Source organism: Rhodococcus sp. 05-2254-5, assembly GCF_002258575.1.
Taxonomy (GTDB): Bacteria; Actinomycetota; Actinomycetes; order Mycobacteriales; family Mycobacteriaceae; genus Rhodococcoides; species Rhodococcoides fascians.
Map to the genome: position 1 here is coordinate 402,649 of NZ_NOZG01000026.1, position 48,698 is coordinate 451,346.

At 64.9% G+C, this 48,698-nt stretch carries 48 protein-coding genes (1 of these 48 running past the window's edge); 26 read left to right on the forward strand and 22 right to left on the reverse strand.

Features of this window, described 5'->3' with window-relative positions:
* Window positions 1-140 carry the end of an FtsK/SpoIIIE family DNA translocase gene (locus tag CH278_RS17735; RefSeq protein ID WP_179274447.1) on the forward strand. It extends 2,551 nt beyond the left edge of the window, so 140 of the gene's 2,691 nt are visible here — the last part of the coding sequence; its start codon lies beyond the left edge, outside the window; its stop codon occupies window positions 138-140.
* 86 nt (window positions 141-226) lie between these two features.
* Here CH278_RS17735 and CH278_RS17740 read toward each other — a convergent pair whose 3' ends face one another.
* Together CH278_RS17740 and CH278_RS17745 are read right to left on the reverse strand one after the other, a co-directional pair.
* Window positions 227-511 carry a YciI family protein gene (locus CH278_RS17740; RefSeq protein WP_027496823.1) on the reverse strand — a complete coding sequence of 95 codons (285 nt, stop codon included), beginning with the start codon at window positions 509-511 and terminating at the stop codon, window positions 227-229.
* Window positions 512-552: 41 nt separating this feature from the next.
* A complete protein-coding gene (locus CH278_RS17745) occupies window positions 553-1,140 on the reverse strand; it encodes an amino-acid N-acetyltransferase (protein WP_228139205.1) in 588 nt (195 codons plus the stop codon).
* A gap of 110 nt (window positions 1,141-1,250) precedes the next feature.
* Between CH278_RS17745 and pgsA the strand changes: the two genes are divergently transcribed.
* The 5 genes from pgsA (at window position 1,251) to CH278_RS27645 (ending at window position 4,639) form a co-directional block, all read left to right on the forward strand.
* A complete protein-coding gene (gene pgsA, locus CH278_RS17750; RefSeq protein WP_371828142.1) occupies window positions 1,251-1,937 on the forward strand; it encodes a CDP-diacylglycerol--glycerol-3-phosphate 3-phosphatidyltransferase in 687 nt (228 codons plus the stop codon).
* 219 nt (window positions 1,938-2,156) lie between these two features.
* Complete coding sequence (locus CH278_RS17755) at window positions 2,157-2,498, forward strand: helix-turn-helix domain-containing protein (protein WP_027496826.1); 342 nt, start codon at window positions 2,157-2,159, stop codon at window positions 2,496-2,498.
* A 144-nt stretch (window positions 2,499-2,642) separates the two neighbouring features.
* Window positions 2,643-3,452 (forward strand): PspA/IM30 family protein, encoded by an 810-nt coding sequence (locus tag CH278_RS17760; RefSeq protein ID WP_027496827.1) that lies wholly within the window; start codon window positions 2,643-2,645, stop codon window positions 3,450-3,452.
* A gap of 45 nt (window positions 3,453-3,497) precedes the next feature.
* The gene (gene pspM, locus CH278_RS17765) at window positions 3,498-4,367 is read left to right on the forward strand and encodes a phage shock envelope stress response protein PspM (protein ID WP_230592957.1); all 870 of its coding nucleotides are present in this window, start codon (window positions 3,498-3,500) and stop codon (window positions 4,365-4,367) included.
* Between the two features lie 98 nt (window positions 4,368-4,465).
* A complete protein-coding gene (locus CH278_RS27645) occupies window positions 4,466-4,639 on the forward strand; it encodes a hypothetical protein (RefSeq protein WP_027496829.1) in 174 nt (57 codons plus the stop codon).
* 12 nt (window positions 4,640-4,651) lie between these two features.
* Here CH278_RS27645 and CH278_RS17770 read toward each other — a convergent pair whose 3' ends face one another.
* Window positions 4,652-5,548 carry a diacylglycerol kinase gene (locus CH278_RS17770; RefSeq protein ID WP_094622475.1) on the reverse strand — a complete coding sequence of 299 codons (897 nt, stop codon included), beginning with the start codon at window positions 5,546-5,548 and terminating at the stop codon, window positions 4,652-4,654.
* Between the two features lie 267 nt (window positions 5,549-5,815).
* Here CH278_RS17770 and CH278_RS17775 point away from each other — a divergent pair, with 267 nt between their 5' ends.
* The 5 genes from CH278_RS17775 (at window position 5,816) to CH278_RS17795 (ending at window position 9,632) form a co-directional block, all read left to right on the forward strand.
* A complete protein-coding gene (locus tag CH278_RS17775) occupies window positions 5,816-6,397 on the forward strand; it encodes a TetR/AcrR family transcriptional regulator (protein ID WP_032372827.1) in 582 nt (193 codons plus the stop codon).
* A gap of 65 nt (window positions 6,398-6,462) precedes the next feature.
* Window positions 6,463-7,635 carry a glycosyltransferase gene (locus CH278_RS17780; protein WP_094622529.1) on the forward strand — a complete coding sequence of 391 codons (1,173 nt, stop codon included), beginning with the start codon at window positions 6,463-6,465 and terminating at the stop codon, window positions 7,633-7,635.
* A 10-nt stretch (window positions 7,636-7,645) separates the two neighbouring features.
* A complete protein-coding gene (locus CH278_RS17785; RefSeq protein ID WP_027496833.1) occupies window positions 7,646-7,837 on the forward strand; it encodes a DUF3046 domain-containing protein in 192 nt (63 codons plus the stop codon).
* A gap of 193 nt (window positions 7,838-8,030) precedes the next feature.
* Entirely contained in the window at window positions 8,031-9,068 is a 1,038-nt protein-coding gene (recA, locus tag CH278_RS17790; RefSeq protein ID WP_027496834.1) for a recombinase RecA, read from the forward strand.
* Between the two features lie 12 nt (window positions 9,069-9,080).
* Window positions 9,081-9,632 carry a regulatory protein RecX gene (locus CH278_RS17795; protein WP_032372568.1) on the forward strand — a complete coding sequence of 184 codons (552 nt, stop codon included), beginning with the start codon at window positions 9,081-9,083 and terminating at the stop codon, window positions 9,630-9,632.
* A gap of 96 nt (window positions 9,633-9,728) precedes the next feature.
* On the opposite strand, the gene CH278_RS17800 is transcribed toward CH278_RS17795, so the two are convergent.
* From CH278_RS17800 to CH278_RS17815, 4 genes are all read right to left on the reverse strand, one after another.
* Entirely contained in the window at window positions 9,729-10,601 is an 873-nt protein-coding gene (locus CH278_RS17800; RefSeq protein WP_032383564.1) for an amino acid ABC transporter permease, read from the reverse strand.
* The gene (locus CH278_RS17805) at window positions 10,601-11,278 is read right to left on the reverse strand and encodes an amino acid ABC transporter permease (protein ID WP_027496837.1); all 678 of its coding nucleotides are present in this window, start codon (window positions 11,276-11,278) and stop codon (window positions 10,601-10,603) included. Before CH278_RS17805 ends, CH278_RS17800 begins: the two co-directional genes overlap by 1 nt.
* 96 nt (window positions 11,279-11,374) lie before the next feature.
* Complete coding sequence (locus tag CH278_RS17810) at window positions 11,375-12,205, reverse strand: glutamate ABC transporter substrate-binding protein (RefSeq protein WP_027496838.1); 831 nt, start codon at window positions 12,203-12,205, stop codon at window positions 11,375-11,377.
* A 52-nt stretch (window positions 12,206-12,257) separates the two neighbouring features.
* Window positions 12,258-12,986, reverse strand: a complete 729-nt coding sequence (locus CH278_RS17815; protein ID WP_174557262.1) for an amino acid ABC transporter ATP-binding protein — start codon at window positions 12,984-12,986, stop codon at window positions 12,258-12,260.
* Window positions 12,987-13,235: 249 nt separating this feature from the next.
* Here CH278_RS17815 and miaB point away from each other — a divergent pair, with 249 nt between their 5' ends.
* Window positions 13,236-14,786 carry a tRNA (N6-isopentenyl adenosine(37)-C2)-methylthiotransferase MiaB gene (gene miaB, locus CH278_RS17820; RefSeq protein WP_080732084.1) on the forward strand — a complete coding sequence of 517 codons (1,551 nt, stop codon included), beginning with the start codon at window positions 13,236-13,238 and terminating at the stop codon, window positions 14,784-14,786.
* On the forward strand, window positions 14,783-15,370 hold the full coding sequence (locus CH278_RS17825) for an Rv2732c family membrane protein (RefSeq protein WP_027496841.1): 588 nt from the start codon (window positions 14,783-14,785) through the stop codon (window positions 15,368-15,370). Before miaB ends, CH278_RS17825 begins: the two co-directional genes overlap by 4 nt.
* Before the next feature lie 26 nt (window positions 15,371-15,396).
* On the opposite strand, the gene CH278_RS17830 is transcribed toward CH278_RS17825, so the two are convergent.
* The gene (locus CH278_RS17830) at window positions 15,397-16,872 is read right to left on the reverse strand and encodes a DUF349 domain-containing protein (protein ID WP_094622479.1); all 1,476 of its coding nucleotides are present in this window, start codon (window positions 16,870-16,872) and stop codon (window positions 15,397-15,399) included.
* A 152-nt stretch (window positions 16,873-17,024) separates the two neighbouring features.
* On the opposite strand from CH278_RS17830, the gene CH278_RS17835 reads away from it, so the two are divergent.
* The 5 genes from CH278_RS17835 (at window position 17,025) to CH278_RS17855 (ending at window position 22,281) form a co-directional block, all read left to right on the forward strand.
* Complete coding sequence (locus CH278_RS17835; protein ID WP_256991868.1) at window positions 17,025-17,747, forward strand: class III extradiol dioxygenase subunit B-like domain-containing protein; 723 nt, start codon at window positions 17,025-17,027, stop codon at window positions 17,745-17,747.
* The gene (gene miaA / locus CH278_RS17840; RefSeq protein WP_094622481.1) at window positions 17,740-18,681 is read left to right on the forward strand and encodes a tRNA (adenosine(37)-N6)-dimethylallyltransferase MiaA; all 942 of its coding nucleotides are present in this window, start codon (window positions 17,740-17,742) and stop codon (window positions 18,679-18,681) included. The genes CH278_RS17835 and miaA overlap by 8 nt, the downstream gene beginning before the upstream one ends.
* A 24-nt stretch (window positions 18,682-18,705) precedes the next feature.
* Window positions 18,706-19,575 (forward strand): diaminopimelate epimerase, encoded by an 870-nt coding sequence (gene dapF, locus CH278_RS17845; RefSeq protein WP_032366475.1) that lies wholly within the window; start codon window positions 18,706-18,708, stop codon window positions 19,573-19,575.
* A 184-nt stretch (window positions 19,576-19,759) separates the two neighbouring features.
* On the forward strand, window positions 19,760-21,181 hold the full coding sequence (gene hflX / locus CH278_RS17850) for a GTPase HflX (RefSeq protein ID WP_051365137.1): 1,422 nt from the start codon (window positions 19,760-19,762) through the stop codon (window positions 21,179-21,181).
* Window positions 21,182-21,186: 5 nt separating this feature from the next.
* The gene (locus CH278_RS17855) at window positions 21,187-22,281 is read left to right on the forward strand and encodes a hypothetical protein (protein ID WP_094622482.1); all 1,095 of its coding nucleotides are present in this window, start codon (window positions 21,187-21,189) and stop codon (window positions 22,279-22,281) included.
* Here CH278_RS17855 and CH278_RS17860 read toward each other — a convergent pair.
* Genes CH278_RS17860 through CH278_RS17875 form a run of 4 tightly spaced genes read right to left on the reverse strand, consistent with a single transcriptional unit; the run spans window position 22,278 to window position 26,416 of the window.
* A complete protein-coding gene (locus CH278_RS17860) occupies window positions 22,278-22,535 on the reverse strand; it encodes an HPr family phosphocarrier protein (RefSeq protein ID WP_094622484.1) in 258 nt (85 codons plus the stop codon). The two genes, CH278_RS17855 and CH278_RS17860, sit on opposite strands and share 4 nt — an antisense overlap.
* Window positions 22,536-22,578: 43 nt before the next feature.
* Entirely contained in the window at window positions 22,579-24,633 is a 2,055-nt protein-coding gene (locus tag CH278_RS17865) for a PTS fructose transporter subunit IIABC (RefSeq protein WP_094622486.1), read from the reverse strand.
* An 8-nt stretch (window positions 24,634-24,641) separates the two neighbouring features.
* Complete coding sequence (locus CH278_RS17870) at window positions 24,642-25,652, reverse strand: 1-phosphofructokinase family hexose kinase (RefSeq protein WP_094622488.1); 1,011 nt, start codon at window positions 25,650-25,652, stop codon at window positions 24,642-24,644.
* Entirely contained in the window at window positions 25,649-26,416 is a 768-nt protein-coding gene (locus CH278_RS17875; RefSeq protein WP_027496851.1) for a DeoR/GlpR family DNA-binding transcription regulator, read from the reverse strand. Before CH278_RS17875 ends, CH278_RS17870 begins: the two co-directional genes overlap by 4 nt.
* Before the next feature lie 242 nt (window positions 26,417-26,658).
* Here CH278_RS17875 and ptsP point away from each other — a divergent pair, with 242 nt between their 5' ends.
* The 3 genes from ptsP to CH278_RS17890 all read left to right on the forward strand — a co-directional run bounded on the left by ptsP (window position 26,659) and on the right by CH278_RS17890 (window position 30,914).
* Window positions 26,659-28,326: a phosphoenolpyruvate--protein phosphotransferase gene (ptsP, locus tag CH278_RS17880; RefSeq protein ID WP_032387491.1), complete on the forward strand. Its 1,668-nt coding sequence runs from the start codon at window positions 26,659-26,661 to the stop codon at window positions 28,324-28,326.
* Between the two features lie 20 nt (window positions 28,327-28,346).
* Window positions 28,347-29,618 carry a uracil-xanthine permease family protein gene (locus tag CH278_RS17885; RefSeq protein ID WP_179274449.1) on the forward strand — a complete coding sequence of 424 codons (1,272 nt, stop codon included), beginning with the start codon at window positions 28,347-28,349 and terminating at the stop codon, window positions 29,616-29,618.
* Between the two features lie 153 nt (window positions 29,619-29,771).
* Complete coding sequence (locus CH278_RS17890) at window positions 29,772-30,914, forward strand: acyl-CoA dehydrogenase family protein (RefSeq protein WP_027496854.1); 1,143 nt, start codon at window positions 29,772-29,774, stop codon at window positions 30,912-30,914.
* Window positions 30,915-30,993: 79 nt separating this feature from the next.
* Here CH278_RS17890 and lexA read toward each other — a convergent pair whose 3' ends face one another.
* The gene (gene lexA / locus CH278_RS17895) at window positions 30,994-31,677 is read right to left on the reverse strand and encodes a transcriptional repressor LexA (RefSeq protein ID WP_027496855.1); all 684 of its coding nucleotides are present in this window, start codon (window positions 31,675-31,677) and stop codon (window positions 30,994-30,996) included.
* Window positions 31,678-32,076: 399 nt separating this feature from the next.
* Here lexA and CH278_RS17900 point away from each other — a divergent pair, with 399 nt between their 5' ends.
* Together CH278_RS17900 and nrdR are read left to right on the forward strand one after the other, a co-directional pair.
* On the forward strand, window positions 32,077-32,460 hold the full coding sequence (locus CH278_RS17900) for a hypothetical protein (RefSeq protein ID WP_094622490.1): 384 nt from the start codon (window positions 32,077-32,079) through the stop codon (window positions 32,458-32,460).
* Between the two features lie 99 nt (window positions 32,461-32,559).
* Window positions 32,560-33,024 carry a transcriptional regulator NrdR gene (gene nrdR / locus CH278_RS17905; RefSeq protein WP_027496857.1) on the forward strand — a complete coding sequence of 155 codons (465 nt, stop codon included), beginning with the start codon at window positions 32,560-32,562 and terminating at the stop codon, window positions 33,022-33,024.
* Window positions 33,025-33,036: 12 nt separating this feature from the next.
* Here the strand turns inward: nrdR and hrpA are convergent, their stop codons facing one another.
* On the reverse strand, window positions 33,037-36,933 hold the full coding sequence (gene hrpA, locus CH278_RS17910; protein WP_094622491.1) for an ATP-dependent RNA helicase HrpA: 3,897 nt from the start codon (window positions 36,931-36,933) through the stop codon (window positions 33,037-33,039).
* Window positions 36,934-37,030: 97 nt separating this feature from the next.
* Between hrpA and CH278_RS17915 the strand changes: the two genes are divergently transcribed.
* Complete coding sequence (locus CH278_RS17915) at window positions 37,031-38,290, forward strand: aminotransferase family protein (RefSeq protein WP_094622492.1); 1,260 nt, start codon at window positions 37,031-37,033, stop codon at window positions 38,288-38,290.
* Here the strand turns inward: CH278_RS17915 and CH278_RS17920 are convergent.
* Window positions 38,274-38,504, reverse strand: a complete 231-nt coding sequence (locus CH278_RS17920) for a hypothetical protein (RefSeq protein ID WP_027496860.1) — start codon at window positions 38,502-38,504, stop codon at window positions 38,274-38,276. The genes CH278_RS17915 and CH278_RS17920 overlap by 17 nt on opposite strands.
* 37 nt (window positions 38,505-38,541) lie before the next feature.
* On the opposite strand from CH278_RS17920, the gene CH278_RS17925 reads away from it, so the two are divergent.
* Window positions 38,542-39,216: a hypothetical protein gene (locus CH278_RS17925; protein WP_027496861.1), complete on the forward strand. Its 675-nt coding sequence runs from the start codon at window positions 38,542-38,544 to the stop codon at window positions 39,214-39,216.
* Here CH278_RS17925 and CH278_RS17930 read toward each other — a convergent pair.
* The 7 genes from CH278_RS17930 to sthA all read right to left on the reverse strand — a co-directional run bounded on the left by CH278_RS17930 (window position 39,206) and on the right by sthA (window position 47,952).
* On the reverse strand, window positions 39,206-39,880 hold the full coding sequence (locus CH278_RS17930) for a PhzF family phenazine biosynthesis protein (protein ID WP_094622493.1): 675 nt from the start codon (window positions 39,878-39,880) through the stop codon (window positions 39,206-39,208). The two genes, CH278_RS17925 and CH278_RS17930, sit on opposite strands and share 11 nt — an antisense overlap.
* Window positions 39,881-39,977: 97 nt before the next feature.
* Window positions 39,978-40,517 (reverse strand): carboxymuconolactone decarboxylase family protein, encoded by a 540-nt coding sequence (locus CH278_RS17935; RefSeq protein ID WP_094622494.1) that lies wholly within the window; start codon window positions 40,515-40,517, stop codon window positions 39,978-39,980.
* A gap of 1 nt (window position 40,518) precedes the next feature.
* Window positions 40,519-41,106, reverse strand: a complete 588-nt coding sequence (locus tag CH278_RS17940) for a peroxiredoxin (protein ID WP_027496864.1) — start codon at window positions 41,104-41,106, stop codon at window positions 40,519-40,521.
* 456 nt (window positions 41,107-41,562) lie between these two features.
* Entirely contained in the window at window positions 41,563-44,079 is a 2,517-nt protein-coding gene (locus tag CH278_RS17945; protein ID WP_027496866.1) for a DEAD/DEAH box helicase, read from the reverse strand.
* 65 nt (window positions 44,080-44,144) lie between these two features.
* Window positions 44,145-45,185 (reverse strand): alpha/beta fold hydrolase, encoded by a 1,041-nt coding sequence (locus CH278_RS17950; RefSeq protein ID WP_027496867.1) that lies wholly within the window; start codon window positions 45,183-45,185, stop codon window positions 44,145-44,147.
* Between the two features lie 225 nt (window positions 45,186-45,410).
* The gene (locus CH278_RS17955) at window positions 45,411-46,355 is read right to left on the reverse strand and encodes a proteasome assembly chaperone family protein (protein WP_027496868.1); all 945 of its coding nucleotides are present in this window, start codon (window positions 46,353-46,355) and stop codon (window positions 45,411-45,413) included.
* A 181-nt stretch (window positions 46,356-46,536) separates the two neighbouring features.
* Window positions 46,537-47,952 (reverse strand): Si-specific NAD(P)(+) transhydrogenase, encoded by a 1,416-nt coding sequence (gene sthA / locus CH278_RS17960; RefSeq protein ID WP_032372557.1) that lies wholly within the window; start codon window positions 47,950-47,952, stop codon window positions 46,537-46,539.
* Window positions 47,953-48,116: 164 nt separating this feature from the next.
* On the opposite strand from sthA, the gene CH278_RS17965 reads away from it, so the two are divergent.
* Window positions 48,117-48,698 (forward strand): alcohol dehydrogenase catalytic domain-containing protein (locus tag CH278_RS17965; protein WP_179274450.1); only part of this gene is annotated, 582 nt, incomplete at its 3' end.

Here is a 48,698-nt window from a genome sequence, read left to right on the forward strand (position 1 = left end):
TGGAGAACCGCGGCGTCGTGGGTCCGAGCGAGGGCTCGAAAGCCCGCGAAGTACTTGTCAAGCCCGACGAACTCGACGGATTGCTGTGGTCCATCAAGGGCGGGGACCCGGACGAGCAGCCGGCGTCCGAGGAGTTCTGACGGGCTCTACACCTGCGTGAATGGACCATTGCAGCCGTCTGGGCGGTGCAATGGTCCATTCACGCAGAACGGGTGGGCGAGCAGACTCAGGCCGTGAACGCGCCCATCACCGGTGTCCATTCGTGGAAGTCTGCCGACTCGATGAGGTTCTCGACCGCGAAGGGATCCTGGGCGAACAGTGATTCCACGGATGCGGCGTCCGGGCCGTCCACGAGCAGCAGAGCGCCGCTGTCGTCGGCGAACGGGCCACTGGAGACGAGCGTCTTCTTCTCCAACAAGTCGGCCAGCCACGCCCGGTGTGCGGCGCGATGGGTGTCGCGGCCCTCGGTGGTCGTGGGGGAGTACGTGTAGGTGACGGCGATCAGGGGCATGGAGCTCACTTCCGGATTCGAGGGGTGTCCGGAGAATTCTGTCAGAGCGAAAGCAGCATGCGTGTGTTGCCCAATGTGTTCGGCTTGACGTAGCTCAGGTCGAGAAACTCTGCGACGCCGGTGTCGTAGGACCGGCACATCTCCGCGTACACCTCGGCAGTGACGGGCGTTCCCTCGATTTCGGAGAAGCCGTGCCGGGCGAAGAAATCCACTTCGAAGGTCAGCACGAACACCTTCTGCAGCGCGAGCTCGCGTGCCACCTCGATGAGTTTGGCGACGATCAGGTGGCCGGCTCCGTGCCCCTTGGCTGCGGGGTCGACTGCCACCGTGCGTACCTCACCCAGGTCCGCCCAGAGCACGTGCAGAGCTCCGCATCCGATGACTTCGCCTGCGCGCTCGGCAATCCAGAACTCCTGCACTGCCTCGTACAGCGTCACCAGGTTCTTCTCGAGCAGGATTCGGCCCGCGTAGATGTCGATCAGCCGCTTGATCTCGGGAATGTCGGAGGTTCGGGCTCGACGCACGACCAGGGTGGCGTCGCCGATGGACGTGCCGTCCACGGTGTCGGAATACTCGTCGGATTCGGGATCGGCAGTGTCGCGACTCGCCCGATTCGGCCCAGAAGTCATGTGGTGAACAGTAGTCACCGATGCAACCGATAAACTTTCCGTGTGTCGTTCAGCGAGCAGTGTCCCCGTCTCGACGGGTCGGTGCTGCCCGAACGCCCACACACCATCGAATGTCCGGTCCGCGGCCGAGAAGCGGCTTCGTGACCGGCCCGACAGCGCCGGGCCACGGTGTTCCATCCGGCGGTGCCTCGCCCAGTGCGGGGCTGCCGCACGGCAACGCTGCTCCGGGCGGATCGGACGCCGTCCCGCTGCTCAACATCGCCAACGTGCTGACCGTGCTGCGCATCGCTCTGGTTCCGGTCTTTCTTGCGGCACTGTTCGTCGGAGACGGTCACGACACCTCGTGGCGGTTGGCGGCGACGGCGATCTTCGCCGCAGCGGCCATCACCGACCGGATCGACGGCCAACTCGCCCGCAAGTACGGACTCGTCACCGATTTCGGGAAGATGGCCGACCCCATCGCCGACAAGGCGCTGATCGGCGCTGCCCTCGTCGGACTGTCGATGTTGGGCGATCTGTCCTGGTGGGTGACGGCGATCATCGGGGTACGCGAAATAGGCATCACTGCGGTCCGTTTCGCCGTCATTCGTCACGGAGTCATTCCGGCCGGTCGTGGCGGCAAGGTCAAGACACTGGTCCAGACATTCGCGATCGGCGTGTATCTGTGTCCGCTGCCCAGCGCAGTCGATCCAGTGGCGGTGGCGCTGATGGCTCTGGCGGTTCTGCTGACCGTGTACACCGGCCTGGACTACGTGGTTCAGGCGATTCGGTTGCGCCGGGGTGTGTCCTCGGTGTGAGTGCATTCGACGGGCGTCCACGAGGCGATGCGGGAAGTTACAGTTCTGACAGCCGTGTCGGAGCCCCTTCGGCGCGTGTCGGAGGCGACGGGCATATAGGGTCGGGAACCAATCGGGCCGGCTGGGACGTTGACCCTACGACGGCTCCGAACGAACGATACGAACGTGGTCGTCTCGACGGCACAGTCGTCGGCAACAGCACCAACGAGGAGGAGCGAGATGGCGCTGCTATTGCGTGAAGCACTCGGCGACAGTTTGCGGCGTACTCGCGTCGCACAGAGCCGCACCCTGCGTGAAGTCTCGAACACCGCGCGTGTGAGCCTCGGCTACCTCTCCGAGGTGGAGCGTGGTCGCAAGGAAGCGTCGAGCGAACTGCTCGCAGCGATCTGCGATGCTCTCGCCGTTCCTCTCTCCGACGTGATGAGCGACGTGAGTATCACGCTGTCGGATGCATCCACCGCTGCTGTCCGTGCCGAGGAATCGGCTGTGGCCACCCGCATCGACGGAGATACACGAGTCGTGATTCCGGCACCTGCTGCCAGAGCTCTCGCCGCCGCCTAAGATCGAACGAGTAGCCGAAGTCGGCTGCCGGCCCCACCGAATCACCCGAACATCACTGCACTGACAGGTTCATTTCGGTCACTGCGACAGCAGCCGACCCGTACGCGGCCACCGCGGCGCAACAGATGGAGGCAGGACCACCCCATGGCTAATCCTTTCGTCAAGGCCTGGAAATACATGATGGCGCTCTTCAATTCCAAGATCGACGAGAAGGCCGACCCCAAGGTCCAGATTCAGCAGGCGATCGAAGACGCGCAGCGGCAGCACCAGGCGCTGTCGCAGCAGGCGGCGTCCGTCATCGGCAATCAGCGTCAGCTCGAGATGAAGCTCAGCAGGCAGCTGGACGAGGTCGAGAAGCTCAACGCCAACGCTCGTCAGGCCGTGACGCTGGCCGATCAGGCCGCCACAGCAGGTGACGTCGAGAAGGCCACGCAGTACACCAACGCGGCCGAGGCGTTCGCGGCTCAGCTCGTGACCGCCGAGCAGAGCGTCGAGGACCTCAAGGTTCTGCACGACCAGTCCCTGCAGGCTGCCACACAGGCCAAGAAAGCCGTCGAGCAGAACGCGATGGCCCTGCAGTCGAAGGTCGCCGAGCGCACCAAACTGCTCAGCCAGCTCGAGCAGGCGAAGATGCAGGAGAAGGTCAGCGAATCGCTGCGCTCGATGGACAGCACGTTGTCGGCACCGGGAAATACCCCGAGTCTCGATGCGGTGCGCGACAAGATCGAGCGTCGTTACGCAGACGCGCTCGGTTCCGCCGAACTCGCTCAGAACTCCGTGTCCGGACGCATGCTCGAGGTTCAGCAGGCATCTGTGCAGATGGCCGGTCACAGCCGGCTCGAGCAGATCCGTGCCTCCATGGCCGGTGACTCCCTGCCCACGGGTAATTCCGCCGCCAAGCCGTCGATCGCCAAGGCCCCGGACGCAACGCCCGAGCCGCCGGCACAGGCGTGATCGACCGAACGCGAAGTTCGTTCGAGTAGACAGTAGTTCCGACACATGAGCAACAAGAATCACGAACCCGGCCGGTCGCGTAAGCGGCCGGCCGTTTCGCTGGACAGGGAGACGGTGACAGCCGCCGTTGCCGAATCCGGAGCGGTGGTCCGGTCTCTGGCCGAGACAGCGCGGGCCGCAGGAACCTCACTGCTCGATGCCGCCGGCCGTCGTAAGGACCCACGTGCCAAGCACCTGAAGAAGATTCGACGGGCTCGCCGGCGAAGTATCAGGTTCGGGGCCGCGTCGACGACCACTGCGGTGAGTACTGCGGGGATCGCAGCCTTGTCGGCTCCGGAATGGACTCTGTTCGTCGGTGGTGGTTCTGCCGCGCTCTTGGCCGTTCCTGCTGTGTACGCCTTCGGTCGTTTGCGGCGACTGCGAGGTCAACCGGTTCCGGTGGGACTGCCCGGCAGGCGTTCGTTACCGCAGCGTGGATCTGCCGCCTTCGAGCCGATGTCACGATTGGCGGGCGCAGAGCAGAGTCTGTTCGAGCTGCTCGGAATTCTGGCGCGATCGGGCACCATCGCCCCCGAGGACGTCGAAGAGATGATCGGCGTTGCCTCGGATGCGGTGAGGGGCTTGGAAGGTGTTGCCGTCGATATTGCGGCCCTCGAACGTGCGGGAGCGGCAAGCGCATCGACACGCACGCATCTACGGCCCGGAATCGAGGCTGCAGCAAGCGATCTCGCTGCCGGAGTGGACCAGTACGAGGATCTCGTCGCCGCTGCAGCCCGGATGACCGGACCGGCCGGGTCCACGTCGAAGAACGTGGTGGAATCTCATCGCCGAGAATTGTTGTCCGCCACCGATCGACTGCAAGGGTGGGCCGACGCGCTCACCGAACTCGACGAAATCCGGTCACGACACCGGTGAGAAGATCAGGGTTCACCCCGATGTGTTCGCCGTGATCGGCTGCCAGTATCGACATAACGCGATACGACCCGGTGCGCGTCACACGGTAGGAGCCGTTCATGTTCTGGAAGATTCTCGGATTCATCGTTCTCGTCTGGATCGCACTTGCCTTGCTGGGCAGCATCATCAAGGGCTTGTTCTGGTTGGTCGTGGCCGGGGCCATCGTCTTCGGGCTGGTGTGGCTGTACAAGGCCATCTCCTCCGGTCACGACCGTTCGTCGCTGAAATACTGACTGCCGACCGCGTTACGTGCGCAGTGGGGAATCCGCTCCGACGAACACTCGCAACGCACGCGGCACGCATTCGATTGTGACGGGTAATTCTGCGATGCGTTCGCCGTCTGCGTACGCCACCATGTCGTCGCAGCGCACGGTCACGTTCCGGGCGCTGTAGACCTCGACCTCCGGAAGGTCGACGTGGGCACCCCGATACAACGTCGGCGACAGCGCAAGCAGTCGCGTTCGACTCACATCCCGGACGACAGTGATGGCGAACAGCCCGTCGTCCACTCGTGCGGTCGGGCAGATGGCCATGCCGCCGCCGTAGCTGCTGCCATTTCCGACGGCGACGAGAACGGCATCCAGGTGCAGCTCGGCGTCATCCAATTCTATTGTGTACGAAAGTGTTCGGAGAGCAGCCAACTGCAATATCATGGCCGCGTTGTACCGCAGCGGGCCGGCAAGCCACTGCAGGCGGCCGGCGCGCTCGGTGACCAGTGAATCGAAGCCGCTCGACAGGACCGTACCGAACCAGCGCGTCCCGACCCTACCGAGATCTATCGACGTCACGACTCCGTCGACCACGAGATCCGCTGCGCGGGTGGGATCGTCGAGGGGGACCCCGAGCGTCCGGGCCAAATCGTTGCCTGTGCCCGCAGGAATCAGTCCGAGCGGAGTGTCGGTTCCCGCGATCACCTGTAACGCGAGATTGACGACCCCGTCGCCGCCCACGGCAACGACGGCATCCGTCCCGCACCCGACGGCTCGCTTCAACAACTCCAGCGCATCACCCGCCGTTCGGCCCTCGACGGTCGAGACGTCGAGTTCACGCTCGCGCAGACGCGTCACGGCGCGCCGTGCTGCGTGGACTGCTCGACCACCGCCGGCCGTGGGATTGGTCAGAACGGTCACCGATCGCGTCATGCAAGCTCGAATTCGTCGGTCACTCGATCAGCTTGCCAGGGTCGAGGTTTCCTGCGCAGGTCGGCGGCGTGATCGGCACCCGACAATGGCACCGAAGAATACGGACGGACGGGCCGACGGTCACTGTGCAACACGGTGTCGCTGTTACTGTGAGGTATAGTAACGACACGAAATGTTTCCGAGTGAAGTACCTACTTCCGACCGTTGTGCGAAGGGTGATCTGTGATCGAGCAGCAGGTGTCGACTCCCGCCTCGGTCGAGTCCTCCCTGGAGGCAGCACCCGAGAAGTCGGTGGAGGACACCGTTCTCGACGCCGCACGCTCGTGCATCCTCGAACGAGGAGTCAAGCGCACGACCCTCGCCGAGATCGCACGACGCGCCAAAGTCAGCAGGCCCACGGTGTATCGGCGGTGGGCCGATACCCGAGCAGTGGTGTCGAGCCTGCTCACCCGTGAGATCGCTGCCCTGATTCCCGACTTCGACGCCACCGCGTCCGGACGCGAGCAGATCGTCGTTGCTGTGGTTCAGGCGGGAGATCGAATAAGGCAGCATCCGCTGTTCGTCAAGATTCTGCGGTCGGACTCGGACGTGCTCGCGACCTACATTCTGCACCGCCTCGGTACCAGCCAATCGTTGATCATCGATGCGGTGGCGCGTCTTGTCGAAGCGGGACAACGTGATTCGTCGATCCGCGACGGGGATCCGAATACCCTGGCGACGCTCGTCCTGCTCATGGTCCAGTCCGCCGTCCAGTCCGCCGAGATGGTGTCCGAACGGGTTCCGGGTGGCGAGGTGGTACGCCAGATGGCGGACGCCGTCGACGCCTACCTTCGTCCCGACAAAGCCTGACCGTCGGTGCCGCTGCCCGGCACCATCGGTGATCGTCCAGCGCGGCGATGTGGCACGCTGAGCGCGTGCGAGTAGCAGTGGTGGCCGGCCCGGACCCAGGACATGCGTTTCCCGCTATCGCCTTGTCGCTGTTGTTCGAGCGGGCGGGTGACGATCCGGTCCTGTTCACCGGAAGCCGGTGGGTCGGCGACGCCAGAGCGGCCGGTCTTCGCACGCTCCCACTGGGTGGCCTGCTACCGCGACCGGAGGACGACGATCTCGATGCCGGGCAGCGCATTCATTCGCGCGCAGCCTTTGTCGCGACAGAACTGTTGCCGGACCTCGATCGCGAGAACGTCGATCTGGTGGTCTCCGATATTCTCACGGCCGGAGGCGGAATGGCTGCCGAGCGATTGGGAATTCCCTGGGTCGAGCTCTCGCCCCACCCGCTGTATTCGCCATCGAAGGGGTTGCCGCCCATCGGAAGTGGGCTCGCGCCCGGACGCGGTGTTCGGGGTCGTCTTCGCGATACGGTGATGCGCGCGTTGACGGCGCGCTCTATCGCCCGCGGGCAGCAACAGCGCGCCGACGCCCGAGTGAGCATCGGACTCCCCGCACGCGATCCCGGGCCGGCTGCTCGGCTCATCGCCACCATTCCCGCACTCGAAGTGCCGCGGCCCGACTGGCCGAGGGATGCCCATGTGGTAGGGCCACTGCTGTGGGAGCCCACCGACGAATTGCTCGACGTCCCCGCCGGCGATACGCCGCTGGTGATGGTGGCCCCGTCGACGGCGTTCACCGGGGCCGAGGGAATGTTGGAGATGGCTCTGAAGGGATTGGACGGCACAGGCGTCCGGGTAGTGGCCTCGGTGCTCGACGGGGGCCCCGACGACGTGCCGGAATGGGCGAATGCCGGACTCGGTCGCCAGGACGAATTGCTGCGCCGCGCCGATGTCGTGGTGTGCGGAGGTGGTCACGGCATGTTGGCCAAGGCGCTCATCCACGGAGTTCCAGTGGTCACCGTGCCGGGCGGCGGCGATCAGTGGGAGCTGGCGAACCGGGCCGTTCGGCAGGGGAGTGCCGTACTGGTGCGCCCCGCCACCGCGGGTGCAATTGCCGACGCCGTGTCCGCCGTGCTGTCCGACCCTCGTCATGCGGCGGCAGCGACCTCGGCGGCTGCAGGCGCGCATCACGTCGAGGATCCTGTCTCGGTCTGCCGCGAGGTGCTCGCCGGTAGCGACGCCGAGGGCGGGCGTTAGGCTGATCGATGTGCGTCTGACCGAATTTCGTGAACTGCTCACCGAGGAGTTCGGCTCCGTTCGAGGCAATTCCCTGCTCGCCGATCATGTGCTGTCCGGTATCGGACGGACGGGCGCGCAGGCCATCGAAGACGGTGTCGACCCGCGGGAAGTATGGCGGTCGATCTGTTACGAGTTCGATGTGCCCAAGGAACGTTGGTAGCTCCACCGCATCGGCTCGAGTCGCTCGGCGTGTCGAAAGCCGTGGTAGTTGACTCGAACACGTGTTCGCCTATGCTGATGTCAACGGTTGCTGGCCGGTCTCGAAGAACTTCTTGTCGGTACCCCGTTCTAGCGTTACCGCCAACAAGCTGATCGACAGACACAGCTGAACGAAACGACACAGGGAGCTCACGATGGCTGCATACGACCGCGACAAAGCGCTTGATCTCGCACTCGCGCAGATCGACAAGAATTTCGGTAAGGGCTCGGTGATGCGCCTCGGCGACGAGGTCCGTCAGCCCATCGCCGTCATCCCCACGGGATCGATCGCGCTCGACGTGGCACTCGGCATCGGAGGTCTGCCCCGCGGCCGAGTCATCGAGGTCTACGGTCCTGAGTCCTCGGGTAAGACCACCGTCGCATTGCACGCGGTGGCCAGCGCTCAGCGTGCCGGCGGAATCGCCGCGTTCATCGATGCCGAGCACGCGCTCGATCCCGACTACGCGAAGAAGCTCGGTGTCGACACCGACGCACTGTTGGTCTCGCAGCCCGACACCGGTGAGCAGGCCCTGGAAATCGCCGACATGTTGATTCGCTCCGGTGCCCTCGACATCCTCGTCGTCGACTCGGTGGCCGCACTGGTACCGCGCGCCGAGATCGAAGGCGAGATGGGTGACAGTCACGTGGGTCTGCAGGCCCGTCTGATGAGCCAGGCGCTGCGCAAGATCACCGGTGCCATGAGCAACTCCGGTACCACCGTGATCTTCATCAACCAGTTGCGCGAAAAGATCGGCGTCATGTTCGGTTCCCCCGAAACCACCACCGGTGGTAAGGCATTGAAGTTCTATGCCTCGGTACGTCTGGACATCCGTCGGATCGAGACGCTGAAGGACGGAACCGAGGCCATCGGTAACCGCACCCGTGTCAAGGTCGTCAAGAACAAGGTCGCGCCGCCTTTCAAGCAGGCCGAATTCGACATCATCTACGGCAAGGGCATCAGCCGTGAAGGCTCGTTGATCGACATGGGTGTCGAGCACGGGTTCATCCGCAAGTCGGGCTCGTGGTTCACCTACGAAGGCGATCAGCTCGGACAGGGCAAGGAGAACGCCCGTAAGTTCATGCTCGAGAATCCCGATGTGCGTGACGAAATCGAGAAGAAGATCATGGAGAAGCTGCAGATCGGTGCGGACGTCACCGCAGAGGAGCCCGCAGCTGCTCCGGTCGACTTCTAACCTGGGTTCGCTGTGCAGCAGCGAGACAACGGCGGCGGCACCGAAGCGCAGGCGAAAGACGTCTGCCTTCGGCTGCTGACCGACCGGGCCCGCAGCAGACACGAACTCGAAGCCAGCTTGGCCAAGAAGGGTTTCACCGACGAGGTCTCCACCGCAGTGCTCGACCGACTCGAGAAGGCGAAACTCGTCGACGACGAGTCGTTTGCGGAGCAGTGGGTTCAATCTCGGCACAAGTACTCCGGCAAGGGCAAACGCGCTCTGAGCATGGAGCTGCGGAACAAAGGCGTCAGCAACGAGTTGGCCGTGAACGCCCTGGATCTGATCGATGCCGAAGACGAGCGTCAGCGTGCTGCGGAGTTGGTGCGCAAACGATTCCGAACGCTGCATCTGCCGGATCCGAACGGGCCCGACGCACGAGTCGAACGCGACAAAGTGGTGCGCAAGTTGGTCGGGATGCTGGCCCGCCGCGGCTACTCGCAGGGAATGGCATTCGCCGTGGTCAAGGAACAACTCGATCGCGTGGGAGCAGACACCGAAGACTTCGACGGCCCAGACTCGATGTGATCGTCCACATCGAGTCCAGGAAGTCGAGAAACAGTATGGCCCGCAACACCATCGGTGTTGCGGGCCATACTGCTGTGCAGCCGAACGGTGCGGAGCTCAGGCCGCTTGACCGCCGTCGAGCGCAGGCACGACAGCGGCGGTGCCGCCCTTACGCTTTCGCGATCGCAGACGCCGCTCGACCACGGTCGCCAGTTTCGTCAACGCCGAGTTGATGATGATCATGATGACGGCGACGATGATCAGCGACGGGAGGTAGTTGCTGTAGAATGCGCCCACCTGCTGACCGGAACGGACGACTTCGACGTACCCGATGATGTATCCCAACGCCGAGTCCTTCAGTGCCACCACCATCTGCGAGATGATGGCGGGCAGCATCGCGGTCACGGCCTGGGGGAGCAGTACCAGGGTCATGACCTGGCTCTTGCGCATACCCAGTGCCGAGGCTGCTTCGCGCTGACCCTTCGGCAGTGAATTGACTCCGGCACGTACGATCTCGGCGATCACCGATCCGTTGTACAGAGTCAGGCCGGTGACCACCGCGGCCAAGGCCAGGTACTTGACCTTGAAGACCTCGTAATCGGCGTACACCGCGTACAGGAAGATCATCAGGATCAGCACGGGGACCGCACGGAACAATTCGACGATCGCACCGCTGACGATCCGTACAGCGCGGTGATCCGAGAGGCGGCCGATGCCGAGGACGGCACCGAGAACCAGTGCGAACACGATCGACAATGCCGCCGCGACCAGAGTTCCCTGAATACCGGGCAGCAGATACGTCGTCCACGTTGTCGATTCGAGGAACGGATCCCACTTCTCGGCGGTGAGCTGCCCCTTCGAGTCGAGGGCACGGTAGATCAAAAATGCGATTCCGAGCGAGATCACCGCGACGACGACAGTCAGAATGCGGTATCGCAGTACCGCTTTCGGTCCGGGAACGTCGTACAGAACTGCTACTGCATCACTCATCATGACACCGCCAATCGCTTGCTGATGTAGCCGAACAGCAACCCGGTCGGGAGCGTCAAGATCATGAAGCCGAGCGCGAAGATTCCGCCGACGACGAAGATCGCGGCCTCGTTCTCGATCATGTTCTTCATCAGGAACGACGCCTCGGCGACGCCGATGACCGATGCGATGGTCGTGTTCTTCGTCAATGCGATCACGACGCTTCCCAGCGGGCCGACCACCGCGCGGAACGCCTGAGGAAGAACGACGATCGAGATGTTCTGGGTGAACGTCATTCCCAACGAGCGGCCAGCTTCGGCCTGCCCGACCGGGACGGTGTTGATGCCCGATCGCAGTGACTCGGCCACGAACGACGCGGTGTAGATGCTCAGCCCGAGGATTGCCAATCGAAAGTTGTTGTCGTCGAGTGAGGTCGGTGAGGACTCCGACGCCAGAGAAACGCCCATTGTCTGATACAGCCCGAACGAGGTGAACAGAATGATCAGGGTCAAGGGGGTGTTACGAAAGATGGTGACGTACGTCGCCGCAATTCCGCGCGCAATCGGGATGGGTGACACGCGCATCGCGGCGATGATCGTTCCGATGACCAACGCACCGACGAGGGAAGCCAACGTCAGGTAGATGGTCGAGAGGAACGCGTCGATCAGTTGATCGCCGTACTTGCTCAATAGGTTCACGGTGCTTGTTGATCCTCACGGCTCGGCGAGATCGAGCCGTCGTGTCCCGCCCGCGACGAGCGGGACACGACGGCGTGGTCGATCAGTAGCAGTCGATCAGTAGCGGTCGACGGTGGGCGGGCTCGGCAGCGGGTAGCCCGACGCGCCGACGGTGTCGTTGAACGCCTGCTCCCAGGCACCGCTGGTCACCATCTCTTCGATGGCGTCGTTGATCTTGTTGCGTCCGTCGGTGTCGTCCTTGTTCAGGCCGATGCCGTAGTTCTCCGTGGTGAAGGGCTCACCGACCACCTTGAACTGACCGGGGGACTGAGCGGCGTAACCGGCAAGGATGATGTCGTCGGTGGTGACGGCGTCCACGGTGCCGTTGCGCAGTGCTTCGACGCAGGCGGAGTAGGTGTCGAACGGCTGAAGCTGGACTCCCGGGTACTCGTCGGCGATGTTCTGTGCCGGGGTGGAACCGGTGACCGAGCACAGCTTCTTGCCCTCGAGTGAATCGGGACCGGTGATGTCGGTGTTGTCCTGCTTCACCAGGAGCGACTGACCTGCCACGAAGTACGGTCCGGCGAAGCCGACCTTCTCCTTGCGGGTGTCGGTGATGGAGTAGGTGGCGACGATGTAGTCGACCTCACCGTTCTGGATCAGCGTCTCGCGCTGCGCGGACGGGGATTCCTTGAATTCGATGTTCGCCTCGTCGACACCGAGCTTGCCTGCGACGTACTTGGCCACCTCGACGTCGAAGCCGCTGAACGAGCCGTCCGGATTGCGGAGGCCGAGGCCCGGCTGATCGAACTTGATGCCGACGATGAGGCTGCCGTTCTCGGCGCTGCTCGAGATGGTGCGCGCTTCTTCGCCGCCGCCACAGGCGGTGGCGACGATGGACAGAGCGGCGATGGCGACACCGAGGCGAAGCGGTCGGGTGATTCTCACAGTGAATGTCCTTCGGATAGGTCGTACGTACGGGGACGAGCGGTGAATCTGATCAGTGACCGAGGATCTTGCCGAGGAAGTCCTTGGCGCGTTCGGACTTCGGGGACTTGAAGAAGGTTTCGGGATCGGTGTCCTCGACGACGGCACCGTCGGCCATGAAGATGACTCGGTCGCCTGCCTTGCGGGCGAAGCCCATCTCGTGGGTGACGACGAGCATTGTCATGCCCTCCTTGGCCAGCGAGGTCATGACGTCGAGTACCTCGTTGACCATCTCCGGATCCAGGGCCGAGGTGGGCTCGTCGAAGAGCATCACTTTGGGGTTCATGGCGAGTGAGCGGGCGATGGCCACGCGCTGTTGCTGACCACCCGACAGCTGAGCCGGGTACTTGTCTGCCTGGTTGGCGATGCCGACGCGTTCGAGCAGAGCCAGTGCGCTCTTCTCGGCCTCGTCCTTCTTGAGCTTTCTCACCTTCATCGGTGCCAGCATGACGTTCTGCAGAATGGTCTTGTGTGCGAAGAGGTTGAACGACTGGAACACCATGCCGACATCCGCACGCAGTGCAGCGAGGGCCTTGCCCTCGGCGGGGAGTAGATCCCCGTCGACCTCGATGGCACCGGAATCGATCGGCTCCAACCGGTTGATCGTCCGGCACAGCGTCGACTTGCCGGATCCGGACGGACCCACGACGATGACGACCTGGCCGGCCGGCACTTCGAGATTGATGTCCTTGAGTACGTGCAGATCACCGAAGTGCTTGTCGACGGATTTGAGCGAGATCATCGAAGGGGCGCCCGGCGGTGGTGTCGCTGCCGGGGCGTCGGTGGCGTGCGTCATAGGTGGAAACCCTATGCGTAGTTTCCTCGCCGACCGGCGTTTTCGCCCGCAGTCTTCGATTATGTAATGGAAACTTTACTGTCGGCACGCATAGCGCCTGCACAGTCCGCGGAGGGCCCCGTGACCCCGGCGTGTCCGCCCGTGCGATGGACGTACCCTGAAGAGGTGCAAACGAGTGTTTTTTCGACCGTGGACGTGACCGATCGCGGGAGCGTCGACCCCGAGACGGCCAGTGCCCCATCGGCGGCAGGCGCCCGCAGCTACGAGGTGCGCACACACGGCTGCCAGATGAACGTTCATGATTCCGAACGCCTGTCCGGGCTGCTCGAAGAGGCCGGTTACGTGCCCGCCGACGCCGGTACCGACGCAGATCTCGTCGTGTTCAACACGTGCGCTGTACGCGAGAACGCGGACAACAAGCTGTACGGAAACCTCGGCATGCTCCGGCCCGCGAAGACGCGGAACCCCAACATGCAGATTGCCGTCGGCGGTTGCCTGGCTCAGAAGGACCGCAACACCGTCGTGGACAAGGCTCCGTGGGTGGACGTGGTCTTCGGTACGCACAACATCGGGTCGCTGCCGGTACTGCTCGAGCGCGCCCGGCACAACGAGCAGGCTCAGGTCGAGATACTCGAGTCTCTCGACGCCTTCCCGTCCACCCTGCCGGCCAAGCGGGAGTCCGCGTACGCCGGCTGGGTATCGATTTCGGTGGGCTGCAACAACACCTGCACGTTCTGCATCGTTCCGGCGCTGCGCGGCAAGGAGATCGACCGCAGGCCGGGCGACATCCTTGCCGAGGTACAGGCTTTGGTGGACCAGGGCGTGCTCGAGGTGACGCTGCTGGGGCAGAACGTCAACGCCTACGGTGCCTCGTTCGCCGACCCCGATCTGCCTCGCGACCGCGGGGCGTTCGCCGCGCTGCTGACCGCGTGCGGATCCATCGAAGGACTCGAGCGAGTGCGGTTCACGTCTCCGCATCCGGCCGAGTTCACCGACGACGTCATCGAGGCGATGGCATCGACCCCGAACATCTGTCCCACGCTGCACATGCCGCTGCAGTCCGGCTCGGACCGAATCCTCAAGGCGATGCGCAGGTCCTATCGACAGACGAAGTTCATGGGCATCATCGACAAGGTTCGCGCGGCCATGCCGCACGCGGCCATCACCACCGACATCATCGTCGGTTTCCCCGGCGAGACCGAAGAAGATTTCGAGCAGACCCTCGAGGTGGTGCGGCGTGCGAAGTTCGCCAACGCGTACACCTTCCAGTACTCCAAGCGCCCGGGCACCCCGGCGGCCGACATGCCCGATCAGGTACCGAAAGAGGTTGTACAGGAACGGTATCTGCGGTTGATCGCGTTGCAGGAAGAGATCGTCCTGGCCGCGAATCAGGCCCTGATCGGCACCGAGGTCGAATTGCTCGTCGCCACCGGTGAGGGGCGCAAGAACAACGCAACTCATCGGATGAGCGGACGCGCCAGGGACGGCCGACTGGTGCACTTCGCCGTCGACGCCGAGCGGGCGGGCGACATTCGCCCGGGCGACGTCGTCACGACGACCCTGACCGCCGCGGCCCCGTACCACCTGATCGCCGACGCCGGAGTGCTGACGCACCGACGGACCGCGGCAGGCGACGCCCACGAACGCGGCATCATGCCGAAGACGGCCCCGATCGGGGTCGGTCTCGGACTTCCCTCGATCGGTGCCCCGGCACCGCTTCCGGTTCAGACAGGATGCACCGTATGACAGACACAGATGGACCCGATCGCGTCGTACCTTCGCGAACCGCCGAGGAACTCGGACGAACCGAGCGGGCGGTGATGACCGAGCTGGATCCGGGAGCGCGTGCCATGGTCGTGGCCGGGCTGGTGCTGGTCCTGTTGGTCACGTTCGCGTTGCCGCACACCGGATCGGCCACCGGCTTCGACGTGCTGACGGGCAGCGACGCAGCAGCCGCGGAATCGATTGCCCTGCCGTCGCGCGTTTTCGTCGTGCTGGTGCTGACGTTCGGTGTGGTGATGTCGGTGCTGGCGCTGGTCACCCGCGTCTGGGCGCTGGCCTGGGCCGCCCTCGCCGGGTGTGCGGTGTCGTCTGTGTACGGGATGCTCTCGATCTGGACGCGGCAGACCGTGCCGGACAACCTGCAGGGCGGCGGACCGGGCATCGGTCTCGTCATTGCGTGGATCGCGGTGATGGTGCTGACGTTCCATTGGCTCAAAGCCGTATGGAACAAGACCAACTCTCAGCTCGCCGCTCAGGAACAGCGCCGTATCGCGGCAGCGTCGGGCGAGCAAAAGCTACGCCTGTGGGACGGCCACTCGAACCCCTGAGTTCGTGTGGCCGCCCGCACTGCAGGTCACAACTCGTCGACGGCACTTTCCGCGGCATCGGCCCATTCACGCCACTGCTGGGCCTGCGCACGCGCCCGTTCGGCGTCCTTGGTGTTGCCTGCCGCCGTCGCCTTGGCCGCTTGATCCTCGAACTGGGCCACTCGCTCACGGAACTGAGCCGCGCGGGCAACCGCCTCGGGGTCGGACCGACGCCACTGAGACTCCACGGCGTCGTGGACGGTCTTCTCGATCGCGCGGAGCTTGCCTTCGAGTTCCTGCATCTTCTCGCGCGGAACCTTGCCGATGGCGTCCCACTTGTCCTGCAGATCACGCAGCGCCGCACGAGCAGCGTCGAGGTCCTTGCTCGGATCGATATGTGTCTTCGCCAACAACGCTTCCTTGGCCTCGGCGTTGGCCTCGAATTCCGCGTCGCGCTCCGACGCCGCGGCGTTGCGTGCCGCGAAGAACACGTCCTGGGCGGCCTTGAAGTTCTTCCACAATGCGTCGTCGGCGTCCCGCGGAGCTCGGCCCGACGCTTTCCACTCCACCAACAGGTCTCGGAATGCGGCTGCAGTGGGACCCCAATCGGTGGACGAGGACAACGCTTTTGCGCGCTCGACCAGCTCTTCCTTGCGGGTCTTGGCTGCTCCTCGCTCCCGATCGAGATCGGCGAAATGCGCACCACGACGCCGGTTGAAGTTCTCCCTGGCCTTCGAGTACCGCTTCCACAGCGCATCGTCGATCTTTCGATCCACCCCGCGGATCGTCTTCCATTCGTCCAGAATTTCGCGCAGCCGATCCCCGGCATGCTTCCACTGCGTCGATTCACTGCCGATCTGCTCGGCCTCGGCGGCGAGGGCTTCCTTACGGGCAGTGTGCTCGGCGCGTTCGAGCTCCTTCTCCTGCTTGGCGACCGCCGCTGCTGCGTCGGAGTGCTCGACGACGGCGTGGAGTCGGCGAGCCAGCAGATCGAGGTCGCCGATCACCGCAGCCGTCGGAAGGCTCTCCAGCAGCGCCGAGGCCGCAGCCTTGGTTTTCTTGGCATCACCGGTACCCGACGTCAGTCGGGCTTCGAGCAGTCCGACCTCGGTGGCCAGATCGTCGTAGCGCCGCCCGAAATGCGCGAGGCCTTCCGCTGCGTCGCCCGCTTGCCAGGAGCCGACCTGACGCTCGCCGTCCGAGGTGCTCACCCACGCGGTGCCGTCGTCGTCGACCCGGCCGTACTTGCTCGGATCGCTCGCCGGCGCGACCACGGTGGGCACATGCGCGGCCGTCGGGTGTGGCTTGGCTGCCGAGGAGCCACCGGGGCGGGGTGCGCCGGGACGAGGAGAAGCAGAACTCGGTCCGCCGGGCTTCGGTCCGCTGCCGGGCTTGGGGCCGCCACCTGGCTTGGGTCCTCCGGTCGGAGGTGTACCGGTCGCGTCACCGCCGGAGTGATCGGCGGGTGCAACCGACGACGGGGCGTCGGGGGTGGTGGGGGTACCGGCGTTCGGGTCGGTCATTGTTCCTCATCTCTGCCGCGCGTCACGGCTGCCTACGATCGCGATCTGGACACCATTGAACTCGGTGACGACCGATCGGACCATTGAAACAGCTCAGACGGTTCGAGGTGGACTCGTCCGGCCAAGTCGCGTCACCGACTAGCGTGATACGTGTGTTCTGTGCCGCGGCCCTGGTGCCCTCTCCGCCGTTACTGGTCCCCGAACTGATGGGCCGGGCAGCCGCCGAGGCAACCGAGCTTCGGGCCGCTGCTGTGTCTGCCGTCGAGCAGCTGTCCTCGGTGGCCGACCGGTGGCTGGCGGTCGGCGTCGACGACGGCGAGGGGCGTTACGACGAGACGACGGTAGGCACCATGCGTGGGTACGGCGTCGATGTGGAGGTGCGGCTGTCAGGTTCGCCGGCACGGTCCGGGCCGGACCCCGAGTTGCCGCCGGCGGTTCTCCTCGCCGGCTGGCTGCGCGGTGCGGCGGCGGCCGACAGGGCAATCGAGGTCCGCACGGTACCCGCGGACGCGAGCGCACGATGGTGCTCGCACGCTGGGATGCAACTGCGCCGCGAACTCGACGCGTTGGACGACAGGTGGGGAGTGTTGGTGCTGGCAGACGGCGCGAACACCCTCACCCCGAAGGCACCGGGGGCGTTCGATTCGCGCGCCGCGGACGTGCAGCGTCGCATCGACGATGCTCTTGCCACCGCCGACGTCGACGCCCTCGCGGAGCTCGACGAGGGCCTCTGCGCAGCGATCGGCGTGCGGGGCCGACCGGCCGTGCAGATGCTCGCCGCACTCGTGGGAACCGACGCCGTCTCGACGACCGAGCTGTATCGGGGCGCACCGTTCGGTGTCGGATACTTCGTCGGAGTCTGGTCCCGTGGCTGACGAAACCGGGGCGACCGCCGAGGATTCGGCCACGACACCGGTGGCAGTGATCGGACCGACCGCTGCGGGCAAATCGGACCTGGCGCTGGACCTGGCCGAGGAGCTGGGCGGGGAGATCGTCAACATCGACGCGATGCAGCAATACCGGGGGATGGACATCGGTACCGCGAAAGTGACCGTGCCGGAGCGCCGCGGCATCGTGCACCATCAGCTCGATGTGCTCGAGGTCACCGATATCGCGACGGTGGCGCGTTACCAATCGGCTGCCGTCGCCGACGTCGAGAACATTCGATCCCGTGGCCGTCGGCCGATCATCGTGGGCGGTTCGATGATGTACGTCCAATCACTGCTCGACGAATGGGCCTTTCCCGCCACGGACCCGGTCGTCCGGGCCAAGTGGGAGGCGGTGCTCGAACGCGACGGAGTCGACGCGATCCACCGCGCTCTGACGGAGGTCGATCCGGACGCTGCCGCGTCGATCCTGCCCACGGACGGACGGCGGATGGTGCGGGCCTTGGAAGTGGTCGAATTGACCGGTCGGCCTTTCGCGGCCTCGGCCCCCGTCATCGGTGAACCGCGCTGGGGCACGGTGGTGCTCGGCGTCGACCGCGACACCGCAGAGTTGGACGAGAGGATCGATCTGCGTACTCGGCGCATGTTCGATTCCGGGTTGCTCGACGAGGTCGAAGGGTTGCTGGAGCTCGGCCTGCGCGACGGGGTGACGGCGTCACGGGCGATCGGCTACGCCCAGGCGCTCGATGTGCTGGCCGGGGAATACGACGTCGACCATGCACGTGAGCGGACGTTCATCGGCACCAGGCGCTATGTGCGCCGCCAGCGGTCGTGGTTCCGCCGCGACGAACGAGTGCGGTGGCTCGACGGCGCATCGCCCACCCTGCGGTCGGATGCGCTGTCCGCGATCGAACTCGGCTAGGTCGGTCCCCGTAGACTCGCCGACATGGAATTCGCCAAGGGCCACGGAACGCAGAACGATTTCGTCGTGCTGCCGGATCCCGGTGCCGAGCTCGAACTCACCAGGTCGGCGGTCACGGTGCTGTGTGATCGACGGCAGGGGATCGGCGCCGACGGGGTACTGCGTGTCGCGCGCGCCGGGGTGCTGCGGGACGCGGGTGTGCTCGATCGAATCCCGGCCGGTGTCGAGGTCGAGGACTGGTTCATGGACTACCGCAACGGTGACGGCACCATCGCCGAGATGTGCGGAAACGGGGTCCGAGTCTTCGCGCACTACCTGCGAGTCCACGATCTCGAGCAGCGCGATCAATTCGTGGTCGGCTCTCGCGCAGGCGCACGTGCGGTGACGGTGCACTCGTACGACGAGACCGATGCCGACGTGACCGTGGCCATGGGCGACGTCACCCTGCTGGGTTCGAGCGCGACGACCCTTGCCGGTGCAGCGTACGAGGGGATCGGCGTCGATGTCGGCAACCCGCATCTGGCCTGCGTCGATCCCGCGCTGAACCGCACCGCGTTGCGAGCATTGGACTTCACGGCTCCGCCGACTCTCGATACCGAGTTCTTCCCCCACGGTGCGAACGTCGAGATTCTGACCCGGCTCGACGACGGCGCAGTCGAGATGCGCGTCTTCGAACGCGGCGTCGGAGAGACACGCTCGTGTGGCACCGGAACCGTCGCTGCCGCCGCTGCCGCGCTCAGTTACGAGGGGCTCGAGACCGGAGACGTGAGTGTCGGTGTGCTCGGCGGTCGGGTCCGAGTGGCCATCGACCACGTCGGTGCAACCCTGCGCGGACCGTCGGTACTGCTCGCCCGGGGAGAGGTCGACGACCATTGGTTCGCCGGGCAGTCCTGACCGTCGCGCCGGCTCCGAGCGAAACCCGCGTGCACACGCTGGGCTTTTCGTGGATCATGGGAGTTGTATGACGAACTCACATGAAACATCACCTGCGGGCGAACCGGTCGACCATGATGCCGACGGTTCACCCGATACCGCATCTGCATGGACCCGCGAGGAGTCCGACGCATGGTCGAGGCGGATGGCGCGCTCACCCCTCGACGACGACTCCCCGTCCTCGGGCGATATGCAACTCGAGGAGCGGACTGCGCTGCGACGAGTCGCCGGACTGTCGACCGAGCTCGCCGACGTCACCGAGGTCGAGTACCGGCAGTTGCGCCTCGAACGCGTCGTACTGGTCGGAGTATGGACCACCGGTACTGCGGCACAGGCCGAATCCAGCATGACCGAACTGGCCGCGCTCGCCGAGACTGCAGGCTCCGAAGTACTCGAGGCGCTGATGCAGCGTCGGGACAAACCCGACGCGGCAACCTACATCGGCTCGGGCAAAGCCAAGGAACTGCGCGACATCGTGCTCGCGACCGGGGCCGATACCGTGATCTGCGACGGCGAACTGACGCCCGCCCAGCTCAATGCGCTGGAAAAGGTCGTCAAGGTCAAGGTCATCGATCGAACCGCACTGATCCTCGACATCTTCGCGCAGCACGCGACGTCACGAGAAGGCAAGGCACAGGTCGCCTTCGCCCAGATGGAATACATGTTGCCCAGGCTCCGCGGCTGGGGTGAATCCATGTCGCGTCAGGCCGGTGGACGCGCCGGTAGCAACGGCGGCGTGGGTCTTCGTGGACCGGGTGAGACGAAGATCGAGACCGATCGCCGACGCATCCGTGAGCGCATGGCCAAGCTCCGCCGTGAGATCAAAGGCATGAAGCAGGCTCGCGACACCAAACGCGAGCAGCGGCTCAGTGGCACGGTGCCGTCGATCGCGATCGTCGGATACACCAATGCGGGCAAGTCGAGTCTGTTGAACGCGCTGACCGGTTCCGGTGTGCTGGTTCAGAATGCGCTGTTCGCAACCCTCGATCCGACGACCCGGAAGTCGACGCTCGAAGACGGGCGCGCGATCGTGCTGACCGACACCGTCGGATTCGTCCGGCATTTGCCGACCCAGCTGGTCGAGGCCTTCCGCTCCACGCTGGAGGAAGTGACCGACGCCGACCTGTTGCTGCACGTGGTCGACGGTTCCGATCCGCTACCGATCGATCAAATCAAAGCAGTACGCGAAGTGATCACCGAGGTGGTCCGCGAGCAGGACGCGAAGATGCCACCGGAGTTGTTGGTGGTCAACAAGATCGACGCCGCAGATCCGGTCCAGCTGACGCAGTTGCGTGGCCTGCTCGACGGCGCACGATTCGTCTCGGCCAAGACCGGTGAAGGCATCGATGCACTGCGGGATCATCTCGGCGACATTCTGTCCGAGCCCGATGTGTTGGTCGACGTCCTCGTCCCGTACACCCGCGGCGACCTGGTCGCCCGGATCCACACCGACGGCCGAATAGTGCAATCGACGCACGAGGCGGACGGCACGCGCGTCGAAGCTCGTGTGCCGCAATCACTTGCGGCCGCCCTCGTCGAGTTCACCGCGACCGTACCCAGCGCCTGAGTTCGGTGAATCCGCGCGCAGTGGTGCGTGGTGGTGCCGCGGCCGTGGTCGGCACGGCGATCGTGCTGACCTGTGCTTCGACCGCCCTGGCCGCGCCGGTCGACGTTGTAACCTACTGTCTACCAACCGATCCCGGACTCGAAGAGCTGTCCGGTGCGACGGTGCTCGACGGCACCGTGTACGGGATCGGCGACAGCGGTGCCGATGATCGGGTGGCGGTGCTCGACGCGAATTGTGCGGTGCAGCGCTGGATCGACGTTCCCGTCGACCCGTACGACGTGGAGGACATGGCGTCGTACGACGGCTCACTGTGGTTGGCCGACATCGGCGACAATCAGTTGCGCCGCGACACTGTGGCACTGACGCGAATGGACCCTGAAACAGGCGCGGGGGAGCTGTATCGACTGACCTACCCGGACGGCGCACACGACGCCGAGACATTGCTCATCGAACCCGGCGGTCGACCCATCGTGGTCACGAAGGAACTCTCCGGTATCAGCGGCGTGTACGTCCCTGCCGGAGACGAATCCGTCACCGATCTGAGCAGTCCCGGTCCGACGCCGCTGAGCAAGGTCGGCGAGCTGGCTTTCACGGCCACCGAGACGGCCGGTGGGCCACCGTTCGTGGTCGGCTCGATCCTGGCGACCGGGGGAGCGGTGAGTGCAGACGGATCCACCGCCGTGGTGCGCACGTACACCGATGCGTATGTGTTCCGTCCGCCCGACGGGGACGTCGCGTCGGCGCTGGTCGACCCCACCTCACCCCGAGCCGTCGTCGCGCTACCGGCTCAGCCGCAGGGCGAGGCGGCGACGTTCCTGGACGACGGTTCCCTTCTGCTCGCGTCGGAAGCCGGGTTCGGACCGACCGACGGAACGCTGCCGCCCATTTTGAAGATTCCGAACCTGACGTCGGTGGAGCTGTCGACACCTTCGGCTACGCCGGCGTCGCCGACCCGCGATCCTGCTGCTCCTGCGGCACCCGCACAGACGACGACAGCGACGGACTCGGAATGGGAATTCCGAGCTGCCGTCGCTGCCGGGGTGGTGCTGATCGCCGGAGCGGTGGGATTCACCGTCCGGCGATCGATGCGCTCTGGTTAGGCGTCCAGGTCTGCTTCGACGAGTGCTGCAACCTTGTCGAGTGCTGCTTGGTCGTCGCTGGTGACGGTGACTTCGGTGCCCTTGGTGGCGCCGAGCGTCATGATCATCAGGGCCGAACCGGCGTCCACCGGCTCGGAGTCCTCTGTTGCCAGTGTGACGTCGACTCCGGCTTCGGCTACGGCATCGGCGATCAGTGCTGCGGGGCGGGCGTGCAGGCCGATCGAGGATCCGACTGCGACTGTGGTGCTGGGCATGTGCTGCTCCTTGCGTAGTGGGTTCGTTGGATCGTATCGAGCGTCAGACGGTGGCGAGTGCCGGGTCGAGTTCGGCGTCGGTCGGTGCGTTCTTGCCCTTGATGAACTGCTTGGCGGAGACCACCAGGAACGCGGAGACGATGGTGCCCACGGCCAGCGACACGATGAACCACAGGATGTTTCCGATGGCGAAGAACACGAAGATGCCGCCGTGGGGCGCACTGAGGGTGACGTTGAAGGCCATGATCATGGCCCCGGTGACTGCGCCGCCGGCCATCATCGACGGGATGACGCGGAACGGATCGGCCGCGGCGAACGGGATGGCGCCCTCGGAGATGAATGCTGCTCCGAGGAACCATGCAGCCTTACCGTTCTCGCGCTCGGCCTCGGTGAACAGACGCGAGCGAACGGTGGAGGCCAGTGCCATGGCCAGGGGCGGCACCATTCCGGCCGCCATGACCGCTGCCATGATGCGCAGTGAGGCGGTGTCGGTGACCGACAGGCCTGCAGTGGCGAATGCGTAGGCCGCCTTGTTGACCGGTCCACCGAGGTCGAAGCACATCATCAGGCCGAGAATGATGCCGAGGATGATCACCGAGGAACCGCTGAGTCCGTTGAGCCAGTCGGTCAGTCCGCTGGTGATGGCGGCGAGCGGCTTGCCGAGCAGCAGGAACATGATGGCACCGACGATGAGTGTTGCGAACAGCGGAATGATGACAACCGGCATCAGGCCGCGCAGAACTGCGGGGATCTTCCACTTGCTGATCCACAGTGCGACGAAGCCGGCAATGAGGCCACCGACGAGACCGCCGATGAAGCCTGCGCCCACCAACACAGCCACTGCGCCGGCGGTGAAACCTGGTGCCAGACCTGGTCTGTCGGCAATGGCATAGGAAATGTAACCGGCCAGCGCGGGCACCAGGAAGCTGAAGGACAGCGCGCCGATCTGGAACAGCACGGCACCGAGGTAGGCGGCGATTCCGCCTTCGGGCAGCGAGGTGATGGAGTTGTTGACGACGATGTCTTCGGCGACATCCTTGATTTCGTACCCACCGAGCAGGAATCCGAGGGCGATCAGGAGTCCACCGGCGGCGACGAACGGAATCATGTAGCTGACACCGGTCAGCAGGATCTGACGCAGGCGGGTGCCCCATCCGAGCTCACCGGCAGAGTCGGTGGAGCCGGCCGCGACAGCGGTGCCGCCGACGCGAGCAGCATCCGGATTGAGAGCTGCGCGGAGCGCTTCGGTGACCATGACGTCGGGCTCGTTGATGGCGCGCTTGACGCCGGAAGAGATGACGGGCTTACCGGCGAATCGCTCACGGCCCTTGACGCCCACGTCGGTGGCGAAGATGACGGCCTCGGCACCGGCGATGAGTGCGGGGTCGAGGGGCGTGCTGCCGCTCGAGCCCTGAGTCTCCACGTGCACCGTGACGCCCGCGCGCTCACCTGCGGCGACGAGTGAATCGGCAGCCATGTAGGTGTGCGCAATTCCGGTGGGGCAGGCGGTGATTGCCACGATGTGCTTGGGCGAGGCGGATGGTGCCGTCTCGGGGGTGGCTGCAGGCGCACTGTGCTTCGCGGTGTCGACCGGCGCAGCTGCAGCGGTTGCGGCAACCGGCTTGGCGGCCGGGTTGATGACTCCGTCGACCAGCGAGACGATCTCGGCGGGCGAGGACGCGTTGCGCAGTGAGGTGACGAATTCGGGCTTGACCAGTGCCCGAGCCAGGCTCGAGAGCAGCTTCATGTGCGCCGAACCGGCTCCGGCCGGAGCAGCGATGAGGAAGACGAGGTCGGCGGGGCCGTCGGGGGCGCCGAAGTCGACCTTGGGGTTCAGGCGGGCGAAGCCGAGCGAGGCGCTCGTGACCGCCTCGGAACGGCAGTGCGGAATTGCGATGCCGCCGGGCAGGCCGGTGGCCGACTGAGCTTCGCGAGCAAGGGCTGCGTCGCGCAGGGCGTCGGTGTCGGTTGCGCGACCCGCGTGGGCCAGCACGCCTGCGAGGCGTTCGATGACGGCAGCTTTGGATTCGCCCAGATCGGCGTCGAGGAGGATCAGATCCTCGGCGATGATCGGCTGATCTTCGGTGGGGGTGGACATGGGGGCTCCTAGAGACGGTTCGAAGAAGGGGAGAGCGTGGACGGGGTGACGGACGTGGAGATGTCGAGCGCGCGAACCGTCACCGAAGTCGGATGGGTCTGCTCGGGCAGGGGAAGCGTGGTGCCTGGAAGTGCGGTGGCTGCCGTTCCGTAGGCGACGGCGCGGCGAAGTTTGTCTGCGTCGGAACAGTTCTCGACGTCGGCCAGAATGTAGCCGGCCAGCGAGGAGTCTCCTGCGCCGACGGTGCTGACGGCGGTGATCGTAGGTGGGCTGGCGTACCAGGCACCGCCCTCGGTGACCAGGACTGCTCCGGCGCTGCCGAGCGTCGCCAGTACGGCACCTACTCCTCGGCCGAGAAGAATGGTTGCGGCGGCGACAGCGGCCGATGGATCACCCTGTGCCGCAGCGCTTTCCAACTCCTCGGAATCGTGCCCGGTGAGCTGGGCGAGTTCCTCCGAATTGGGCTTGATCAGGTCGGGTGCCGATTCCGGAAACCGATCCGCGAGAGCGAGCAGCGGCTCGTCGGAGGTGTCCACCGCAACTTTGGCCGTGGTAGCGCGAAGGGCGACAACCAGTTCCGCGTACCAGTCGACGGGCAGGCCGGGAGGAAGCGAACCCGACAGCACCACCCACTCGGCATCGACAGCGAGAGTGAGAATCCGGTCTCGCAGCTCGGCGCGTGTCTGCTCCGACACCGTTGCACCCGGCTCGTTGATCTTGGTGGTCGTGCCACCGATTTCGCTGACGGTGATGTTGGTGCGCGCCGGTCCGGACGTCGGAACTGCCGAGTATCGAACGCCTTTGGCGGACATTGCGTCGAGTATTGGATCGCCGACGTTGGCCGGGAGTACGGCCAGCGCCTCTACTCCCGATCCGCCGATGACGCGAGCGACGTTGACGCCCTTGCCACCCGGGTCGACGGCCGAGGACGACGCCCGGTGCACGCCGCCGCGGGTCAGCGGCGTCTCGAGCGTGACCGTGCGGTCCATGCTCGGATTGGCCGTGAGCGTGACCATCATGCGATCACCACCTCGATTCCTTTGTTGCTGAGTTGTTTACGGTCTTCGTTCGAGATGTCGCTGTCGGTGACGATGACGTCGATGGTGTCTACTCGGGCGAAACTCACCAGGTGCTCGCGGCCGATCTTCGACGAATCTGCCAGCACGACAACATGGTTCGCGGCGTCGACCATGGCGCGCTTGACCGCGGCTTCGTCGCTGTCGGGGGTGGACAGTCCGTGTCCGACGCTGATGGCGTTGGTTCCGATGAACGCAACGTCCACCCGTAGCCATTCGAGGGCGCGCAGTGCCTCGTCGCCCACAGCGGCCTGTGTCGTTCCTCGAACACGCCCGCCGAGCAATCGAAGACTGATGCTCGGCATGGTTGCGGCCCGGGCTGCGATCGGTACGGAGTTGGTGACCATGGTGAGTTCGCGATCGTGCGGTAGCAGTCCCGCCAGGCGGCCGGTGGTGGTGCCCGCATCGAAGACGGCGCTGCCGCCGACGGGTGGGAGGAACGACAATGCAGCCGCTGCGATCGCGTCCTTCTGGTCTGCGCGGGTGAATTCCCGCTCCGAAACGCCCGGCTCGAGTGTGGTCAGCGCCGAGGCGGGTACTGCTCCACCGTGCACGCGGCGTACCACTCCGAGTCGATCGAGGGTGGCCAGATCGCGTCGCACGGTCTCTGTGGTGACGCCGTAGTTGGCGGCCAGGTCGTTGACGGAGACGCGTCCTTGCGTGCTGATCAGCTCAGCGATGGCGTGCTGTCTTTCTTCTGCGTACACCTGCGTCTCCTTCCCGGTTGATGTTGCTTTATGTTGTTTTACGCCCGTGTGTGTTGACATGTCAAGGGTTTGGAGTAATCTCGGTCACAACATCATCGGGAAGCCAGGTGCGGCACACTCATCTGACATCCGGGACGACAGACGTACACGCAGGATCCGAGGAGGACCACATGACGGGATCGGTCAGCACCGCATCGACCGGACACACCGATGCAACACCTGCTGCAGATGGGACGTCGTCGATCGGAGCGGAGTCCACGACACTGCGCGGCACACCGGTCGTGCCCGGAGTCGGCTACGGACCCGTCATCCGTCCCGGGGCACGTCCGGCCATCCCGGCAGACACCGGTGAGGTGGCCGAATCCGATCGGGAGTCCGAGAAGGCTGTGTTCGATGCAGCGGCGAACGCCGTCGCCACTCGATTGCGCGGACGCGCAGAGCTGGCGACGGGAGCCGCTTCGGAGGTGCTGTCGGCCAACGCCGCGATGGCAACCGACCGCGGATGGCTCGGTGCCGCTCGCGCCTCGATCGCCAAGGGCAACACCGCCGTCACCGCCACTGCTGCCGCGACCGAGAAGTTCGCCGCCATGTTCACCCAGCTCGGCGGATTGATGGCCGAACGAGTGACCGATCTGCGCGACATTCGCGATCGCGTCATCGCCGAAATCCTCGGTGTGCCCGAGCCGGGTGTTCCCGTGCCGGCCGAACCGTCGGTACTGTTCGCCGACGACCTGGCACCCGCCGACACCGCGGGCCTCGACCCCACCCTCATCGTCGGCCTCGCCACCTCACTGGGCGGCCCGACCAGTCACACCGCGATCATCGCGCGGCAGCTGGGGATTCCCTGCATCGTGGCCGTCGCAGGCCTCGACGACATCGCCGCCGGCACGCATGCATCCGTGGACGGAACCAGCGGACGCATCGAACTGGAACCGGATGCCGACACCGCTCGCGCAGCAGTCGTCTCGGCCAGGGACGAATTGGACCGAGTGTCTCGGTGGACCGGGCCGGGCGCGACCTCCGACGGACATTCCGTCGATATCCTCGCCAACGTCCAGGACGGAGCCGGGGCACGCGCAGCGCGCTCCAGCGCAGCCGACGGGGTGGGATTGTTCCGCACCGAACTGTGCTTCCTGGACCGCGATTCCGAACCGACCGTCGACGAGCAAGCGGAGATCTACGGCCAGGTCCTCGACGCCTTCGCAGGCAAGAAGGTCGTCGTCCGCACCCTCGACGCCGGCTCGGACAAGCCCCTTCGATTCGCCAACCACCCCGACGAGGCCAATCCGGCGCTCGGCATCCGCGGTATCCGTATCGCCGAAGCCGACCGCGGCATCCTGTACCGCCAGCTCGACGGCATCGCCGCGGCAGCCAAGGCGACCGAGTCCTCGCCGTGGGTGATGGCACCGATGATCGCCACCGCGCAGGAAGCACAGGACTTCGCCGCGGATGTGCGCGAACGCGGACTGACCCCGGGCGTCATGATCGAGATTCCCGCTGCCGCTCTGCTCGCCGAGCACATCCTCGAGCACGTGGACTTTCTGTCCATCGGTACCAACGACCTGGCTCAGTACACGATGGCCGCCGACAGGATGTCGGCGCAGCTGGCCGGTCTGACCGATCCGTGGCAACCGGCCGTGCTCGCACTGGTGGCGCACACGGCCGCGGCCGGCGCGAAGGTGGGCAAGCCCGTCGGTGTCTGCGGCGAAGCTGCCGCCGACCCCCTGCTGGCCTGTGTGCTGGTAGGAATGGGCATCACGTCGTTGTCCGCGGCCTCCGCCGCCGTCGCCCACGTCGGGTCCAAGTTGGCGACCGTGACCCTCGATCAGTGCAAGGCCGCTGCTGCCGCTGCACTGAAGACCGACAGCACCGCCGCAGCCCGTGAGGCAGTGAGCGCGATCCTGGGCTGACGCAATAGTCTCTTCCCATCATGAGAACTTTGGGTTGGACGCTGCACGGAAACGGACGAACCGTCGACGCGGGGGCGGTGGTCGCACCGGACGAACGCTTGTCGTGGCCACGCACCGTCGGCATCGGGATGCAGCACGTCGTCGCGATGTTCGGGGCCACACTGTTGGTTCCGACCATCACCGGTTTCCCGGTCTCGACGACGCTGCTGTTCTCGGGCATCGGTACCGCGTTGTTCCTGATCATCACGCGCGGGCGGGTGCCGAGCTACCTCGGGTCGTCGTTCGCCTTCCTGGCCCCGCTCGGTGCGACCGCAGCAGACGGTCCGGCCGCGCAACTCGGTGCCGTTCTGTGCGTCGGCGTCGTGCTGGCTGCGATCGGCTTCGTCGTGAAGTTCGCCGGAGCGCGGGTACTCGACGCAGCGATGCCGCCCGTCGTCACCGGTGCGGTGGTCGTATTGATCGGGCTCAATCTGGCCCCTGCCGCGACGACCTCGTTCGAGGCGCAACCGCTCGTCGCGGCCGTCACCCTGGTGGCGATTCTCCTCGCGACGGCCGTCGGTCCCGGTCTGGTGGGTCGGCTCGGAATCCTGCTCGGTGTGGTCGTGGGCTGGGTATTCGCTGCCGTCACCGGCGGTATCGCGCAACCACGACTCGATGCTCTGAGCGCCGCGAGCTGGATCGGGTTACCCGAGTTCCGTGGCCCGTCCTTCCAGCTGTCGGTGATTCTGGTGGCGCTGCCGGTGGTGATCGTCCTCGTCGCCGAGAACGTCGGACACGTCAAAGCCGTCGCGGCGATGACCGGAAAGAACCTCGACGACGTCGCCGGTGACGCTCTGATCGCCGATGGGTTGGCGACCACCCTCGCCGGTGCGGCCGGTGGATCGGGAACCACCACGTACGCGGAAAACATCGGCGTCATGGCCGCCACCCGCGTGTACTCGACCGCGGCGTACTGGGTTGCCGCGATCACCGCGATCGTGTTGGCGTTCTCGCCCAAGTTCGGTGCGCTGATCTTCACCGTCCCGGACGGTGTCATCGGTGGAGCGACACTCGTGCTCTACGGACTCATCGGACTGCTCGGCGTTCGAATCTGGACCGATGCCAAGGTGGATTTCACCGATCCGGTGAACCTCACCGTCGTCGCCGCCGCACTCGTCGCCGGAATCGGCGACCTGACGCTCTCCGTCGGATCGGTCGAACTCGGTGGTATCGCGTGGGGATCGCTGGGCATCCTCGTGGGATACCCGATCGTCTCGGCGTTGGCCCGAGGGAGAACGACTCGACGACGCTAGCAGGGGCGGTCACGGATCGCGCACGTTTTGGTCATCGACCCCCGGTGCACCGCGAACGTACTGTTAAACGGTGACGTCAGTCGCACCGACGACCGCGCTGTGACACCCCTTTCTCGTGGTCGAGGACGGTGCGCACCGAACAAGGAGACCCGCGTGGAACGCACACTTTTCGAGCCCGAGCACGAGCTGTTCCGGGAGTCGTACCGGAAGTTTCTCGAACAGCACGTAGCCCCCAATCACGCGAAGTGGGAAGAGCAGAACATCGTCGACCGCGGCGTCTGGGTAGAGGCCGGCAAGCAGGGCTTCCTCGGGACTGCCGCACCGGAGGAGTTCGGCGGCGGCGGCGTCAAGGACTTCCGCTACAACGCCATCGTCACCGAGGAAACCACCCGCGGCGGCTACAGCGGCATCGGCTTCACCCTGCACAACGACGTCGTCGCGCCGTACTTCATCGAGTTGGCCAACGACGAGCAGAAGCAGCGGTGGCTGCCCGGATTCTGCTCCGGTGAGCTGATCACCGCGATCGCCATGACCGAGCCGGGTACCGGTAGCGACCTGCAGGGCATCAAGACCAAGGCCGTTCGGGACGGCGACGACTGGGTACTGAACGGCTCGAAGACGTTCATCACCAACGGCATCAATGCCGATCTGATCATCGTCGTAGCGTGCACCGACCCCGAGAAAGGTGCCCAGGGCTTCAGCCTGTTGGTCGTAGAGCGCGACATGCCCGGATTCGAGCGTGGTCGCAACCTCGACAAGATCGGCATGAAGGCCCAGGACACCGCGGAACTCAGCTTCACCGACGTTCGGGTTCCTGCCGCCAACCTGCTCGGCGAAGAAGGCATGGGCTTCATCTACCTGATGCAGAACTTGCCTCAGGAGCGGCTCTCGATTGCCGTCGTCGCCGCTGCAGCCATGGAATCGGCACTGGAGATGACCATTCAGTATTGCCGTGACCGCAAGGCATTCGGTAAGTCGATCGGAAAGTTCCAGAACACGCGATTCGTGTTGGCGGAACTCGCTACCGAAACCACCGCCACCCGCATCATGGTCGACAAATTCATCGAACTGCTCAACGACGGCAAGTTGACCGTGCAGGAAGCTGCCATGGCCAAGTGGTGGACCACCGAGAACCAGGTCAAGCTCATCGACCGGTGCCTTCAGCTGCACGGTGGGTACGGCTACATGAAGGAGTACCCGATTGCCAAGGCGTACATGGACTCTCGGGTACAGACCATCTACGGCGGCACCACGGAGATCATGAAGGAGATCATCGGTCGCGGACTGAATCTCTGATTCTTTCCATCGTTCAGGACCGACGAGAAGGGCCGCAGCATCTGTGCTGCGGCCCTTCTTCCTGGTGTCCGAACAGAGTTCAGAGCTTGCGCATCACGGTGACGACCTTGCCGAGAATGGCGGCATTGTTGCCCGGGATCGGCTCGAACAGTGGGTTGTGCGGCATGAGCCACACCTCACCCTTGGAACGCTTGAACGTCTTGACCGTGGCCTCACCCTCGATCATCGCCGCGACGATGTCGCCGTTGTCGGCCACGGACTGTTGACGCACCACCACCCAGTCGCCGTCGCAGATCGCCGCGTCGATCATGGACTCGCCGACGACCTTGAGCAAGAACAACGATCCCTGACCGACCAACTCGCGGGGGAGCGGGAACACGTCCTCGACGGCTTCCTCCGCCAGAATCGGTCCACCCGCGGCGATCCGTCCGAGAACCGGCACGAACGTCGGCGTCGGCAACCGATCCTGCTCGTCGGACGCTGCCGAACCGTCCACCGCTGCCGCGGCCTGATCGGCCTGCACCTCGTCCAGTCCGCGGACGTCCACAGCGCGAGGGCGGTTGGCGTCGCGCCGCAGGAACCCCTTGCGTTCGAGGGTGCGAAGCTGATGTGCGACGGACGACGTCGACGTCAGGCCTACGGCATCGCCGATCTCTCGAATGCTGGGTGGGTATCCGCGCTCGGTGACCGAGGCCCGGATGACCTCCAACACCTTCCGTTGGCGCTCGGTGAGCCCTGCACTGATGTCGGTGCCCACCTCCATGGCCTTCGGGGTCGGCTCGGCAGCCGGCTTTCCGGCTGCAGCCTTGCCGACCGTCGAGGATCCGGCTCGCGTGGAACCAGCTTTCGTGGAACCCGTCGTACTGGAACCGGTGATGGACCTCGTCGAGGTCTCGTCCTTCATGCTGTCGGCCTCCTGCTGATGCGGCTGGATTCGGTCTACGCGGTATCGATCCACGCGGACTGGAGTTGATGATGTCGACTCGTGTGGCGTGTGGTTTCTGACACGAATCTAGCGTGTATCAGCTGTTGAATCAAACATCTGTTCGACTCGTGTCGCGTTTTCTACAGACTTTGTCGGAGGCGCGTGATAGAACTTCGAACAAGCGTCCATCGAACGCCTGATCGAACAATCGATCCAACGAGCGAAGACGAGGTTCCGATGACCATCACCACCGATCGTCCCACCACTGCCGGTATGCGTTCGCGATCCGGTGTGCGTCGTCGGCGCTCGCGGCCCGTGCTGCAGAACCACGCGCGTCGGACGCAGAACGGCCCGTGCTTGCCTGTCGTGGACGAGTCCTGGACCGACGTCACCGATCGCGAGATGGCGGATCGAGACTTCGACGACACCTCGGCCCATTTCGCGAGCCAGACCGTGCGCCCACGCTCTCTCGTTCTGTGGATGTTGGCTGTGGTCGTCGTGGCCGGCGGTCTGATCGGCATCGCGAATCTGAGCGCGACCACACCCGACGCGTCCACTCAGCCCGCCGGCGCGGTCATGGTTCACGACGGAGCGCTCGTCGAGTACGCACCCAGCAGATGACCACCGGCACCATGGTGCCCAGCGTGGCTGAGTATCCTCGAAGACTGCCCCGACGCGCACGTTCGTCGTCGGAGTATCGGCTACGACGGAGGCTCCCTCATGCATTGCCCGTTCTGCAGGCACCCCGACTCACGCGTGGTGGATTCGCGTGAAATGGACGAGGGTCAGGCAATACGGCGACGCCGGTCCTGCCCCGAGTGCGGTCGACGCTTCACCACCGTGGAGGCTGCCGTGCTCGCCGTCGTGAAACGCAGTGGTGTGACCGAGCCGTTCAGTCGGGAGAAGGTCGTCAAAGGAGTTCGTCGCGCCTGCCAGGGCAGAGACGTCGACAACGACGCGCTGAACCTGCTAGCTCAGCAAGTCGAAGACAATATTCGCGCGGCCGGTTCGGCCGAGATTCCCAGCAACGAAGTGGGCCTGGCCATTCTCGGACCGCTACGCGATCTCGACGAAGTGGCCTACCTCCGTTTCGCATCGGTCTACCGCTCGTTCAGTTCGGCAGAGGACTTCGAGAAGGAAATTCACGAACTCCGCAAACATCGAGAGTCCGCCGACGTCGAGTGAACCGCGGGCCGATCAGCGAGACTGATCGGCGATCGCCTTCTCGATGCGCTTCTCCGATACCGGATACGCGGTACGAATTCCCTGCGCGAACAGCCCCACCCGCAGCTCCTCGATCATCCAGAACAGCTCCTGCACACCCGGGCTGTTCTTCCTGCTCTCCGGAAGCGAATCCAACAGCCGCCCGTACGAGCCGTACACCCGGTCGAGAACGTCCATCGCCGCAGCGTCGCGGCCCGCGCTGCTCGGCAGAGTGGACAGCCGCTTCGTCGCCGCAGCGAGATAGCGTGGCAGATCTGCCAACCGTCGAGAACCGAATTCGGTGACGAAACCGCGAAAGATCAAGCCGTCGAGCTGTTCTCGGACATCGTCGGCCGGCTCACCCGATGCGGTCTGCAACTGGGCCGACAGAGCCAACGCGGCCGTCAGGACCGGTCGAACCAGTGCGAGAACAGCAGCAGTACGCCGCGGAACCTCCGCGTCCACCAGTGCCCTGAGCTTGTCGAACTCGGCCGGATCGCGAACCGGTCCGCCGTGCGCGTCCATCGCTTCTTCCACAGCGAGCGCACGGCATTCCTCGAGCAGCGCATCGACGCCGCCGTACGGGTTCTGGCCGAGCGCAAGACGTTCGGCGGTCGGCAGCCCGGCCAACAGCGCCTTCGTTCCCTTCGGTGCCGTAGCGAGCAGCAGAGTGCGGGTGCCCGCGCGCATGGCTGCTCGTTGCTGGGCGGGGGTACTGAGCACTCGCACCGCCACGCCCGAACCCTCGGGTACCAACGCCGGGTACCCGGTGACTTTCTGCCCGCCCACGTCTCGGGTGACCGTGGGTTCCAAGCGGCCCAACGTGCCCGAGGTCCACGCCAGCGTCGGGGCGCGCTCCGCGTCGCCGACCGCACGTGCGACCTGTCGGCCGACCTCACCGGCCAGACCGGCGCGCAGCGCAGTCAGATCCTTGTTGCTGCCGAGCACGGTCCCGGACGGGTCGACCGCGGCGAACGTCATTCGCAGGTGATCGGGTAGCGCCGCAGTGTCGAAGTCCTTCGCGGTGATGTGGCACTGTGCGGCCCGTGAGAGTTCTCGGGCCAGAGCCGTCACGAGTGTTTCGGCCCGCGGTTTCATCACTGCCAACGCTGCCGCAGCGAAGTCCGGAGCCGGAACCACGTTGCGTCGCAATGCCTTCGGTAGAGTCTTGATCAAGGCGGTGACGAGCTCGGCGCGCATCCCGGGCACCAGCCAGTCGAAGCCGACCGGCTGTACCTGAGCGAGCAGTGCGATGGGAATCCGCGCGGTGACGCCATCAGCGGCCGTGCCGGGCTCGAATTGATACGTCAGTGGGAATTGAATGTCACCCTGTCGCCACGCGTCCGGGTATGCACCTGTCAGTACCGACGCGGCGTCCGAGTTGACGACGGTGTCCGTAGTGAAGTCGAGCAGGGACGGATCTTGCCGGCGGGCCTTCTTCCACCAGGTGTCGAAGTGTCGCGCAGACACGGCTTCCGGGGCGATGCGAGCGTCGTAGAAATCGAACAGTGCGTCGTCGTCGACGACGATGTCCCGCCGCCGAGCGCGATGTTCGAGCTCGCCGACGTCGTCGAGCAGAGCCCTGTTCTTGTGAAAGAACCCGTGCTGGGTCTTCCATTCGCCCTGGACCAGTGCATGCCTGATGAAGAGCTCGCGAGACGCCTCGGGATCGATGCGGTGATAGTTGACCGGGCGCTGCGTCACCAACGGGATGCCGTACAACGTCACCCGTTCGTAGGCCAGCGCCGATTCCCGTTTGATCGACCAGTGTGGTTCGGAATACGTGCGCTTCACCAGATGCGGTGCCAACCGTTCGGCCCATTCCGGTTCTATGCGGGCGGCCATGCGGCCCCACAGTCGTCCGGTCTCGACCAGTTCTGCAGCCATGACCCAGCGCGGTGGCTTCTTGAACAGACCTGACCCGGGGAAGATCGCGAAATGTGCTCCGCGGGCACCCAGGAATTCACGCTTGTCGCCCTCTCTGAGGCCGACGTGCGAGAGCAGGCCGGACAGCAGGGACTGATGCAGTGCGTTCTCGCTCGACTCTGCGTCGGGCACTGTCCATCCGAGGCCGCGAGTGATCTGGCGGAGCTGTCCGTGCAGGTCCTGCCATTCGCGGATCCGCAGGTAGTGCAGGAACTCGGTGCGGCACATGCGTCGAAACTGGTTGGAAGACAGCTCGTCTCGCTGCTGCCGCAGGTACTTCCACAGCTGCACGTACGCCAGGAAGTCCGAATTCTCGACGGCGAAACGGGCGTGCTTCTCGTCTGCAGCCTGTTGGTGCTCGGCGGGACGCTCGCGCACGTCCTGAATCGACAACGCCGCCACCACCACCAGCGCGTCACGAAGCGATCCGTTGCCGTTGGCCTCGACCAACATTCGTGCCATTCGAGGATCGACAGGAAGGGCGGACAGTTCGCGGCCGATCGGGGTGAGCTCGGCAGTGCCGTCCTTGGTGGCCGGCTTCAGTGCTCCGAGTTCTTCCAGCAAGCCGATACCGTCGCGGATGCTGCGTGGATCCGGCGGCTCGACGAAGGGAAACGCGTCGATCTTGCCCAATCCGAGCGCGGTCATCTGCAGAATGACCGAGGCCAGATTGGTGCGCAGAATTTCGGGCTCGGTGAACTGCGGACGAGACTCGAAATCCTCCTCCGAGTACAACCGGATACAGATCCCGTCGGCGACGCGTCCGCAGCGACCCGCCCGCTGGCGCGCAGACGCCTGTGAAATCGGTTCGATGGGCAGCCGCTGCACCTTGGTGCGCAACGAGTATCGCGAGATGCGCGCGGTGCCCGGGTCCACGACGTAGCGGATGCCGGGGACCGTCAGCGACGTTTCCGCCACGTTCGTCGACAGCACGACCCGGCGTCCCGAGTGCGGTGAGAACACCCGATGCTGTTCGGCGGCAGAGAGTCTGGCGTACAGAGGCACGATCTCGGTGTTGCGGAGATTGCGATCGGCCAGCGCGTCCGCGGTATCGCGAATTTCGCGTTCACCGGACAGGAACACCAAGATGTCGCCGTCACCCTCGGACATCAGCTCGTCGACGGCCTGGCAGGTGGCATCGACGGGATCGAGGTCGATCGTCGTGTCTCCCGCGTCGACCGTCAGAGGTCGATACCGCATCTCGACCGGGAACGTACGGCCGGATACCTCGATGATCGGTGCTGCGACCCCGTCGCGTGCGAAGTGTTGCGCGAATCGCTCCGGATCAATGGTCGCCGACGTGATGACGATCTTGAGATCGGGTCGCCGGGGGAGCAGTTGCGCGAGGTATCCCAGGATGAAGTCGATGTTCAGGCTGCGCTCGTGCGCCTCGTCGATGATGAGGGTGTCGTACTGGCGGAGCAGTCGGTCGCGTTGGATCTCGGCCAGGAGAATGCCGTCGGTCATCAGCTTGACGAGGGTCGAATCCGAGGACTGGTCGGTGAATCGAACCTTGTAGCCGATCGATTCGCCCAGTGGTTGACCCACCTCCTCGGCGATGCGCTCGGCAACGGTGCGCGCCGCCAACCTTCGGGGCTGCGTGTGACCGATCGAGCCGCGGATTCCGCGCCCCAGTTCGAGGCAGATCTTGGGAATCTGGGTGGTTTTGCCGGACCCGGTTTCACCGGCGACGATGACGACCTGGTGGGCAGCGATCGCTGCGGCGATGTCGTCCTTGCGCGCGCTGACGGGCAACGCCTGCGGATATTCGAGGGTGGGCACTGCCGCTCGACGTGTGGAGATGACGGCTTCCGCGCGAGCTACGTCGCGTTCGAGCGCGGCGACGGCGTCCTCGGTGCGGGCCTTGTCGAGACGTCGTCGGAGCCGGTTCTCGTCGCGGATGGTGAGCTGTGCAACACGTGCGGCGAGTGCTCGTCGATCACCGGACGAATTCGAGGTAGACATACTCGTACCAGGATATCCGTTACGCGGTACTCACCCGAACTCCGTCCGGGAACGAACCGATGCACTCGCCGAATTCGACGTGACTACTGTGTAGCGCATGTCTTCCGACCTCGATTCAGCCGCCTCCACACACACCTCCGCGCTGTGGCACGGCTTCGCCGACATGGGCAACGTCACCGCCAATGGGCCGTTCGTCGTCTCGCGCGGCGAGGGTGCGTACATCTTCGACAACGAGGGCAACCGGTACCTCGACGCCACCGCCGGTCTGTGGTTCACCAACGTCGGTCACGGCCGCCGCGAGATCGCCGACGCCGTTGCCGCGCAGCTGAGCTCGATCGCGCACTACTCCAACTTCGGCGACTTCGTGCCCGAGACCACGTTGGCACTGGCCGATCGTCTCGCCGCCATCGCACCGGTGCCGGGCAGCAAGATCTTCTTCACCTCGGGTGGATCGGACTCCATCGACACCGCGGCGAAGCTTGCGCGCCGCTACTGGGTCGAAATGGGACAGCCGTCCAAGAAGATCATCGTCGGACGGCAGAAGGCCTACCACGGCATGCACGTCGCCGGCACCGCGCTGGCCGGCATTCCGGTCAACAAGGAGAACTACGGCGAGCTGATGCCCGACGCCAGAACAGTGGCGTGGGACGACGCGAAATCGCTTCTCGCGCTGATCGAAGAGGTCGGAGCCGAGAACGTCGCCGCCTTCTTCTGCGAACCGGTCATCGGAGCGGGTGGAATCTACTTGCCGCCCGAGGGCTACCTACGCGAGGTACGGCAGATCTGCCGCGACAACGACGTGCTGTTCGTCGCCGACGAAGTGGTGACCGGATTCGGCCGGATCGGCGGTAGTTGGTTCGCCTCCACCCGCTTCGAGCTCGAACCCGACCTGATGACGACCGCCAAGGGGTTGACGTCGGGCTACGTCCCGATGGGCGCAGTGTTCATCGCTCCGAAGATCGCCGAACCGTTCTTCGCAGGCGGAGTCTGGTGGCGTCACGGCTACACCTACGGTGGCCACGCAGGTGCAGCCGCCGCAGCGATGGCCAACCTCGACATCATCGAGCGCGAGGACCTGCTCAGTCACTCCAAGCGCATCGAAGCCGCACTGCACACCCACCTCGCGCCCCTGGCCGACCACGAGCGGGTCGCGGAAGTCCGCAGCGGGATCGGCGCTGTCGCTGCCGTTCAGCTCGCCGACCCGGCGGAGGCATTACCGTTCGTGAAAACGTTGAGAGCTCATGGTGTTTCGGGCCGCGCGGCCGGACAGGGTGCAATGCAGATCTCGCCGGCGTTCGTCATGACCGACGCCGAGATCGAGGATATGGCCTCGCGCATCCTCAGTGCGCTCGGCTGAACCGAAGTCTGCTCAACAGCTGCTTCCCCCGCGAGAGCGGGGGAGCAGGTTCGGGTTCCGGCTCGGCGGAGATCGCGGCGAACCGCCGGTGCAGCTGATCGCGCACTTCGTCGGGCGCATACGCGCGCCGCTTGCGCTCGGACCGCACCACCAACGCCCCGGTGGCCGCAACCCCGGCCATCCCGGCGAGACCGAGAGCTTTCCAGACGTTCATGCGGCAACCGTACCGCCACGAGATCTAGGGTTGGTCCATGAATCCGTCGCGAATCAGCCTCGATACCGCTGTGGATGCCACCAGAACCGGCGACATCTGGATCTTCCGTGGCCACTCGTCGGCGGACCGCGCAATTCAGGCTCTGACGAACAGCCCGGTCAACCACGTCGGTATGGCCGTCGTCCTGGACGACCTCCCGCCGCTGATGTGGCACGCAGAGCTCGGAAAGTCGTTGCAGGACATGTGGACCGGAAACTTCCAGCGTGGAGTGCAGCTGCACGACCTACGCGCTGCCGTCACGCACTGGGCCCAGCGGTATCAACAGCGTTGTTGGCTGCGGCAATTGGACGGATACGCCGGTCGTTCCCCAGGCTCCACTCCGGCCGTGACGAAGGAGCAGGAAGACGCGCTGCTTCGCACCATCGCGCGGATGGACGGAACGGCTTTTCCGACCACCGCGGCGCTCGCCGGTCGGTGGTTCCGTGGACGCGTGCCGGCGCTCCGGAAGAACGCGCAGGAGAGCGCTGCGCTCGAAACCGCGTACTGCGCCGAAGTTGTTGCGATGACCTACGACTCGATGGGTCTGTTGACGGGAAACAAGAAAGCCAACTGGTTCGATCCAGGAAAGTTCTGGAGCGGCGACCGTCTGCCACTGGCGGAAGGGGTGCGTCTGGGTGAGGAAATCGAAGTGGACGTGCCCGTCACACCGTGATCGAGTCGTCGTCGACGCTTCGGCCCCCGAGCTCCACCCACCCATCCTCGTCGACGGTGGTCCACAGCGCAGACCCCGCACCCTGGACGATGTTCAGGCCCCGACCGAGCTCGGCAGTGAGCCGTACGGCGGCAGCACCTGTTGCCTCGTCCTCGGCGATTCCCATCATCGGCGCGAACATGCGCGAGCGCAGTTCGGCGCGCTGCTCGTCGGTCCAGGCCCAGATGTAGTGGTGGCCACTGTCGTAGGTGTTCGGATCTGCCGCTGCCACCTCGGCTGCGTCGTGGACCTGATGAAACGTGAACTGCGGAGTCCACTCGGCGCGTGCACGCACCCAGGTGAGCTCGCCGTCGTAGCGGATGTCGAGCGTGGCAGCGGGGACGGTGAGCGTCTGCACCGAGTGTCCGTTGTTGCGAAGCCACCACGACAGTCCGACCGTCGGATGTCCGGCGAACGGGAGCTGCGTCGCCGGTGTGTAGATCGTCGCCGACGCGGTACCGGGTGACGAGCGATCGACGAACACCGTCTCGCTGAAACCCAACTGCCTAGCAACATCCTGCCTGTCGCTCTCGCCTACAACCTGTGCGTCAACGATGCCCAGTGGATTACCGAACCTGCCGTCGGCATCGGTGAACACTCGGACGACGGACACTTCGATAGCCATGCCGGGGACGTTACCAATACGTCGTCGAGGCGTCTCGATCGACGACGAACGGGGACCCGCCGCAGCGGATCCCCGTGTCGACCTGTTCAGCGGAACCTCAGACGGAGGCACCGTCGAGTATGCGGCCGGTCTCGACGGCCTGCGCGACACCCGCGACGATCGATGCGGCGCGAATCGCCTCGAAGATCTTCTCGCGGTCGACGCCCTCGGCGCGCAGAGTCTTCTCGTGCGCCTCGAGGCAGTGGTTGCATCCGTTGACGGCCGAGACCGCGAGCGACCACAGCTCGAAATCGGCTTTCTCGACGCCAGGGTTGCCGATGATGTTCATACGCAAGCCGGCGCGTAGATCGTCGTACTTTCCGTCCAGGTAGCCCTTGGTGCGGTAGAAGACGTTGTTCATACCCATGATCGACGCGGCACCCAGAGCGGCGTTGTACGCCTCGGCCGACAACGAGTCGGCGGCGTCCTCGGCGATCTCCTTCAACGTGGTCGCGGACTTCGACGCGGCGGCCACCGAAAGCAATGTGCCCCAGAGCTGTTGCTCGCTGAGCACGGTGGACCGCACGATCGAACCGAGGTTGAGCTTGAGGTCCTTCGCGTATTCGGGGACGGCGTTCTTCAAATTGTCGATCGACATGTCAGACGCTCGCAGTGAGTAGTTCGCCGGCGTCGATGGTGGGATCGCCCTTCTTCCAGTTGCAGGCGCACAGCTCATCAGACTGCAGTGCGTCCAGTACTCGAAGAACCTCGTCCACATTGCGACCGACCGATCCGGCGGTGACCGAGACGAACTGGATCTCGTTGTGCGGGTCCACGATGAAGGTGGCCCGGTCGGCGACGCCGTCGGCATTGAGAACACCGGTGGCAGCGGCCAATTCGCGCTTGAGATCCGAGAGCATCGGGAAGGGGAGCGTCTTGAGCTCGTCGTGCTGCGCGCGCCACTGGAAGTGCACGAATTCGTTGTCGACGGAGGCACCGAGGACCTGCGCGTCACGATCTTCGAACTCGTCGTTGAGCTTGCCGAATGCTGCGATCTCGGTGGGGCACACGAACGTGAAGTCCTTGGGCCAGAAGAAGACGATGCGCCACTTTCCGGCGTGGTCGTCGCTGGTGACGGTGGTGAAATAGTCGTCGGGCTGCTGCGCGTTCACCTTGGACAGGTCGCCGCCGATGACGGCGGTGAGATTGTATGCGGGGAACTGGTCGCCGATTGTCAACAGTGCCATGTGGTCTCCTCGTGTCGAAATGATCGCGTCGGTTCCGTCGGGAAGCGGTTCGGCTCGGTGGCGATTGTGCAGCCGCACGAGCTCGACCGACCTGGACGAGTGTGCCAAAAATGGGCCGAAAGGTAAACGTGATGAGTGGCACTGGACCGACAGGCGTGCCCGATCGACCCTGTCGGCCGACGCAGTCTTGTCCGCGATCCGCACAGTACCGCCACTTCGTAACGGCAGCAACGCAATTGGTCTCGGCACCGTATCGGGCCGTCGAAAACTAGGTACCTGCCCAACCAACCGTGTACACGGAGCATTTCGTCCCCGTCGTAACGTCCGGTCGTGTACTCGGCGGACGCACCCTGACCGTTGCCGCGCAACGCAATTCGGATCCGAAGTGCGTGGAACGGGTCGGCCATAACCGACTTCGCCACGCTCGCAGGCTTTCTCGCGTGCGAGGCGCACGCATCAGCCGGGCGTGACGACAATCTCGTCGAACACGATTTCTCCGGCCGCGTCGGATTCGGCGAGGTCGATGACAGCATCGAGGGACCAGCCGTGGTCGCCGTCCGGATCTTCGAGTACCTGGCGGACCGTGGTGGATTCCGCACCGACGTTCAGGGTGAACAGCGCCGGTCCGCGAGCCGAGGGGCCGGTGCCGATGAACCCGTACTCGGCGAAGAACGGCTCCAATTCCTCCTCCCAGTCCGGCCCGTCGTCCAGGTCGTCGAGCGCGTTCCACTGACGACGCGCCGCCAGATCGACCCTTCGAAAGATCGCGTTACGGGCCAGGATTCGGAAAGCCCGTGGATTCGCCGAGATCGGACGCGGCGCATCGGACCCGTACGCCTCGACCAGGGCTTCCGGTTCAGCACCGGGATCGGTCAGGTTCTCCCACTCGTCGAGCAGGCTGGAATCGACTTGCCGAACCAGCTCGCCCAGCCACTCGGTGATGTCCTGCACTTCCTCGGTCCGAGATTCCGGCGGAACCGTCTGGCGCAGAGTTCGGTACGCGTCGGCAAGATAGCGCAGTACCAGGCCCTCCGAGCGCATGAGGCCGTAGTGACTGATCAGCTCCGCGAAGGTCATCGCGCGCTCGACCATGTCACGGACGACGGACTTGGGCGACAGACCCACCTCGGAGAGCCACGGGTGAGACCCGCGGTAGATCTCGAAGGCCGGAACGAGCAGCTCGGCAAGGGGTTTCGGCCAGGTGACCTCTTCGAGGAGTTCCATCCGCTCGTCGTACTCGATGCCGTCGGCCTTCATCTGTGCCACCGCTTCGCCGCGTGCGGCATGTTGCTGCGCCATCAACACCTGCCGAGGATCGTCGAGCGTCGACTCGATGATCGACACCACGTCGAGCGCGTGGGTGGGGGAGTCGACGTCGAGCAACTCGAACGAGGCCACCGCGAACGTCGACAACGGCTGATTGAGCGCGAAGTCCGGCTGCAGGTCCACCGTCAGCCTGGCATGGCGCCCGTCCGCGTCCGGCTCGGCCAACTGTTCGACGATTCCGGCCTCCACCAGGCCGCGGTACAGCGACAGCGCACGCAGGATGTGCTTGCGCTGAGCCGGCCGGGTCTCGTGGTTGTCCTCGAGCAGATGACGCATCGCGTGGAAGCAATTGCCCGGCCGCGCAATGACATTGAGCAACATCGCATTGCTGACCGAGAACCGGGACGTCAACGGCTCCGGGCTCGCCGCGATGATGCGCTCGAACGTCGGCTCGCCCCACGAGACGAAGCCGTCGGGTGCCTTCTTGCGCTGTACCCGCTTGAGCTTCTTCGGGTCGTCACCGGCTTTGGCCACGAGCCGAGCATTCTCGATGTCGTGCTCGGGTGCCTCGACCACGACGGTGCCGAGGGTGTCGTACCCCGCGCGGCCCGCGCGTCCCGCGATCTGATGGAACTCACGCGCCCGAAGCTTGCGTGTTCTGATGCCGTCGTATTTGGTGAGTCCGGTGAACAGCACGGTCCGGATGGGAACGTTGATGCCCACGCCCAACGTGTCGGTACCGCAGATCACCTTCAACAGACCGTCCTGCGCCAGTTTCTCCACCAGCCTGCGGTACTTGGGAAGCATGCCGGCGTGATGCACCCCGATACCGTGACGAACCAGTCTGGACAGCGTCGACCCGAAGCCGGTGGTGAAGCGGAAATTGCCGATGGCCTCGGCTATCGCGGCCTTCTCTTGCTTGGACGCGACATTGATGCTCGTCAGGGCCTGAGCGCGTTCGAGTGCCGCTGCCTGGGTGAAGTGCACGACGTACACCGGAGCCAGGTGCGTCTGCACCAGCTCCTCGATCGTTTCGCCGATCGGGGTGGTGACATAGGAGAACATCAACGGGACAGGCCGCTCGGTACCTGAGACGACGGTGGTCGTGCGGCCGGTACGTCGGGTCAGATCGTCGCGGAAGAACGAGACGTCGCCCAACGTCGCCGACATGAGCAGGAACTGGGCGTTCGGCAGTTCGATCAGAGGTACCTGCCAGGCCCACCCCCGGTCCGGCTCGGAGTAGTAGTGGAACTCGTCCATGATCACTTGGCCGATGTCGGAGTCGGCACCCTGCCGCAGTGCCAGGTTCGCGACGATCTCGGCAGTGGCGCAGATGATCGGCGCACCGGAATTGACCGATGCGTCGCCGGTCATCATGCCGACGTTCTGCGCTCCGAAGATCTCGCACAGGGCGAAGAACTTCTCGCTGACGAGCGCCTTGATCGGCGCGGTGTAGAAACTGCGAATGCCTGCGGCCATGGCCGCGAAGTGGGCACCGATGGCGACCATGGACTTTCCGGAACCGGTCGGCGTGGCCAGGATGACGTTGGATCCCGACACCAGCTCGATCAGCGCCTCTTCCTGCGCGGGATACAGCGTCAGGCCCCGGTCCGAGGCCCAGGTGGTGAACGTGTCGAACAGGACGTCCGGGTCCACGCCGTCGGAGGTGGCGGCGGAAACGTCGGGTATCAGTTCGGTGAGGAGCACCTCTACAGGCTATGTGTCGGTGACGGGGGTTCCCGAATCGACACCGAACGCCTGCGACGGGAGCGTCAGGTCGCGCTTCGTTCGTCGGACCCCATGGCCCCGAGCACGGCCATCCTGGTGCTCGAGCTGCCGCTGATCATGTCCTCGCCGACGCCGGTGATGAGCAGGTTGCGCCAGCGCACCTCGTCGAAACTGAGCGAGGGAGTCGAGTCGATGAAGTCCTCGAGGACCTGAAGGAAGCGCATCGGATCGTCGCGAAACGGGAAGTGTCCGGAATTGTCGAACACTTCCAGCTTCGAACCGGGCATGGCGGAATGAGCCAGCCGGGCGTGCGCCACCGGGATCACCGAGTCCTGTTCACCCCAGACCAGCAGCACCGGCAGGTTCTCGGTGAGATAGCAGCGGTCCAGCATCGTGACCACCTGGCCACGCCAGTCCACCACGGCACGCAACGTCCGTAGGTAGGCCTCGTACGTCGTCGGCGCAGGCAGTTCGCTCAGCACTCGGATCAGATCGGGGGTGTCGTGCAGCATCGACCCCGGTCGCAGTGGGGAGCTGTGCAGTTTGCTCAACAGGCCGCCGGCCAGCTTGACCGCCGGTATCGCGCCCGGCAAGCGCAGCAGCTTCACCGCCTCGGACAGGAACGGCATCGACGCCAGTCGCAGAAGGGGGTGCACGTCCTTGGTCACTCCGCCCGAGGACACCAACGCGAGGCGATCGACCATGTGCGGGAACTGATAGGCGAACTGCATCGCCACCCCGCCGCCGAGCGAATGGCCCACCACGGTGACGTGCTCGATGCCCAGAACGGACAACAGATCGCGCATACCGTTGGCATACGCGGCAACGGAATAGTCAGCCCGAGGTTTGTCGGAGCGGCCGTGGCCCAGGAGATCGGGTGCGATCACCGTGTAGCTCTTGGCGAGGTGCGGGATGACCTCGTTCCACGTCTCGGAATTGTCACCGATCCCGTGGATCAGCAGCAGCACAGGGCCCTCACCGGCCATGCGAAAGGCCCGCCGATAGCCGTGAATGGTCCGAAAGATCAGCCGCGGTTCCTCGTCGGGAACCGGCCGGAGCTTACGACTGCGCGGAGTAGTGGACATTCGCGCCTCCTGATTCCCTGGTGCGCCGACGTACGGCGCAGTACGGCGTCGCTGCTCACGAGAGCGCAGCAACACAGACGACGGTTGTGTGTTGCTACGACTCTCGCACGAGATCGGGCTCGGGGCAGAGCATCGGGCGTATTGCGGGTTACAGGTATGTTGCGATCCGCCGGGGCTGTCGCATATGACTGGATCCCGCTGCTTTCGCTGTGACCAGCTCCACAACTACCGGGGTGCTTGTCCGTCTCCGTCGTCGAGGCCGGCCTGCTCGGCCAGGAACCGCTCGAACTCGGCACCCAGCTCGTCGCCGCTGGGGAGCGGCTCGTCACTGGCCAACAGCGTGGACTGTTGTTCCTGCGCGGCGACATACGTGTCGTACTGGCGCTCGAGCGCCTGTACGACCGACTGCACTTCCTCGTTTCCGGTGATGTGCTCGTTGACCTGCTCCCGGACGCGAGCCGCGGCCTCGCCCAACGCTGCCAACGGTAGATCGAGCTCGGCAGCTTCACCGACGTTCTCGAGCAGCGTTTCCGCAGCCCCCGGGTAGTCCGTCTGCGCGAGATAATGGGGGACGTGTACCGAGAACCCCATCGATTCGTGGCCGTGCTGTGCCATCCGTAGTTCGAGCAAGGACGACGCACTACCGGGCACCTGCAGCTCGCCCGCCCAGCTGTTGCCTTCCTTGACCAACGCCCTGTCGCTCGCGTGCGCGGTGACGCCCAGCGGGCGGGTGTGCGGAATGGCCATCGGGATGGAGCCGAGACCGATCGTGCGCCGCACTCCGAGCTGCTCGGCAAGCAGTCGCACTGCCGTCGTGAACTTCTCCCATCGCAGATCGGGCTCCATGCCTGCCAGAAGAAGGAAGGGGGTCCCCACGTTGTCCTTGACGGCATACAGGTTGAGCTCGGGAGCGTCGTAATCCGAGAAATGATCGGACTTGAACGTCATGGTCGGCCGACGGGACCGGTAATCGATCAACTCGTCGACATCGAAGGAGGCCACCAGCTCGGTTTCGAGACTCTCCCGCAGATGGGTCGTCGCAAGCTTCACGGCATGGCCGGCGTCGGAGAAACCTTCCAGCCCGTGCACCAGCACGGGCCCGACTCCGTCGTTGGAGAAAATCTGAGGTGCCGGAAATTCCAGCTCGTACATCTTCGACTGTTCGGTCATGGCCGGGCCCCTTTCGGATCGACTCGTCGATGCCTCGACGCGAGCATCGGGTCAGAATACGCGGACCGTCTGCTCGAGCCGCATACACGCCGACGTCGATCGTGGTGAATCACTACCCGACAGAACAACCGCGGAACCGTCGTTCATTCCCGGTCGGCGATTCGGTCCCCGCGTCGACGCATCAGCGGTCGAAATGTGCCAGGGCTCGGATCTTGTTGGTGACGTCCAGAGCGGCGACCTTGTACGCCTCGGACAGCGTCGGATAGTTGAAGACCGCGTCGACCAGGTAGTCGACGGTGCCGCCGCATCCCATGACGGCCTGACCGATGTGCACCAGATCCGTGGCTCCCGAACCGAAGATGTGCACGCCGAGAATCGAACGGTCCTCTGTGGAGACGAGCAACTTGAGCATCCCGTACGAGTCCCCGGCGATCTGGCCACGGGCGAGTTCGCGGTATCGCGACACACCGACCTCGTAAGGAATGGATCCCTTCGTCAGATCGACCTCCGTCGCGCCGACATAAGAGACCTCGGGGATGGAGTAGATGCCGATCGGTTGGACGTCGGTGAGCTGCGCGCTCGGTTCCCCGAACGCGTGATACGCCGCCAACCTGCCCTGATCCATCGACGTCGCCGCCAACGCCGGAAACCCGATGACGTCGCCGACGGCATAGATGTGGTCCACCTTGGTCTGAAAATGCTCGTCGACGAAGATGCGCCCACGGGCGTCCGCTTCGAGGCCCGCGTTCTCGAGTTCGAGGGCCGTGGTCAGCCCCTGGCGACCCGCCGAGTACATCACCGTCTCCGCCGGGATGCGTTTTCCGCTCGCAAGGGTCGTCACCGTGCCGTTCGGCCCGACGTCCACCGCGGTGACTGCTTCACCGAAGCGGAACGTCACCGCGAGATCGCGGAGGTGGAACTGCAGGGATTCGATGATCTCGCGATCGCAGAAGTCGAGCATCGAATCGCGTTTCTCGACGACGGTCACCTTGGTGCCCAGGGCGGCGAACATCGAGGCGTACTCGATGCCGATCACGCCGGCACCCACGACGACCATCGACGCCGGGATGAACTCCAAGTTCAGAATGCCGTCGGAGTCCAACACCCGATAGTCGTCGAATGCGACGTCGGCGGGTCGCGCGGGGGCGGTGCCGGTGGCGATCACCACGTTGGCGGCCGAGACCGTGATGCGCTCGCCCCGGGCCTCGTCCTCGACGACGATGGTGTGTGCATCCAGAAACTTGCCGACCCCGGTGATCAGCTCGATGCGGTTACGGAGCAGTTGCGAGCGCACCACCTCGATTTCCTTACCGATCACATGCTGGGTTCTGGCCAGCAGGTCGGCGGGAGTGATGTCGGCCTTGACGCGGTAGCTCGCGCCGTACAGCTCTCGCTGATTCATCCCCGTCAGATAGAGAACGGCTTCTCGGAGTGTCTTGGACGGAATGGTTCCGGTGTTGACGCACACGCCGCCGAGCATGTGGCCCTTCTCCACGATCGCCACTCGCTTGCCGAGTTTCGCGGCCGCGATCGCGGCCTTCTGGCCGCCGGGGCCCGAGCCGATGACCACCAGGTCGTATTCCATGGGTGCAGACATCGTTCATAGGTACCGCTCGCACGAGAAGACTGTGTGCCCGCTCGGTCACGAGCGTGTGAATTCCGCGGCTCGTCCCACCGAACGAATGCAGATGTCGCCACGTGACGATGCGTTGTGCAAGGCTGAACCGAGCACGCAACACACGATTTTCAGTGGAGGAATACATGCCGCAGCAGGTCCGCGCCGTCGTCGCCAAGAGCAAAGGCGAGCCCGTCTCGATCGAGACGATCACCATTCCCGATCCCGGCCCGAACGATGTCGTGGTCACCATCGCCGCGTGCGGGGTGTGTCATACCGATCTGCATTACCGCGAGGGCGGCATCAACGACGAGTTCCCGTTCCTGCTCGGCCACGAAGCCGCAGGCACCGTCGAGGCCATCGGTGACGCTGTCACTCATGTCGAGGTCGGTGATGTCGTGGTGTTGAACTGGCGTGCGGTGTGCGGGGAATGCCGAGCCTGCAAGAAAGGCACCCCCTGGTACTGCTTCGACACCCACAATGCGTCGCAGAAGATGACCCTGGGCGACGGCACCGAACTCTCTCCCGCGTTGGGGATCGGGGCGTTCGCCGACAAGACCCTCGTCCACGAAGGACAGTGCACCAAAGTCGACCCGGACTCCGATCCGGCGGTCGTCGGTTTGCTCGGGTGCGGGGTGATGGCCGGACTCGGTGCGGCGATGAACACCGGGAACGTCTCCCGCGGGGATTCCGTCGCCGTGATCGGGTGCGGCGGTGTCGGGGATGCC

What these genes read in the sequence shown, in the direction of transcription:
- CH278_RS17740 (WP_027496823.1), bottom strand. Translation starts at nt 511, where the DNA reads ATGCCCCTGATCGCCGTCACCTACACGTACTCCCCCACGACCACCGAG.
- CH278_RS17745 (WP_228139205.1), bottom strand. Translation starts at nt 1,140, where the DNA reads ATGACTTCTGGGCCGAATCGGGCGAGTCGCGACACTGCCGATCCCGAA.
- pgsA (WP_371828142.1), top strand. Translation starts at nt 1,251, where the DNA reads ATGTCCGGTCCGCGGCCGAGAAGCGGCTTCGTGACCGGCCCGACAGCG.
- CH278_RS17755 (WP_027496826.1), top strand. Translation starts at nt 2,157, where the DNA reads ATGGCGCTGCTATTGCGTGAAGCACTCGGCGACAGTTTGCGGCGTACT.
- CH278_RS17760 (WP_027496827.1), top strand. Translation starts at nt 2,643, where the DNA reads ATGGCTAATCCTTTCGTCAAGGCCTGGAAATACATGATGGCGCTCTTC.
- pspM (WP_230592957.1), top strand. Translation starts at nt 3,498, where the DNA reads ATGAGCAACAAGAATCACGAACCCGGCCGGTCGCGTAAGCGGCCGGCC.
- CH278_RS27645 (WP_027496829.1), top strand. Translation starts at nt 4,466, where the DNA reads ATGTTCTGGAAGATTCTCGGATTCATCGTTCTCGTCTGGATCGCACTT.
- CH278_RS17770 (WP_094622475.1), bottom strand. Translation starts at nt 5,548, where the DNA reads ATGACGCGATCGGTGACCGTTCTGACCAATCCCACGGCCGGCGGTGGT.
- recA (WP_027496834.1), top strand. Translation starts at nt 8,031, where the DNA reads ATGGCTGCATACGACCGCGACAAAGCGCTTGATCTCGCACTCGCGCAG.
- CH278_RS17800 (WP_032383564.1), bottom strand. Translation starts at nt 10,601, where the DNA reads ATGAGTGATGCAGTAGCAGTTCTGTACGACGTTCCCGGACCGAAAGCG.
- CH278_RS17815 (WP_174557262.1), bottom strand. Translation starts at nt 12,986, where the DNA reads ATGATCTCGCTCAAATCCGTCGACAAGCACTTCGGTGATCTGCACGTA.
- CH278_RS17825 (WP_027496841.1), top strand. Translation starts at nt 14,783, where the DNA reads ATGACAGACACAGATGGACCCGATCGCGTCGTACCTTCGCGAACCGCC.
- CH278_RS17830 (WP_094622479.1), bottom strand. Translation starts at nt 16,872, where the DNA reads ATGACCGACCCGAACGCCGGTACCCCCACCACCCCCGACGCCCCGTCG.
- dapF (WP_032366475.1), top strand. Translation starts at nt 18,706, where the DNA reads ATGGAATTCGCCAAGGGCCACGGAACGCAGAACGATTTCGTCGTGCTG.
- hflX (WP_051365137.1), top strand. Translation starts at nt 19,760, where the DNA reads ATGGCGCGCTCACCCCTCGACGACGACTCCCCGTCCTCGGGCGATATG.
- CH278_RS17860 (WP_094622484.1), bottom strand. Translation starts at nt 22,535, where the DNA reads ATGCCCAGCACCACAGTCGCAGTCGGATCCTCGATCGGCCTGCACGCC.
- CH278_RS17865 (WP_094622486.1), bottom strand. Translation starts at nt 24,633, where the DNA reads ATGTCCACCCCCACCGAAGATCAGCCGATCATCGCCGAGGATCTGATC.
- CH278_RS17870 (WP_094622488.1), bottom strand. Translation starts at nt 25,652, where the DNA reads ATGATGGTCACGCTCACGGCCAATCCGAGCATGGACCGCACGGTCACG.
- CH278_RS17885 (WP_179274449.1), top strand. Translation starts at nt 28,347, where the DNA reads ATGAGAACTTTGGGTTGGACGCTGCACGGAAACGGACGAACCGTCGAC.
- lexA (WP_027496855.1), bottom strand. Translation starts at nt 31,677, where the DNA reads ATGGAGGTGGGCACCGACATCAGTGCAGGGCTCACCGAGCGCCAACGG.
- CH278_RS17900 (WP_094622490.1), top strand. Translation starts at nt 32,077, where the DNA reads ATGACCATCACCACCGATCGTCCCACCACTGCCGGTATGCGTTCGCGA.
- nrdR (WP_027496857.1), top strand. Translation starts at nt 32,560, where the DNA reads ATGCATTGCCCGTTCTGCAGGCACCCCGACTCACGCGTGGTGGATTCG.
- hrpA (WP_094622491.1), bottom strand. Translation starts at nt 36,933, where the DNA reads ATGTCTACCTCGAATTCGTCCGGTGATCGACGAGCACTCGCCGCACGT.
- CH278_RS17915 (WP_094622492.1), top strand. Translation starts at nt 37,031, where the DNA reads ATGTCTTCCGACCTCGATTCAGCCGCCTCCACACACACCTCCGCGCTG.
- CH278_RS17920 (WP_027496860.1), bottom strand. Translation starts at nt 38,504, where the DNA reads ATGAACGTCTGGAAAGCTCTCGGTCTCGCCGGGATGGCCGGGGTTGCG.
- CH278_RS17925 (WP_027496861.1), top strand. Translation starts at nt 38,542, where the DNA reads ATGAATCCGTCGCGAATCAGCCTCGATACCGCTGTGGATGCCACCAGA.
- CH278_RS17930 (WP_094622493.1), bottom strand. Translation starts at nt 39,880, where the DNA reads ATGGCTATCGAAGTGTCCGTCGTCCGAGTGTTCACCGATGCCGACGGC.
- CH278_RS17935 (WP_094622494.1), bottom strand. Translation starts at nt 40,517, where the DNA reads ATGTCGATCGACAATTTGAAGAACGCCGTCCCCGAATACGCGAAGGAC.
- CH278_RS17940 (WP_027496864.1), bottom strand. Translation starts at nt 41,106, where the DNA reads ATGGCACTGTTGACAATCGGCGACCAGTTCCCCGCATACAATCTCACC.
- CH278_RS17950 (WP_027496867.1), bottom strand. Translation starts at nt 45,185, where the DNA reads ATGTCCACTACTCCGCGCAGTCGTAAGCTCCGGCCGGTTCCCGACGAG.
- CH278_RS17955 (WP_027496868.1), bottom strand. Translation starts at nt 46,355, where the DNA reads ATGACCGAACAGTCGAAGATGTACGAGCTGGAATTTCCGGCACCTCAG.
- sthA (WP_032372557.1), bottom strand. Translation starts at nt 47,952, where the DNA reads ATGTCTGCACCCATGGAATACGACCTGGTGGTCATCGGCTCGGGCCCC.